The following is a 51,233-nucleotide window of genomic DNA, read 5'->3' on the forward strand; positions in this document are numbered from 1 at the left end:
GAACTCAGCAGTGAAACGATGCATCGCCGATGGTAGTGTGGGGTTTCCCCATGTGAGAGTAGGTCATCGTCAAGATTGAATTCCGAAACCCCTGTCTGCTAACGCAGACAGGGGTTTTGTCGTTTTGGCTCCTAAAAACGTCAGGTCATTATCCCCCGCGAGTCATGTCACTTCTGCGCCACACCCTTGCCCAGTGTTGATGTCCAATAAGCGCATCGAGCTCCAACGGCTCTAGAACGCCGTTCGGCGGGAATGTCGGTCATTTCATACAAACCCCTAAGATTTCTCCGACTAGTGCCGAAAGACTAGTGAGACATGCGTGCACCAAAGTAGCGCGACCGAAGAATGCCGCCTGCGCTGTTACATGGAATGTTGCACCTGGAACGCATCCCCACTTTTTGCATAAGAAGTCCCATGAAATGAATCTCAAGTTCAGCCATAAAATCCTTCTGGCCGCCTCTGGCGTCGTGGTGCTGGCTTTTGCGTTGTTCACTTTGTACAACGACTATCTGCAGCGAAACACCATCCGGCAAAACCTCGAGTCCTCCGTCCAGCAAGCTGGCGATCTGACCGCCAGCAGCGTGCAGAACTGGATGAGCGGCCGTGTGCTGGTGCTGGAAAACCTTGCCCAGAACGTCGCTCATCAAGGCGCCAATGCGGACCTTCCCGGACTGGTTGATCAACCGGCCCTCACCTCGAACTTCCAGTTCACTTACGTCGGCCAGGCCAACGGCGTGTTCACCCAACGCCCTGACGCGAAGATGCCGGACGGTTACGATCCGCGTCAGCGTCCCTGGTACAAACAAGCCGTGGCTGCCGATAAGACCATGCTGACGCCGCCGTACATGGCCGCCGTCGGTGGGTTGGTGGTGACCATCGCCATGCCGGTGAAAAAGAACGGCGAATTGCTCGGCGTGGTCGGCGGTGATCTGAGCCTGGAGACCCTGGTAAAGATCATCAACTCGGTGGACTTCGGTGGCATCGGCCACGCGTTCCTGGTCAGTGCCGACGGTCAGGTGATCGTCAGCCCAGACAAAGACCAGGTGATGAAAAACCTGAAGGACATTTATCCAAACTCTGGCGTGCGCATCGACAAGGGCAATCAGGACGTCACCCTGAACAAGCAGGACCGCATCCTCTCGTTCACCCCGGTGAGCGGTTTGCCGAATGCCGAGTGGTACATCGGTCTGTCGATCGACAAGGACAAGGCCTACGCACCACTGAGTCAATTCCGCACTTCGGCGTTGATTGCAATGTTCATCGCCGTCAGTGTGATTGCCGTGCTGTTGAGCCTGCTGATCAACGTGCTGATGCGTCCGCTGACCACCATGGGCCGCGCGATGCAGGACATCGCCCAGGGCGAGGGCGACCTGACCCGTCGTCTGGCCGTGGAAAGCAAAGATGAGTTCGGCGAGTTGGGTGGTTCGTTCAACCAGTTCGTGGAGCGGATTCACGCATCGATTTCCGAAGTGTCCTCGGCGACCCGCCAGGTCCACGATTTGTCGCAGCGCGTAATGGCATCGTCCAACGCTTCGATCGTCGGCTCCGATGAGCAAAGCGCGCGCACCAACAGCGTGGCTGCCGCCATCAACCAATTGGGTGCCGCCACCCAGGAAATCGCCCGCAATGCTGCCGATGCTTCGCAGCATGCAAGCGGTGCAAGCGAGCAGGCGGATGATGGTCGTCAGGTAGTAGAGAAAACCATCCTGGCCATGACTGAGTTGTCGCAGAAAATCAGCCTGTCCTGCACCCAGATCGAAACCCTGAACGCCAGCACTGACAACATCGGGCACATTCTGGATGTGATCAAAGGCATCTCCCAGCAGACCAACTTGCTGGCGCTCAACGCCGCCATCGAAGCGGCGCGTGCCGGTGAAGCCGGTCGTGGTTTTGCGGTCGTGGCGGACGAAGTGCGCAACCTGGCGCATCGCACACAGGAGTCGGCGGAAGAGATCCACAAGATGATCACCTCGCTGCAGATCGGTTCTCGCGAAGCAGTGACGACCATGAATGCCAGTCAGGTCTCCAGTGAAGAGAGTGTCGAAGTGGCGAATCAGGCGGGCCTGCGATTGGTCAGCGTGACGCAGCGCATCGGCGAAATCGACGGCATGAACCAGTCGGTGGCCGCGGCGACCGAAGAGCAGACGGCGGTAGTGGAAACCCTCAATGTCGACGTCAACCAGATCAACTTGTTGAACCAGCAGAGCGTGGCGAACCTCAATGAAACGTTGAAGGATTGTGATGCGTTGTCGTTGCAGGCGAACCGGTTGAAGCAATTGGTCGATAGCTTCAAGATCTGATTCGGGTCAGTTCTACTGCGTTATCGTTCTTCGCGGGCAAGCCTCGCTCCTACAGGGCATGGAAAACCCTGTAGAAGCGAGGCTTGCCCGCGAAAGCGGTAGAAAAGTCACCGCTGAACCAAAGCTCTACACAAACAGCTTCAACACATTATTCATCGCGTCATCCGCAAACCCCTGCACGAAATCCTTGAACCCCGGCAACGCCTCAGCACCTCCCTGCGCCGGTTCGGCAATGATCGTCCAGGTCGCCCGTGACGTGTCCGCACCCAGCGGTTCAACACTCATCGCCGCCCACAAATTGGCCACGCCCAGCGTGTTGTAAATGGTCGTCCACGTGATGTTCAACGCCTGGTCATCCCGGGAGTTGAGTTGCTCGACCACCAGGTTGCCGTCCTTGAAAAATTTCTTGCGCAGCGACGACACGCCTTCGCCCGTCATCTCGATGTGCGACAGCGCCGGAATGAATTGATCGAAGCCGGCAAAGTTGCCGACCACCGCCCAGACCTGCGCGGCATCCGCCGGCACCTCCACCGAGGACACGACGTGGCAGCCTTGCGGGTTTTTGATCAGGGTATCGGGTTGCAGATTGTTCATGGTCTTGCTCCATTGGGTTTGAATGAATCAGATGAAATTGATTTCTTTGAGGTAGTCGCAACCGCGACGCAGCAGTGCGGGTGATTTTTCCGGGTAGTGCGCGCCCATCTGCCGAACGCCGGCCTGGGCGTTGTCGTGGCCGATCATCGAGATGTCGCCGATGTCTTCCTCGAAGCCGTTGAGGTAGAAACCGAGTACGCCGAACAGCGCGTTGTCGCTGTCGACCCGACCTAGTTGCTGTTGCCAGTCGGCGACGCTGACCATGGAGAACTCCCGGCCCGCCTCACGGAATGACGCGACGTAATCGTCCCAACTCAGGGGCTCGGGGTTGTGCAGGTTGAACACCGCTTTTTCAGATGAATAACGGCTGGCATGGAAGCCAATGAAGCGAGCGAGAAAGTCCACCGGCATCAGGTCGAAATTCAGCGAAAACTCCGGCACCTGGCCGAGCTGGATCGAGCCCTTGAGCATCAGCATCAAGCGGTTTTTGTGCGGCTGACAGACGCCGGAGAGGCTGTTGAAGCTGATGTTGCCGGGGCGATAAAGATTGACCCGCACCCCACGTTCACGCGCTCGTTCGAGGATCCGTTCGCCGACCCACTTGGACAGGTTGTAGCCGTTCTTGATGTAGATCGGCGGTGTCTGCGCTGCGGGTAATTCCAGCACTCGGCCATCGTCGGCAATCGTGCTGGACGCCGACAGCGTGGAGACAAAATTGAAGATCTTCTTGCTGCGCCCCTCGCACAGCCGAAGGCATTCGAAAATCGGCTCGACGTTGTCCCGCGCCAGCGACTCGTAATCGAGCACGTGATTGACGTTGGCGGCGTTGTGCACCAGCGCGCCGAACTCTCGATCGAGGCGCTCGTAAACGTGCGCATCAAGCCCCAACGCCGGGCGAGTGATGTCTGCCGCGTAAACCTGCACCCGACTCAGGTCCAGGTGCTCCAGACGGTTTTCCCGCAACGCATGAGCGAAGCGCTCAGCCGCCGATTGCCCACCGCCATCGCGCACCAGGCAGGCCACTTCAGTGACGCCCCACGCCAGCAACGCTTCGACGATGTGCACACCGACAAAACTGTTTGCGCCGGTGACGATCACCTTGTGCACATCGCCCATACGGCTGATGGGCAGCGGCTGAATATCCAGCTCGCGGAAGGCATCCGCCAGTGCTTGCGCGCTCAGGACTTCCTCGGTGCCGGAGCCGCGCACCAATGTCGCCAGCTTCGCAATAGTCGGCAATTCAATGAAGCGATTGATCGAGATGCTGCGGCCGAATTCTTCACGTAATCGCAGCAACATCCGTGACAACAGAATCGAGTGGCCGCCCAGATTGAAGAAACTTTCGTCGGTCGAAATATCGCTGGCCGGCAACTCCAGCAGCTCAGCCCAGATCTCCAGCAACAGCGCTTCATCGGCGCTGGCGGGCAAGAGCCGTGTCGTGTTTTCGGCAACATTCACCGGCATCGCCAGCAGCGCTTTGCGGTCGACTTTGCCGTTACTGGCGAACGGCATGCTCGGCAGTTCAGTCCAGGCGATGGGTTGCATGTAGTCCGGCAAAAACTGCATCGCATGAGCCTTCAAGGCTTCGCGCGCGGCGCCCGTTTGGTTCTCCTGAGGTTGTGCGAGGAACGCCAGAATCCGCCGTTGGCTGTCGATGACCACCGCCACCTGGCGGTACAACTGACTGTCGCGCAGGCAGCGTTCGATCTCTTCCGGCTCGACGCGAAAGCCGCGGATTTTCACCTGATTGTCCCGCCGTCCACACAGCTCGATACCGTCGCCGGTCCATTTCGCCATATCGCCGGTACGGTAGGCGCGCAGGCGCTGGCCGTCTGGCAAGTTCATGTCCAGGTAACGTTCGGCAGTCTGCTGCGGGTTGTTTAGATAACCCAGGCACACCCCCGGCCCGACAATGTACAACTCACCGACGACCTGCTCGGCCACCGGCTGAAAAGCCTCATCGAGAATCAGCACCTGGCTGTTGGCAATCGGCGACCCGAGGGTGCGGTTGCTGTCGCCAGCGCGCAGTTGGCGCGCGGTAATCAGCACCGTGGCTTCGGTCGGGCCATAGAGGTTGTAGAGATTGCCCTGACGGGTGAGCTGCTCGATAACGTAGGGTTCGCAGACATCGCCGCCGGTCATTACATGATCCAGGACCTGCAGCTGATCCAGCGGCAGAATGCTCAACAGTGCTGGCGGTAAAAATGCATGGCTGAGGCGTTGATGGCGAATCAGCTCGACCAGTTGCAACGGATCGCGACGCTGGTCGTCGTTCGGCACGATCAGTTCGGCGCCCTGAAGCAGGGTCGGGAAAATATCGATCAGCGACGAGTCGAAACTCAACGACGAAAACTGCAAGGCCCGACTGTGTTCGGTCAGCTGCACATAGTCGGCATACCACGCGGTGAAGTGCGCGAGGTTAGCCTGGCTGAGCAGCACGCCTTTGGGATGCCCGGTGGTGCCCGAGGTATAGAGCGCCATGCAGGGCGCGTCGAGAGCGGGGCGCTGGCGCATCAAGGGTTGACCGAGGGCGACGTCAGCGAAGTCGATGCGACTGATGTCCAGCCCCGGCATTTCATCGGCGAGGGGATGCTGGCCGTTATGCAGCAACAACACCGCTCCTGCATTCGAAAGGATGTACTGCTGACGTTGCAGTGGATGGCTCGGCTCCAGCGGTAAGTACACCGCGCCGCTGCCCAGAATCGCCAGGATCCCTGCATACAACGCACTGCATTTCGGCAGGCAGATCCCGACCACTAAAGGCCCTTGATGCTCAGCCAGCAACGGCAGCAAACGCTGCTGGATCGCACGGCTCTGGGCGTGTAATTGCCGATAACTCAGCGATGTGCCGTCGATGTTCAGCGCAGGTCGTTCGGCGGACTCGATGAAGCGTTGTTGCAGACGCTCGATCATCGGGATCCGGGCGAGTTCTTGCAGCCACGGTTGAGCGGTGTTGTTGAGTTGATGAACGAACGCCAGGCGTTCTAAAAACAGCAGATTGTCCATCTGTTCAAAATGGGCTGCCGCAGCCGGTTCAGCGCAGAGAAAATACTCGGCGTCCCGGGAGAATCGGCTGACCAGCAGTGAGACGTGATCCACCAGTTCCGCCACCGCTCGCAGGCGCAAGGCCTGGCCGTTTCCGCTAGGTTCATCGGCAATCGGCACGCGCGTGAACAACGTTGATCCCTGCATGCACAGCAGGTCAATCGACGGTAGACCGGTGACGTTTGGCACGCCAATTCCCAGTTGCAGTGTCAGATGCGGCGCATCACTCGGGACTGAAAACGCCTGGCTGGCGTCGTCAATCAGCAGATCAAACGACGGCGCCTCCTCAAACGCATCGAGCCGCACCAGCGAATGACCCTGTTGTTCAAGTTCCAGCGCCAGGTCGGTCAAGGCCTGGCTTTGCCCAATGAGCAGAATGTCGAGACGTCTCATGATGTTCTCCTCGTTAAACCAGGTAGTCGCTGAGGGTGTCTTGCACGCACGACGAATCCAGCAGCGAACTGCTGCGGAAAAACCGCACGATGTTGGCGACCAGTGGGTGATGACGATTGATCGGGAAGGCCAGCCCCGAGATCTCGTTCTTGAGTGCCTGGCGTGCCGTGTCGCTGATCTGCAAGGCTTCGATCAAGCGGAAATCGAAGGACTTCTGGATGTCGTTGGTCAGGTAATGGCCGATGAACACTGGCAGGATTTGCGCGATGAGCTGGCGGTCGTCTTCGCTCGCGGTGTGCCAGTAAATACGCACCATCCGCGACCAGAACCCGGAATGGCGGCCCTCGTCGAGCAAGTGATCGGCCATCAGGCCCTTGATCGACTGCTTGACCGTGTCGTCCTTGGCGAACGCCGCGACATCGCCAGTTACGGTGTTCTCGGCGATGGCCACGCAGATCAGTTCTACCGCGCTGCGCAGATGCTCTGGTGCGAGGGCCACGGCCGCCGGGATCGCCCGGCTCAGTTCGATTTCATCCGGCAGCTGGATTGGCGTAATGCCGGTCATGGCGACGGTCTGCTGCATGAAGTCCATGGCCACCAGCGCGTGGTAATCCTCGTCCACCACCACAGTCATCGCGTCATAGCGACAGGCAAACGGGAACGCCACGGCGAAGCGATTTTTGGCGATGCTGCGGGCGGTCTTGTCGACGATCTCGGTTTCGAAAATCACCACGTCGTTGATGAATTTGTAGAGCGTCTGCACCAGCGCGAAGTCCCGTTGTTCCGGGCATTCGCGCAGGAAGGTCTCGCTCAGCACCAATGGTTGGCGGCTCAACGGATAGATCAGCTTGCCGTCGTTTTCCAGCACGCGCCGCGGGCGGGTGCGGATGGTCGCGCGACTTTCCCAGGCGTCGGCGAAGGATTGGTAGTCGGCGGCGTTCATGCGTTCACCTCCGCAACCGGTTCGCTCATGCTCAGGCGCAGGCCGTCCCACAAGGCAATGCGACTTTCCACGGCGGCAATGGCGCTGGCGTAGACGTCCGCTTCGCGTTGCGGATCGCCGTCGACCAGCCGGGCGAGGAGTTTTTCAGCGGCGGGGCCGTGGTCCTCGGAGTCGACTTCGATGTGCCGCTCCAGGTAGTAGCGGAAGGTGGGCGCCTGCTCGATGCCGATACCCCAGTCGTCGAGAATCCGTTGGAACATCTGCGGAATAACGCTCTCACGACCGTGCAAAAACGCTGCGGCAACGCTATGTCCCGGCGCATGCAGCGCGGTGTGCAAGGTGTGCCGTACAAACTGCGCAGCCGCCGGATCGACATCAACGCTTTGCAGCGCCACGTCGTAACTCACGCCTTCTTGTTGCAACGCCACGAAGCGTTCCACGGCCGCCGTGCTGGCACCGACTTCGCGCATCGCATCCAGGTACAACTCGAAATGACTGTAATGACCTTGGGCCGGGCGATCATCGGACTCTTCACCCAGCACAATCTCATTGATAAGACGCGCGGCCTGCGGATCTCGCGGCGGCAACCAGGGCAGTTGGACGCAGGTCAGCTCCTGTTGCAGGCGTTTGGTCAGCGACATGAAATCCCACACCGCAAAGACATGGGTTTCCATGAACCGTTGAAGTACCGACAGCGAATGTATTTCAGAAAAGATCGGGTGTGCACTAAGTTCTGCTTTCTTCTGGTTGAGTCGGTCTTTATTCGTTTTCATGAGCGAGCCTATAAGTGATCTGAAGTGCCGTTAAGGGTGTTGTGATCAATAAGTGACGGTCGTCTAACGTTTTTGTTGGCGAGCGAATGCCTCAACTAAATTGATCTCATTAAGTGCGATACAGTCGTTTGGGTGCCGTGTTTGCTGGCGGCGGAGAAAAACTAATACACGAATAAAGTATCGAGCAAGTTATTTTTGTATTATTTGAAAGTTTAACTTTCTTGAGCGCGACAAGTTCTAATAAAACTATAAGTATCAGTTTTATTTGGGCGTAGTTGCTCCTTTCGGCGAAGTATCGTCAAAATTCAAATGAAGAGTGAATGCCTCACTCAAAGCAACTTTCAAAGTTGTTCCGTTGAATGCTTCAAGGGGGTGGAAGTTGGCTGGGATTGACGCCGGTGCTTCCTTTCCCGTGACAAGACTCCTTCCGTAGGTTCTTGGTGCGAGGACTGTGCCGCCATGGCGGCGCGTCGCCCGTTCATTATTCGTTGGCAGCCCAAGAGTGAGCGTAAATCACGGCGGCTGCTATCGCCCGGCCGTCATCTTTGCTGGCGTATTGATGGAACCTGAGGGAGGTGAACCGAAGGCAGGCTTGGGGAGGGGGCGTGCGGTGGCTGAAGCGGGGATGTGTAAGTAGATTATTCACAGCAAGCGCGGCGCGCAGTTCGAACTGCGCGCCCAGGCTTGGCGCCGGGAGTTACCTGGGGGTTTTCTTGTTAAGCGCTTCGGGGCTGTTGAGGTAGCGCGTGATGACCTCGACACCGCGATTGAGGTGATGCTCGAGCAGCTCGACCGCAAGCTCGACATTGCGGTCTTCGGCGGCCAGCAACAGCGCTCGGTGGTCTTCCTGGGACAACTTGCCCAAGCCCATGGCTTCCAGATTAAAGCGCAGAAAGCGCTCTTCTTCGTTCAACCCGTCCTCGACCAGCCGCAATAGCCGCTGGTTAGGGGCCTTGCAATAAAGCGCCATGTGGAAGAGCCGATTGAGGCGGCCGATTTCGCTGTAATCGTGCTCCATTTCCAGGTCGTCGATATGCTTGGCTGCCCGCTCGACGTCTTCCTTTTCCAACAAGGGAATCGACAAACGCAGCGCCTCGGATTCCAACAGAATCCGCAATGCATACGTTTCGACGGCATCGCCCTGGACCAGCGGTGCAACCACCGCGCCTTTATGGGCGATAACGTTCAGCAGCGCCTGGGCTTCAAGTTGGCGCAAGGCTTCACGCACCGGCATGCGGCTGACGCCGAACAGGTCGGCCAAATCTTGCTGGCGCAACGCGGTGCCGCAGGGAATGCGCCCGTCTAGAATGGCCGATCGCAGGGTTTCTTCGATCACCGAGCGTGCCAAGTGAGCGGGAATCGGCCCGTTGACCTTGATACTGCTGAGGGGGTTGGGCTTCTGTGTCACAACTACGCACCCTGATTGGCTGAAATATTTGGATCCAAATGGACACTAGTGACTGCCATGCAGCTTGTCAAACGGACAAAAGACCGCAGCCCGCGACGTTTCATGTCACCTACCATTCAAAGTCTAGCGCGTTGCCAGTGATTGCACCGTGCCATTGTCTTTTAACGGGCTAACCTGCACCATCAACCGAATTTCACCTGCCTGACCTGGATGCCTCGCATTGGCGGTACGTTTCGCGATCCCTCGGACTTTGCGCTGGCTGTGCTGCGCGTTGCTGCTGGCTGGCGCCATGCTGGGCGGGCTGCATGCCGATTGGGATTTTTCGCTGATCAGCCGCAAGGCGCAGGCCTTGTATGGGCCATTGGGTGACGGGAAGCCGCGCATCGATGCCTGGCAGCATCTGCTGGCCACGCAGAAGCAGGCCAGCGAGCTGGAACAGCTCAATGTGGTCAACCAGTTTTTCAACAAGCAGGTGCGTTACGTTGAGGACATCGACCTTTGGCATGAGGTCGATTATTGGGAAACACCCATCGAAGCCCTGTGGAAGGGCGCCGGCGACTGCGAAGACTATGCGATCGCCAAGTACTTCAGCCTGCGCCATCTCGGCGTTTCCAGTGACAAGCTGCGCATTACCTACGTCAAGGCGTTGCGCCTGAACCGGGCGCACATGGTGCTGACTTACTATTCGAGCCCCGAGGCCATGCCGCTGGTGCTCGACAGCCTGATCGATGCAATAAAACCGGCCAGCCAACGAACCGACTTGCTGCCGGTCTACTCTTTCAATGCCGAAGGGTTGTGGTTGCCGGGCGCCAAGGGCAACAAAAAGGTCGGAGATACCAAACGCCTGTCTCGCTGGCAGGACGTGTTGAAGAAAATGCAGGCCGAAGGTTTTCCGGTCGAAACGACTAACTAGGAGCACGCGCTCAGATGTCTTTGTTCAAACAGCTGTTGATCGCTATCTGTCTGTTCCTGGTGGTCGCCTTCACCGGCAGCTTCATGGTCAGCCTGGAAAGCTCGCGGACCCAGTACGTCAACCAGTTGCGCTCCCACGCCCAGGACGCCGCGACGGCATTGGCGCTGTCCCTGACGCCGAACATCGACGACCCGGCGATGGTTGAGCTGCTGGTCAGTTCGATCTTCGACAGCGGCTATTACGCGAGCATCCGCGTGGTCGACCTCAAGACTGACCAGACCATCGTCGAGCGCAGCGGCATTCCAGCGGTGAACAACGTGCCGGACTGGTTCGTCAAAATGATCGGCCTGGAACCGGCCGGCGGCGATGCGCTGGTCAGCCGTGGCTGGGAACAGGCGGCGCGGGTCGAGGTGGTCAGCCATCCGATGTTCGCCTTGGCCAAGCTTTGGCAGAGCGCGTTGGGCAGCCTCGGCTGGTTGCTGATTTGCGGTGCGGTGAGCGCGGTATTGGGCGCGCTGTTGCTGCGTCGACAACTGAAGCCGCTGGATTACATGGTCAAGCAATCCCACGCCATTGCTCGCCGCGAATTCCTCAGCCTGCCGGAACTGCCGCGCACACCGGAACTGCGCCGAGTGGTGCAGGCCATGAATCAGATGGTCGAGAAGCTCAAGGCGCTGTTTCAGGAACAGGCCGAGCGCAGTGAAAAACTACGGGTCGAGTCCTACCAGGACAACCTCACGGGCCTGGCCAACCGTCGTTATTTCGAGATGCAGTTGAACGCCCGGGTGAGCAATCCGGAGCAGGCGAGTTCGGGTTATCTGCTGCTGTTGCGGGTCAAGGACCTGGCCGGTTTGAACCAGCGTCTGGGCGGTCAGCGCACCGACCAATTATTGCAGGCCGTGGGCGAGCAACTGTCCCGCGAGTGCGCCAAGTACCCGGAAACACAGAACCTCGTCACCCGGATCCGTGGCGGTGAGTTTGCCGTGCTGGCGCCGGGGCTGGTGCGCGAAGAAGCGCTGCAACTGGCGCAGAATCTGGACAGCGCCTTGGCCAGCCTGCATGCGACCGGTGCCACGGATGTGGCCTCGGTCGCGTCGATCGGTCTGGCGCCGTTTGTTCATGGCGACTCGCCCCAAGCGGTGTTGGGTTTGGGCGACCAGGCGCTGGCTCAGGCTGAAGGCCAGGGCGAACAGAGCTGGGCATGCCTCGATCACAGCGCCTCGGCCAGCGTCGGGGATGACCATCACGCCTGGCATACATTGCTGGACCAGGCGCTGAATCAGCAGCGGTTTAAGTTGTATTTCCAACCGGTGGTGGCCAGCCAGGACACGCAAGTGGTGCTGCATTACAAGGTGCTGTCGCGGTTGATCGGCGACGAGGGCCAGACCATTCCCGCTGGACGCTTCCTGCCGTGGCTGGAGCGCTTTGGCTGGACCGCGCGCCTGGATCGGCTGATGTTGGAGTTGGTGCTTGAGCAGATGGCCGAGCATGAAGAATCGCTGGCGCTGAACCTGTCTTCGGCGACGTTGGCCGATCCGCAGGCGCTGAATAAAGTCTTCGAGATTTTGCGTGCCCACTCCGATCTCGGACCGCGGCTGACCCTGGAAATCGGCGAGGAACAACTGCCCGAGCAAGCGATGCTGGAAGAACTGACACGGCGCCTGCGTGAGCTTGGGTTCTCGTTGAGCCTGCAACGGTTTGGCGGGCGCTTCAGCATGATCGGCAACCTGGCGCGGTTGGGGTTGGCATACCTGAAGATCGACGGCAGTTACATCCGCGCGATTGATCAGGAAAGCGACAAGCGCCTGTTCATCGAGGCGATTCAGCGAGCGGCACATAGCATTGATCTGCCGTTGATTGCCGAGCGGGTGGAGACCGAAGGGGAGTTGTCGGTGATTCGGGAGATGGGGTTGTATGGGGTTCAGGGGCAGTTGTTTGGTGAGCCGAAGCCTTGGCAGTGATGCTTTAGGATTTGGTCGTCTGGGAGTTCGTCTTCGCGGGCAAGCCTCGCTCCTACAAGGTCGTGCGTTGGCGTAAACCTGTAGGAGCGAGGCTTGCCCGCGAAGGCGTCAGCACAGCCGACGTCGAAGGCTGAGGTTTAAATCAACCCTGTCTCATCATCATCAATCAAGTGACTCAAACCACCCAACGCCTCACGCGCCTGGGTCCGGTCCATCAGCTTGGCCTGGGCGGCGGCCGGCAGGTCGGTGACGCGGATAACGCCTTTGCTGGTCAGCACCTGGATCAAGTCGTCGAGTACCCGGATCATTTCCTGGTCGCTCGTCTTTAGCTGCTTGAGGCTTTTTTCTACAGCTTCGTTGGCGTACCAAGCCTGGATTTCATGGTTGTCGGCCGGCAGCGTTTCCGTGGCTTCGGCGTAGGCCGCGGCTTCCACGCGCACTAACTGACCTTGCGCATCTCGTTGCACGTAGAACATTGAGCATCCCTCAGAAATGAACCAGCGTCATGCTGTCAGCAGCATAGGCCAACTGGGCACGAGTATGCGGTGCGGCGACGAAATCGTCACCGGGGGGATGGGCACAAACGTGACGGCCGCCCCATAAGGGCGGCCGTTTTTCGTGGGATCAGCTGTTGTTGTGATCGACTTTGATGGTTGGGTCACTGCCGGCAATCAACGAGTTCAGGTTGGCGCTGGACCAGTTATTGCCTTCCAGTTTGATCGTCACATCCGGCGTTGCGGCCGCGGCATCGCCTGAGTTGAACTTGCCGCCGGAGCTGACTTGCAGCGACGACACGCCATCCACGGTGCTGATTTTCAGGAAGTTGTCGATGGTGCTGCCGGTTTCGCCTTGCAGCAGATCGCGCAAGTCGATGCGGTCACCTTCGCTGGCCTTGAAGTCCTTGATCACGTCGTTGCCGGTGTCGCCAGCCTTCCAGACGAAGGTGTCGGCACCCGAACCGCCAATCAGGATGTCGTTACCCTGACCGCCCATCAGCGAATCGTTACCCGAGCCGCCGAGCAGAATGTCATTGCCCTTGCCGCCGTCGAGCAGGTCGTTGCCGCCCTGGCCGAAGATAATGTCATTGCCCGAACCGCCCAACAGCGTGTCGTTGCCGTCATGGGCGCCGGACACGTCGAATGCGCTGTAGTGCTCGGTGATGAACTGGTGCACGTTGCTGGTGGTGACTTTACTGACGTCCACACCGGTTTCTTTGGCGACGAACGCCTGCATCGCCTGGTAACCCTCGCCGGCGATGCCGTTGAAGCTCACCAGATCGCCGAACAGGATGTCGTTACCATTGCCGCCATTGACCGTGTCGGCACCCGGCATGGTCGCTTCGGTGTGACCGATGATCGAGTTGGCCAGGTCTTTCGGATCAATGTTGGTTTGCGGCGTCTTGTCCGAGTCGTATGGCTTGAGGTCGCTAAGGGTGACGTCTTTGTTCAGGCCGATGGCTTCAACCGTCGACACCTTGTCCAGCAGCGCGAAACCGTTGGTCGAGTTGTCGATGGCGCTGGAGCCAGTGCTGCTGCCGTTGCCGTCGCGATAGGACAGCTCGTAAGTGCCGTTGCCCTCAGCGCGAATGGTGCCCAGTTCGGAACTGCTCCAGTAACCGCCCCACGAGTTCTTGTACGTCTGCAGTGTGACGGTGCCGGAGTTGTCGATGCTCAGGTAGTGAGTGCTGTCCAGATAACCGGAGTAGGTCTGCCCCAACTTGTAATTGGTGGTGGTGATCACATCATCGAGCTTCACGTTGCCGAACAGGGTCGGGTTGGTCTGCTCACCGCTCTGGTAATAGGTCGGCTTGCCATCGGTGATGAAATACGTGAGGTTTTTGGCCCCGGTGTTGGCCATGGCGTCGGCACTCTGGAACCAGTTCGCCGTGGTTTTGAATACGTCTTCGTAGTTGGTGCCGCCGCCCGACGACATGGAATCCAGCACCGCTTTGAGCAGGATCAGTGCATTCGGATCGTTCAGGTTCACCGAGACAGACTTATTGACCTGGTTATCGAAGTCCGCAAGGAAGATGTTCACCGTCCCGGAATTACCACCCATGCTCTGCTTGAGGGTGTTGAATACCGACGTCAGCGAGTCCTTGGCGGCGCTGATCGACGAGGCGCTCATGCTGCCCGAACTGTCGACCATGAAGGCGATGTTGTAGTTGGTGCCCGGCACCACGGTCAGCCCGCCGATGTCGGCGACCATGATGTCGTTGCCGTCGGTGCCGGTGATGGTGTCATCGGCCGCCGTGGCAGTAACGGCGTTGTAGACCGCCGGGTAAACCGTGACCGGGATTGTCGCGGTGCTGGCCGCAGAGCCGCCGAGAACTTCGGTGGAGGTCGAGGTCACGGTCAGGTTGAACTGGCCGTTGTAGTACGGCGGCGGGGTCACGGTCAGGGAGCCGAGGTTCCAGCCGGTGACGTTGGCCTCACCCGACGAGGTGCTGGCGGTGAAGGTGTGGCCGGCGCCATCGGTGAGCACGGAGCCCGCCGGGATGCCGCTGATCTTCACGACCAGGCTTTCGGAGCCGTCGGTATCCGTGAGCGCAGTTTTGATCGCAGACAGGTGAACGCTGGTGCCTTCGGCCGCTTCGTTGAGCTTGTAGCCGTCGTAGTAGCCTTCGCCGTTGGTGCCGTGCAGGTCGGAAACTGTCACGCCGGAAGCGGCCAGATCTGCCACGCCGGTGTACAGCGGCACACCAGCGCTGCTCAGGTCGACCGCCGCGCCGCCGTTGACCGACAGGTTGACGTCATAGCTGCCTGGGCCGCTCTGGTTGTGGTGGTAGATATCCAGGGTGTAGTAGCCGCTGGCGGTCGGGGTGAACGAACCGCTCAGGTTGCCGCCCGCGCCCCAGAGCGCGCTGGCCACGTTTTTGCCGCCGATGGTCACGAGCAGGCTGTCATCGCCGGTGCCGCTGAAGCTGTAAGTCTTGCCGGCTTCAAGGTAGATCAGGCCGGACGTTTTTGATGCGGTGCCAGCGGTCACGCTGCCGTCGGACTGCACGTTGGTCACGGTAGTGCTGCTGTTCGGTTTGCCGGCCGCATCGATCACCGACTTCAGCGTGTTCGACGCCGCGCCGCTGCCATCGGTGCCGAGGCCCGACAGGCCGGTCCAGACTTCCTTGATCAGCCCGGTGGATTTGACACTGTTGTCCGCCACGCTCAAGGACGGCGCGTCAGCCACCGGCGTGATGTCGATCTTGATCGTGCCGATGCTGCCCAACGTTGTGCCGTCAGTAGGCTGGAACTTGATCTGTGCGTAGTCCGCCAGATTGTTGCCGACGCCGGTGCCGCCGTAGCCATTGGCGCCGGACTCGTTGGCATCCGGCAGGAAGCGCACTTTACCCGCGTCGATGTCAGCCTTGGACAGGGTCTGGTTGGTCGTCACGTCGGTCCAGGTCGAACCGTTCAGGTACTGCAATTTGCCTTCGCCCGGCAGGCCGGTGATTTTTACGCCGAGGCTGGCGGCCGGACTGTCGACGTCGCTGACGCCGAAGGTCGACCAGCCGAGGATCAGCGGGGTGTCCTCAGTGCCGGTGAGGTTAACCGGCGCGGCGGTTGGCGCATCGTTCACTGCCACGACGTTGACGGTGGTGGTCGCAGTGTTGGAGTAGTTGCTGCCATCGGTCACCGTCACGGTGATGATCCGCGGCACGGTGCTCGGGTCTTCACTGCTGTTGGTGAAACTGATGTTCTTGATCTGCTGCATGTAATCGGCCAGCGTCGCATTGCCGGACAACGTCAGCGTGACGGTGCCGTCCTTGCTGTTGGCATTGATGGAGATGCCGTTGACGCTGTTGCCCAGGTTCAGCGCGTCGCCCGGTTGACGGTTGGTCAGCACGATGGTCGCGCCGGTCAGCAGGGTGCTGTCCGGGTCGGTGATTTTCAGGTCGGTGTCGCCGATCGATACGCCTTGGCCCGTGGTGCCTTCGGTGAAGGTCACGTTGTAGTTGGCACCGGTGGCGCCGCTGGAGTTGTTGGCGTCCAGGTCGAGCACGGGCGGCGCATCGTTGTCGATGATCGAAGTGCTGATGCTGCCGTTGGACGCGCTGATCGCCAGGTTCTCGAAGTTGCCGCCGGTGGCCGAGTCGATCTTGACCACGAAGTTCTCGGTGCCCTCGGTGATCCTGTTGTCCAAGGTCGCGACATTGAAATTCGCCGTGCTGGCGCCCGCCGGAATTTTCACGGTGTACACGCCGGTGAAGTCCGAACCGTCGGCGGCGGTGCCGCTGTAGGTGATCTTCAGGGTGACTTCGGTCTGCGCCGGGCTCGTCAGGCTGACGGTGTAACTGGCGGTCTGGCCCTCAGTCACCGAGGTGCTGCCGGTGATGCTGACTTCGGTCCGGTCGAGGGTGTCGGTGACGTTGGTGACGGCCGCCGCCGGGCTTTTGACCAGGTTCTCGAAATTACCACCGGTGGCGTTGCTGATGGTCGCCTGGACCGTGCCCGCGTCTTTGTAGACGTCGTCGGCCGGCGCCTTGACGGTCACGGAGCCGCTGGTGGCGTTGGCGGCGATGGTGATGACGGCGCCGTTGCTCAATGTCACGGTGACCGGAGTGCCGGCGGCATGGGTCAGGTTCGCTGTGTAGACGATCGAACCGCCTTCAGCGACCGAATCGGTTGCTGTCAGGCTAAGCGTGGTGGTGTCGGCCGAATCGGTGACCGAGGTATCCGCTGACTTGTCGTCGACGTCGAGCTTCTCGTAGTTACCGCCCTTGGCGTCGTCGATTTTGACGCTCAGCGAGTTGCCGCCCGCCAAGGCATCGTTTGGTGCAACAAAATTCACGCTACCCGAACTTGCGCCAACCGGGATGGTGATGGTCTGGCCGTTGGACAAGCTCACGACAACTGGCGAGCCGGTCACTGGCGCAGTCACGGACGCGGTGTACACCACGGTGCCGCCTTCAGCCACGGAAGGCGTGGCGGTCAGGCTGACGGTCGAGGTGTCGATCGTGTCGGTGACGTTGGTGACGGCCGCCGCCGGGCTTTTGACCAGGTTCTCGAAATTACCACCGGTGGCGTTGCTGATGGTCGCCTGGACCGTACCCGCGTCTTTGTAGACGTCATCGGCCGGAGCCTTGACGGTCACGGCGCCGCTGGTGGCGCCGGCGGCGATGGTGATCACGGCGCCGTTCGACAGGTTTACGGTGACTGGTGTGCCGGCCGCATGGGTCAGGTTAGCGGTGTAGACGATCGAACCGCCTTCAGCGACCGAATCTGTTGCTGTCAGGCTCAGAGTGGTGGTGTCCGCCGAGTCGGTGACCGAGGTGTCGGCCGACTTGCCGTCGACGTCCAGCTTCTCGTAGTTGCCGCCTTTGGCGTCGTCGATCTTGACGCTCAGGGAGCCGCCGCCCGCCAGGGCATCGTTTGGCGCAACGTAGTTCACGCTGGCGCTGCTCGAGCCGACCGGAATGGTGATGGTCTGGCCGTTGGACAAGCTCACGACAACTGGCGAGCCGGTCACTGGCGCGGTGACGGACGCGGTGTAAACCACGGTGCCGCCTTCGGCGACGGAAGAAGTCGCAGTCAGGCTGACGGTCGAGGTGTCGACGGTGTCGGTCACATCAGTTACCGCTGCCGCTGGGTCTTTCACCAGATTTTCGAAGTTGCCGCCAGTGGCATCCTTGATGGTCGCTTCGACTTTACCGGCGTCTTTGTAAACGTCATCGGCCGGTGCCTTGACGGTCACGGAGCCGCTGGTGGCGCCGGCTGCAATGGTGATCACCGCGCCGTTGCTCAGGGTGACGGTGACCGGCGTGCCAGCCGCGTTGGTCAGGTTCGCGGTGTAGACGATCGAACCGCCTTCAGCGACCGAATCGGTTGCTGTCAGGCTCAGCGTGGTGGTGTCCGCCGAGTCGGTGACCGAGGTGTCGGCCGACTTGCCATCGACGTCCAGCTTCTCGTAGTTGCCGCCTTTGGCGTCGTCGATCTTGACGCTCAGGGAGCCGCCGCCCGCCAGGGCATCGTTTGGCGCAACGTAGTTCACGCTGGCGCTGCTCGAGCCAACTGGAATGGTGATGGTCTGGTTGTTGGAGAGGGTCACCACTACTGGCGAACCGGTCACTGGTGCAGAGACGGATGCGGTGTACACCACGGTGCCGCCTTCAGCCACGGACGAAGTCGCGGTCAGGCTGACGGTCGAGGTGTCGATCGTGTCGGTGACGCTGGTCACCGCTGCGGCCGGGTCCTTGACCAAGTTCTCAAAGTTGCCGCCAGTGGCGTCCTTGATGGTGACTTCGACCTTGCCGGCATCCTTGTAGACGTCATCGGCCGGAGCCTTGACGGTCACGGAGCCGCTGGTGGCGCCGGCGGCGATGGTGATCACCGCGCCGTTCGACAGGTTCACGGTGACCGGCGTGCCAGCCGCGTTGGTCAGGTTGGCGGTGTAGACGATCGAACCGCCTTCGGCGACCGAATCAGTAGCGCTCAAGCTCAACGTCGTGGCGTCCGCGCTGTCGGTCACTTTGGTGACGACGGCGGAGCGGTCGGTGTCGAGTTTTTCGAAGTTGCCGCCCGTGCTCTCTGCAATCGCTGCCCGAACAGGCGAGGCGCCGGTGTAGACGTCATTTGGCACGGTGTACGGCGCCGAACCGCTGGACTCGCCGGCCTTGATGTTGATCACCAGACCGTTATTCAGGGTCACGGTCATGGCCGTGTCGGCAGGATGGCTCAACGTGGCGGTGTAGTTGATCTGACCACCTTCGCCGACGGTGCTCACATCGGCACTGAGCTTGAGCGTGGTGGTATCCACGGTGTCGTTGACGGTGGTGGTGTGCGTGGTTTTGCTGACGTCGAGTTTTTCGAAATTGCCGCCGTCGGTGCTGGCGATGCCAACGGTGATTTTGCTGCCGTCCTTGTAGACGTCATCGCTCGGCGCCGGAACGGTGATGAGGCCCGACTTGTCGCCGGCCTTGATCAAGACGCTCTCGCCGTTGCTCAGTTTGACCGTCATGTCGGTGCCGGCGGCATTGCTGAGGTTGACGGTGTACGTAATGGTGCCGCCCTCGACCACGTAGTCGCTGGCGGTCATGGTCACTTTGGTGGTGTCCAGGGTGTCACTGATGGCGGTCGAGGTCGGGGTCTTGTCGGCGACCAGGCTCTCGTAATTGCCCCCCGTCACATCCTTGATGGCGTTGGTCAGCGGCTCGTGGCCGACCAAGGCATCGTTCGGCGCTTTGACGGTGATCGAGGCGTTACTTTCGCCGACCGCAATGGTGATTTTTTCGCCATTGGACAAGGTCACGACGACCGGCGAACCGGTGACCGGCGCGGTGACGGAAGCGGTGTAGACCACGTTGCCGCCTTCGGCGACAGAGGAAGTTGCGGTCAGGCTGACGGTCGACGTATTGATCGTGTCAGTGACTTCAGTAACCGCCGCTCCCGGGCTGGTGACCAGGTTTTCGAAGTTGCCGCCAGTCGCGTCTTTGATGGTCGCTTCGACTTTTCCGGCATCTTTGTAGACGTCATCGGCAGGCGCCTTGACCGTCACGGAGCCGACCGTCGCGCCGGCCGCGATGGTGATCACGGCACCGTTCGACAGGTTCACAGTGACCGGGGTGCCGGCAGCATTGGTCAACGTCGCGGTATAGACAATCGAACCGCCTTCCGCGACCGAGTCGGTAGCGCTCAGGCTGACGGTGGTGGTGTCTGCGGAATCAGTAATCGAGGTGTCTGCCGACTTGCCGTCGATGTCCAGCTTCTCGTAGTTGCCACCCTTCGCGTCGTCGATTTTCACGCTCAGAGAACCACCGCCCGCCAATGCGTCGTTTGGCGTTATGAAGTCCACACTGGCGCTGCTCGAGCCGACCGGAATGGTGATGGTCTGGCCGTTGGACAAGGTCACGACAACCGGCGAGCCGGTCACCGGAGCGGTAACGGACGCGGTGTAAACCACGGTCCCGCCTTCCGCCACGCTGCTGTTGGCCGTCAAGCTGACGGTCGAGGTATCGAGGGTGTCGGTAACGTCAGTCACTGCCGGAACAGTGCTTGGCACCAGGTTCTCGAAGTTGCCACCAGTCGCGTCTTTGATGGTCGCTTCGACTTTTCCGGCGTCTTTGTAGACGTCATCGGCAGGCGCCTTGACCGTCACGGAGCCGACCGTCGCGCCGGCCGCGATGGTGATCACGGCACCGTTGCTCAGGTTCACGGTGACCGGGGTACCGGCAGCATGGGTCAACGTCGCGGTGTAGACGATCGAACCGCCCTCAGCCACCGAATCCGAAGCGCTCAGGCTCAGGGTGGTGGTGTCTTTGACGTCGGTCACCGAAGTCACCGCCGGGGTTTGATTCGCCACCAGGTTTTCGTAGTTGCCGCCGGTGGTGCCATCGATTTTCACGCTCAGAGAACCGCCGCCAGCCAAGGCGTCGTTCGGTGCAACAAAATTCACGCTACCCGAACTCGCGCCGACCGGAATGGTGATGAACTGGCCGTTGGACAACGCCACTACCACCGGCGAACCGGTCACTGGCGCATTGACCGACGCGGTGTAAACCACGGTGCCGCCTTCGACCGTGCTGGCCGTGGCGGTCAGGGAGACGGTGCTGTTGTTGATGGTGTCGGTTACGTCGGTGACTGCTGGCGTCTTGTCGGCCACCAGGTTTTCGAAGTTGCCACCGGTGGTCTTGGTGATGCTGGCGTCGACTTTGCCAGCGTCTTTGTAGACGTCATCCTTGGGGGCGGCGAAGTTCACCGAACCGCTGGTGGCGCCCTTGGCGATGTTGATGACTGCGCCGTTGCTCAACGTAACGGTCATTGCAGTGCCAGCGGCATTGGTCAGGGTCGCGGTGTAGACGATCGAACCACCCTCGGCGACCGAACCGGTGGCGCTCAGGCTCAGGCCGGTGGTGTCGGTCGAATCGGTGACGGTGGTGACCGCCGGCGAAGAGCTGGTGACGACTTTTTCGAAGTTGCCGCCGTTGTGGCTGGCAATCGTTGCCTGAACTTTGCCGCCGTCGATGTACGGCGTGTTGGCCGGTGCAGCGAAGTTCACCGAACCGGTGGTGGCGCCGGCGGCGATGTTGATCACTGCGCCGTTGCTCAACTTCACGCTCATCGCCGTGTCCGTCGGGTTGCTCAGGGTGGCGGTGTAGGTGATCTGGCCACCTTCGCTCACGGTGTGGCTGGCCGACAGGGACAGGGACGTCGTGTCCACCGTGTCTTTGACGGTGGTGCTCACTGACGTCTTGCTGACGTCGAGTTTTTCGAAGTTGCCACCGCTGGCGTCCGTCATCTTGACGGTGAGCTTGCCGGCATCCTTGTAGACGTCGTCGCTTGGCGCCGCGATGGTGACCGAACCGCTGGTCTTGCCGGCTGCGATGGTGATGGTCTCGCCGTTGCTCAGCTTGACGGTCACCGGGGTTTGCGCGGCGTTGGTCAGGGTCGCGGTGTAGGTGATGTGCGAACCTTCGAGCACAGACTTGTCAGCGCTGAGGGTCAGTTGTGTGGTGTTAGTGGTGTCGGCGACGTTGGTCACGGCCGGATTCGGGCTGGTGACCAGGTTCTCAAAATTGCCGCCAGCGGCGCCCTTGATGGTGACTTCGAGTTTGCCAGCGTCTTTGTAAACGTCGTCTTTCGGCGCGTCGACGGTCACGGTGCCAGTGGTTTTACCAGCCGCAATGGTGATCACGGCACCGTTGCTCAGGGTCACGGTGACCGGAGTGCCGGCCGGATTAGTCAGGCTCGCGGTGTAAACGATCGACCCCCCCTCGTTGACGTTGCCGGTGGCAGTCAGCGACAGGGTGGTGGTGTCGACGGTGTCGGTCACGCTGGTGCTGACCGGGGTTTTATCGGCGACCAGGTTTTCGTAGTTGCCGCCACTGACGTTGGTGATCGAATTACTCACCGGCGCGTGGCCGCTCAGCACATCATTCGAGACCACGGCGTTGACGGTGCCGCTGCTGGCGCCGACCGCTATGGTGATGGTCTGACCGTTGGCCAGCGTCACGATCACAGGCGAGCCGGTGACAGGTGCGCCGACCGAGGCGGTGTACACCACGGTGCCGCCTTCAGCCACGGTGCTCGTGGCGGTCAGCGTGACGGTCGACGTGTCGAGGGTGTCGGTGACGCTGGTCACCGCTGCGGCCGGGTCTTTCACCAGGTTTTCGAAGTTGCCGCCAGTGGCGTCCTTGATGGTTGCTTCGACTTTGCCGGCGTCTTTGTAGACGTCATCGGCCGGTGCCTTGACGGTCACGGAGCCGCTGGTGGCACCGGCGGCGATGGTGATCACCGCGCCGTTGCTCAGGGTGACGGTGACCGGCGTGCCAGCCGCGTTGGTCAGGTTCGCGGTGTAGACGATCGAACCGCCTTCAGCGACTGAATCGGTTGCTGTCAGGCTCAGAGTGGTGGTGTCCGCCGAGTCGGTGACCGAGGTGTCCGCCGACTTGCCATCGACGTCGAGCTTCTCGTAGTTACCGCCCTTGGCGTCGTCGATCTTGACGCTCAGGGAGCCGCCGCCCGCGAGGGCATCGTTTGGCGCAACGTAGTTCACGCTGGCGCTGCTCGAGCCGACCGGAATGGTGATGGTCTGGCCGTTGGACAAGCTCACGACAACCGGCGAGCCGGTCACTGGCGCAGTCACGGACGCGGTGTACACCACGGTGCCGCCTTCGGCCACGGACGAAGTCGCAGTGAGGCTGACGGTCGAGGTATCGACGGTGTCGGTGACGCTGGTCACCGCTGCGGCCGGGTCCTTGACCAGGTTTTCGAAGTTGCCGCCGGTGGCGTCCTTGATGGTCGCTTCGACTTTGCCCGCGTCTTTGTAGACGTCATCGGCCGGAGCCTTGACTGTCACGGAGCCGCTGGTGGCGCCGGCGGCGATGGTGATCACGGCGCCGTTCGACAGGTTTACGGTGACTGGTGTGCCGGCCGCATGGGTCAGGTTAGCGGTGTAGACGATCGAACCGCCCTCAGCGACCGAGTCGGTTGCTGTCAGGCTAAGCGTGGTGGTGTCGGCCGAGTCGGTGACCGAGGTGTCGGCCGACTTGCCGTCGACGTCCAGCTTCTCGTAATTGCCGCCCTTCGCATCATCAATCTTGACGCTCAGCGAGCCGCCGCCCGCCAGGGCATCGTTTGGCGCAACGTAGTTCACGCTGGCGCTGCTCGAACCGACCGGGATGGTGATGGTCTGGTTGTTGGAGAGGGTCACCACTACTGGCGAACCGGTCACTGGTGCAGAGACGGATGCGGTGTAAACCACGGTGCCGCCTTCGGCCACGGACGAAGTCGCAGTCAGACTGACGGTGGACGTGTCGACGGTGTCGGTCACATCAGTTACCGCTGCCGCTGGGTCTTTAACCAGGTTCTCAAAGTTGCCGCCAGTGGCGTCCTTGATGGTCGCTTCGACTTTGCCGGCGTCTTTGTAGACGTCATCGGTCGGTGCCTTCACGGTCACGGAGCCGCTGGTGGCGCCGGCGGCGATGGTGATCACCGCGCCGTTGCTCAGGGTGACGGTGACCGGAGTGCCGGCCGCGTTGGTCAGGTTGGCGGTGTAGACGATCGAACCGCCCTCAGCGACCGAGTCGGTTGCTGTCAGGCTAAGCGTGGTGGTGTCCGCCGAGTCGGTGACCGAGGTGTCGGCCGACTTGCCATCGACGTCGAGCTTCTCGTAGTTACCGCCCTTGGCGTCGTCGATTTTGACGCTCAGCGAGCTGCCGCCCGCGAGGGCATCGTTTGGTGCAACAAAATTCACGCTACCCGAACTTGCGCCAACCGGGATGGTGATGGTCTGGTTGTTGGAGAGGGTCACCACTACTGGTGAACCGGTCACTGGTGCAGAGACGGATGCGGTGTAAACCACGGTGCCGCCTTCGGCGACGGAAGAAGTCGCAGTCAGGCTGACGGTCGAGGTGTCGATGGTGTCGGTCACATCGGTGACCGCTGCCGCTGGGTCTTTAACCAGGTTCTCAAAGTTGCCGCCAGTGGCGTCCTTGATGGTCGCTTCGACTTTGCCCGCGTCTTTGTAAACGTCATCGGCCGGAGCCTTGACGGTCACGGCGCCGCTGGTGGCGCCGGCGGCGATGGTGATCACCGCTCCGTTCGAAAGGGTGACGGTGACCGGCGTGCCGGCCGCGCTGGTCAGGTTGGCGGTGTAGACGATCGAACCGCCTTCAGCGACCGAGTCGGTTGCTGTCAGGCTGAGTGTGGTGGTGTCCGCCGAGTCGGTGACCGAGGTATCCGCCGACTTGCCGTCGACGTCCAGCTTCTCGTAATTGCCGCCCTTGGCATCATCAATCTTGACGCTCAGGGAGCCGCCGCCCGCGAGGGCATCGTTTGGTGCAACAAAATTCACGCTACCCGAACTTGCGCCAACCGGGATGGTGATGGTCTGGCCGTTGGACAAGCTCACGACAACTGGCGAGCCGGTCACTGGCGCAGTCACGGACGCGGTGTAAACCACGGTGCCGCCTTCAGCCACAGTGGACGTCGCGGTCAGGCTGACGGTCGAGGTATCAAGGGTATCGGTAATGTCAGTGACTGCCGGAACAGTGCTCGGCACCAGGTTTTCGAAGTTGCCGCCAGTGGCGTCCTTGATGGTCGCTTCGACTTTACCGGCGTCTTTGTAAACGTCATCGGCCGGCGCCGGGACGCTCACGCTGCCAGTGGTGGCACCCGCCGCGATGGTGATTACCGCGCCGTTCGAAAGGGTGACGGTGACTGGCGTGCCAGCCGCATTGGTCAGGGTCGCGGTGTACAGAATCTGACCGCCCTCAGCCACTTCGGTGGACGCCGACAGGCTCAGGCCGGTGTCGTCCTTCGAGTCGGTAATGGCGGTCAGCGCCGGCTCGGTGCTCGGAGTCAGTTGCTCGAAATTGCCGCCGGTGGTCCCGGTGATGGTGGTGCTGACCGGTGCTGCCGTTGTTGTAAACGTCATTGTCCGCGGTATCGACGGTCACGCTGCCGGTGGTCTTGCCCGCTTCGATGTTGATGACCGAGCCATTGCTCAAGGTCACGGTCATCGGCGTGCCGGCCGGGTTGGTCAGGGTCGCGGTGTAGGTGATCTGGCCGCCTTCGACCACGGTGCCAGTGGCGGTGAGGCTCAGGCCGGTGTTGTCGACCGAGTCAGTAATGGTGGTGACCGCTGGCGTGGTGCTCGGGGTCAGTTGTTCGAAATTGCCGCCGGTGGTCCCGGTGATGGTGGTGCTGACGGTGCTGCCGTTGTTGTAAACGTCATTGTCCGCGGTATCGACGGTCACGCTGCCGGTGGTCTTGCCCGCTTCGATGGAGATGACCGAGCCATTGCTCAAGGTCACAGTCATCGGCGTGCCGGCCGGGTTGGTCAGGGTTGCGGTGTAAGTGATCTGGCCGCCTTCGACCACGGTGCCGGTGGCGGTGAGGCTCAGGCCGGTGTTGTCGACCGAGTCGGTAACGGTGGTGACCGCAGGTGTAGTACTCGGCACCAGGTTTTCGAAGTTGCCGCCGGTAGCGCCAGTGATCGTGGCGCTGACGGTGCTGCCGTTCTGATAAACGTCATTGGCCGCAGTGTCGACGTTCACGGTGCCGGTGGTTTTGCCGGCTTCGATGATGATGGTCGAGCCGTTGGACAGGGTGACAGTCACCGGCGTTTGAGCCGGGTTGTTCAGTGTGGCGGTGTAGGTGATCTGGCCGCCTTCGGTGACCGTCGAACCCGCCGTCAGTGTGAGGGTGGTGGTGTCCGGCGAGTCGGTAATGGTGGTCACGGCCGGAGCCGGGTTTGGCACCAGGTTCTCAAAATTGCCGCCGGTGGCGCCGGTAATCGTGGTGGTGACCGTGCTGCCGTTGTTGTAGACGTCGTTGGCTGGAGTCGACACGTCGACGGTGCCAGTGGTTTTACCCGCATCGATGGTGATCGTCGACCCGTTGGACAGGGTGATGGTGACCGGTGTCTGCGCCGGGTTGGTCAATGTCGCGGTGTAAGTGATCTGGCCGCCTTCGGTGACGCTGGCGCCAGCGGTCAAGGTGACCGTTGTGGTGTCGACGGTGTCGGTGACCTGGGTCACGGCCGGTGTCGTCGGCGGGGTGACGGTGATGCCGTTGCCACCCGTGGTGCCGGTGACGGTCACGTTGATCTGGGTCGAGTCGTTATAAACAGTGTCGTTCGGCGCGAGCGGGACGTTGACGGTACCGGTCAACTGGCCGGCCTGAATCACGATCACCGAGCCATTGGACAGGGTGATGGTCAGGTCGGTCAGCGGCGCCTGGGTCAGGGTCGCGGTGTAAACCAGTACGCCACCGGCCTCGGTGATGCTCGGCGTGGCGCTCAGGCTCAAGGTCGATTCGCGCTGTACGTTGGCGCTAGTGTCAGCCGTCTGGCCACCGGTGGTGAGTTGTGCCGCCTGCGCCGCAGTGCTGAGGCCCGCGGTCGGGAAACCAATGGTCGGGTCTACCCGGCCAGCGGTTGCATCCAGCATCACGAAGCTGTGACCGCCACCCGCCGCACCGCCCGTGCCCGCAGCGGTAGGGCCGGCTGCGGTGGCTTCGAGTTCAGTGGTCGGGTCGGCACCGGCAACGATGGCTTGTTGCAGCTCTTCAACCGATGGCGCGGCTTGTGCAGTGGCTTCTGACAGGTCAGTGCTGGAATCCGGGTCGCTGGCGCTCCACTGAGTGTCGCGGCCCAGGTCCAGGGTGCGGCCGTCAGCCAGTTCCAGCGTAACGGCGCCCGCCGCGCCCGTGTCTACCTGATCGCCGACAAACAACCGGTCGCCTTCAACGAGTACTCGGCGAATGCCCTCTGGGGACACCGCGAAAACCTGACCGACAATGCTTTTGACGATGGCCACAACACTGCTCATTGAAGACTCTCCGGGTGTCACGTTCAGTTGACTTCCATGGACCTGATGGCGCTTTCGCCAACTCAGTCTGGACGTACTTTCAAGGTATTCGAGGCACAACTTTGACGCGGTTAATCGTCAACAAATTGGCTATACTTTTTCGCTATAAACTATATGCCAAACTATTGACCTTAGTGCTGTCATCCTAAACACTCGTCCCAGTAATGTCACATTGATATTTAGGTAACTACCCGCCCCGCAGAGTGCGATTCAGTTCCAAATTCAAACTTTCCGACACACGGTCATTCCGATGGTCATCATCCGATGCAGCGGTACGTTCTGCAGTGATTCAAGACAAGTAATTCCGGGAAATTCCAACATGCGTTTGCACCTGTTCAAGGCTCTACCCTTCGCTCTAGCCGCCAGTTTTGTTCAGGCGCAGTCACTTCCGGAGGCCATGCAACAGGCATTGGATGTCCATCCGGAAATCCAGGCAGGTGTTAATAGTCGATTGGCCGCGGATTATCAGTTAAAGGCGGCAAAAGGTGGATACCTTCCCCGGGTCGATCTGCTGGGCGGTTATGGTCGCGAAGGCACTGACAGCGTCACCACCCGCGCGGCCGGCAGTGACAATCACTGGGAAACCTTGAACCGTAGCGAGTCAAGTTTGCGTCTGTCGCAAATGGTTTTTGACGGTTTTGCGACGTCCAGTGAAGTGGGGCGTCAACAAGCCACCGTTAATTCCCGTGCTTATTCCTTGTTGGGCACGTCCGAACGTACCGCGCTGACCGTGGCTCAGGTTTATCTGGATGTACTGACCCGCCGCGAGTTCGTGCGCCTGGCCACCGATAACCTGAAAAGCCATGAACGCATTTTTGACCAGATCAAGTTGCGCACCCAGCGCGGCGTCGGCAGTGGTGCCGACCTCGACCAGGCCGAAGCGCGTATGGCCCAGGCCCGCAACAACCTGATCACCGAACAAACCAACCTGGCGGACGCCGAGACCAACTTCCTCAGTGCCGTGGGCCAGATGCCCGACCAATTGGAGCGTCCTGCCGATTTCCTCGCGCTGTTGCCGGCCAACCTGAATGAAGCCCGGGCGCAGATGCTGGAAAACAGCCCGATCCTGCGTTCGGCCGAGTCCGACATCGCTGCGGCCGAAAAACAGTACGACGCCGCCAAATCGTCCTTCTACCCGCGCTTCGATGCCGAACTGGGTCGCTCCGCCGACAACGATCTCGACGGTCAGAACGGCCACAGCAACGAATGGCAGGCGATGTTGCGCATGCGCTTCAATCTGTATGCCGGCGGCAGCAACAAGGCGGATCTGGAGTCCAAGTCCTACCTGTCCAACCAGGCGCTGGATATCCGCAATAACGCCCTGCGCGTATTGAATGAAGAACTGGGCCTGGCCTGGAACGCGTTGAACAACGCCAACGCCCAGGTGCCGATCGCCCAGCAATATGTCGATCACAGCACAAGCGTGCGCACCGCGTACCAGAAGCAGTTCAGCCTGGGCGAGCGCACCCTGCTCGACCTGCTCGACAGTGAAAACGAACTGTTCACCGCTTCCCGTCGCCTGGCCGAGATCAAGAACATTCAGTTATTTACTCAATACCGAATCAAGGCGACCATGGGCGAGTTGCTCAAGAGCCAGGGAGTGGTCGCACCGTTGGCATCCGTTGTGCAGAACGACGTGAAGCCCAGGGTCCAGCTACCCGGGATGAATTGAGTCTTCCCTTTTTACTGTTAGCCAAGAGTGCCGAGCGTGGAATCAGAAGTCAGTAGAGTTCAACTCATTCATGATCCACGCGCGCTGCACGACGATCCGTTACTGGACGGTCTGCTAGCCCTTTGCACCCTGCATCAGAAACCGGCCAGCGCCGCGATGCTGACCACCGGCCTGCCGTTGCCCAAGCAGCGTCTGAGCGTTGAGTTGTTGCCTCGCGCCGCCGCTCGCGCCGGTCTGCAAGGGCGGGTGCTGGTGCGCAAGCTGGAGCAGATTCCGGCGATTGCGATGCCGGCGCTGCTGCTGCTCAAGGATGGCCGCAGCGCCGTCCTGCTCGGCTGGCACGGTGAAGACCAGGCCCGCCTGCTGATCAGCGAAAGCGATGGCGGCGAAAGCCTCGTCAGCCGCGAACTGCTGGCCGACGACTACATCGGCAAAGTGTTCTTCGCCCAACCCCAGCACAAATTCGACGTCAATCACGGCACGCTGATCCCGCGCGCGCGCTCGTGGTTCCGCGACACCCTCAAGCGTTCGCGCTGGCTGTACGCCGACGCCATCGCCGCCAGTTTCCTGATCAACATCATCGCCATGGCCGCGCCGCTGTTTGTGATGAACGTCTACGACCGCGTGGTGCCGAACCAGGCGGAATCGACGCTGTGGGTGCTGGCCATCGGCATCACCGGGGCGTATCTGTTCGACCTGATCCTCAAGAGCCTGCGCAGCCTGTGCCTGGACCTGGCCGGGAAGAAAACCGACCTGATCATCTCGGCGACGTTGTTCGAGCGCATCGTCGGCATGGCTATGAAATACCGCCCGGCCCGGGTCGGCAGCTTCGCCCAGAACATCCATGAATTTCAGAGCCTGCGCGACTTCCTCGCCTCGCTGACCCTGACCAGCCTCATCGATCTACCGTTTACGCTGCTGATCTTCATGGTCATCGCCATTCTCGGCGGGCACCTGGTGTGGATTCCTGTGCTGGCATTCCCGATTGCCCTGCTGATCGGCTATGCGCTGCAAAAGCCGCTGGTGGCGACCATGGAACGAACCATGGCCTTGGGCGCCGAGCGTCAGTCGAGCCTGATCGAAACCCTCGCCGGCCTCGATGCGGTGAAGGTCAACAACGCCGAAAGCGAACGCCAGTATCAGTGGGAACAGACCATCGGCACGCTCAGCCGCCTCGAACTTCGGGTGAAAATGCTCTCCGGCCTGGCGATGAACATCACCTTGCTGATCCAGCAATTGGCCGGGGTGATCATGATCGTCTTCGGCGTGTACCAGATCATTGCCGGCAATTTGAGCATGGGCGGTCTGATTGCCTGCTACATGCTCAGTGGCCGCGCGCTCAGCCCGCTGGCTTCGTTGTCCGGCCTGCTGACCCGCTACCAGCAAGCGCGGGTGACCATGGTCTCGGTGGACCAGATGATGGAGCTGCCGCAAGAACGCAACTTCGAAGAGCGCCCGCTGAGCCGCAAGGTACTGCAAGGCGCCATCGAATGCCGGCAGATGAACTTCACCTACCCGAATCAACAGAACGCGGCGCTGAAAAACATCAACCTGATCATCAAACCGGGCGAGAAGATCGGCATCATCGGTCGTAGCGGCTCGGGCAAAAGCTCCCTGGCCAAACTGCTGGTGGGGCTCTATCAGCCGGACGACGGCGCGCTGTTGGTGGACGGTGTCGACATTCGTCAGATCGACGTCAGCGAATTGCGCCACAACATCGGCTACGTCGCGCAGGACATCCAGCTGCTGGCCGGCACCCTGCGCGACAACCTGGTCTCGGGCGCGCGCTATGTAGAAGACGAAATGGTCCTGCAAGCCGCCGAGCTGGCCGGCGTGCATGAGTTTGCCCGCCTGCACCCGCAAGGCTATGAGCTGCAAGTCGGCGAACGCGGGCAGAACCTGTCCGGCGGTCAGCGCCAGAACGTGGCCCTGGCCCGTGCGCTGCTGCTCAACCCGCCGATCCTGCTGCTCGACGAACCGACCAGCGCCATGGACAACACTGGCGAAGAACGCCTCAAGCAACGCCTCGCGGCAGTGGTTGAAAACAAGACCGTGGTGCTGGTGACGCACCGGGCATCGCTGTTGTCGCTGGTGGATCGCCTGATCGTCATCGACCGCGGACAAATACTCGCCGATGGCCCGAAAGCCGCCGTGATGGAAGCGTTGAAGAAGGGGCAGATCAGTGTTGCTTAAGTCGGGTTTCAAGGATTCGATCCGCCGTTACTTCAAAGGCTCCGAGTCGCTGCATGGCCAGCCACTTCCCGAGGTCAATAAAGCCCTTATCGAAGACGCCCCGCGTGTGGTGCGGCTGACGATCTGGGCGATCATCGGCTTTTTCATATTCCTGATGCTCTGGGCCAATTACGCGGTGATCGACGAAGTCACCAAGGGCGACGGCAAGGCGATTCCGTCGTCGAAGATCCAGAAAATCCAGAACCTTGAGGGCGGTATCGTCTCCGAGTTGTTCGTCACCGAAGGGCAGATTGTCGATGCCGGTGCGCCGCTGATTCGTCTGGACGACACGCGGTTTGCCTCCAACGTGGGCGAGACCGAAGCCGATCGGCTGTCGATGCTGCTGCGCGTGGAGCGCTTGAGCGCCGAGGTCGATGACCGTCCGCTGAACTTCCCCGCCGATGTGCTCAAGGCTGTTCCCGGTCAGGCCGCCAGCGAAGAGTCGCTGTACATCAGTCGTCGTCAGCAACTGCACGATGAGATCGGTGGTTTGCAGGAGCAGTTGATCCAGCGCCAGCAAGAGCTGCGCGAATTCACCTCCAAGCAGGCGCAATACCGCAATGGATTGTCATTGCAGCGCCAGGAAATCAACATGTCCGAGCCGCTGGTGGCTCAGGGCGCGGTGTCGCCGGTCGAGGTTTTACGGCTCAAGCGGGCTGAGGTCGAAACCCGTGGGCAACTGGACGCCACAACGCTCGCAATCCCGCGCGCCGAATCGGCAATCAAGGAAGTGCAGCGCAAGATCGACGAGACGCGCGGCAAGTTCCGCAGCGAAGCCCTGACCCAACTCAACGAGGCCCGCACCGACCTGAACAAGGCCCAGGCCACCGGCAAGGCACTGGAAGACCGGGTCAGCCGGACGCTGGTCACTTCGCCGGTGCGCGGCATCGTCAACAAGTTGCTGGTAAACACCATTGGCGGCGTGATCCAGCCGGGCAGCGATCTGGTGGAAATCGTACCGCTGGACGACACCTTGCTGGTGGAAGCGAAGATTCGCCCGCAGGACATTGCGTTCCTGCACCCGGGCCAGGAAGCGACGGTGAAGTTCACGGCGTATGACTACACCATTTACGGTGGGCTGAAGGCCAGGCTTGAGCAGATCGGTGCCGACACCATCACCGATGAAGACAAGAAGACGACGTACTACATCATCAAACTGCGCACGGATCGCAGTCACCTGGGGACAGATGAAAAGCCGTTGCTGATCATCCCGGGGATGGTGGCTTCGGTGGATATCATTACTGGCAAGAAGACAGTTCTCAGCTATTTGCTCAAGCCGATTATCCGGGCCCGCGCCGAAGCGCTGCACGAGCGGTAGTTCTCGGTTGGGGCTGATGGCCTCTTCGCGGGCAAGCCTCGCTCCTACAGGGTTTTGTGTTGAATACAAAATTTGCGTCCACTGAAGATCTCCTGCAGGAGTGAGCCTGCTCGCGATGAGGCCGGTCCAGCCAACACAATAATTGGGGATGTTTGCTAGCATTGCGTCTGAATCAATCCAGCCCAGACACGAGTGCTCAGCATGCAACTCCCGGACATGAACCTTCTGGTCGCCCTAGACGCCTTGCTCGATGAAGGCAGTGTGGTGGGTGCCGCGCGGCGGATGAACCTCAGCCCGGCGGCCATGAGCCGAACACTCACGCGAATCCGCGAGGCCATCGGCGATCCGATTCTGGTGCGCGCCGGTCGTGGTCTGGTGCCGACGCCCAAGGCGTTGGAGCTCCGCGAGCAAGTGCGCGACGTCGTCGAGCAGGCCGCGTTGCTATTTCGCTCGGCTGATGCGGTGGACTTGGGTTCGTTGCGTCGTCGCTTCAACATCCGGGCCAATGACTTCTTCGTCGGTGTCTACGGCGGCAAGCTGTTTGACACCCTCGACCGCCAGGCGCCGCATTGCGAGCTGCGCTACGTCCCCGAGGGCGATGGCGATGATGAAGCGCTGCGCGAAGGGCGCATCGACCTGAGCATCAGTAACACCCGGCCGCTGACCCCGGAGGTGAAGGTGCAGAATCTGTTTTCCACTCATTTCGTCGGTTTGGTTCGCGAGGACCATCCACTGTTCGACGAAGAGATCACGGCCGAGCGCTTCGCCGGTTTCTCTCACATCAGTATGTCCCGTCGCGGCATTGCTCGCGGGCCGATCGATACAGCACTCAATGCCCTTGGGCTGGAGCGACGGGTGGCGGTGATTGCGCCGAGTTTCCATGCGGCAATGTTTGCACTGCCGGATTCCAACCTGATTTTACCGGTGCCCAAGGAAGCGCTGTTGAGTGTGCGGCGCCTGGGCTTGAAGCTGCGCTCGTTTACCCTGCCGGTTCCCTTGCCTACCCTGATGCTGACCCAGGCCTGGCACCCGCGTTTCGACAAGGATCCGGCGCATCGCTGGCTGCGTGAAACGCTCAAGGCGTGCTGTGACGAGACCTGGCTGGCCGCACAACCCACCTGAAATTGAACACTGTCCCCTGTGGGAGCGAGCCTGCTCGCGATAGGGGCATCACATTCAATATAGATGTTGACTGAACCTGAACCACCGCTATCGCGAGCAGGCTCGCTCCCACAGGGGTTTTGTATTGCTGCATAGAGCGCACTTATAACCTGCCCATAAGTCAATTTTCGTCAGGTTCCACACTTCTTAAAATGCTTCGGTATTCAACCCCCGGAGCTTGCAGCAAATGACTTCCCTCACGGTCACGGCACCTCTCGCCGCGGCCAGTCCGGCCGCCGTTACGCCTCCGGTCTTCGGCCCGCGGATCATCATCGGTCTGGTCGGCGTATTGCTGGCGGTGTTGGTGTCGGGCCTCAACGAGATGGTGACCAAGGTCGCGCTGGCTGACATTCGCGGCGCATTGGCGATCGGCTACGACGAGGGCACCTGGCTGGTTGCCAGTTACACGGCGACCTCGGTAGCCGCCATGGCCTTCGCGCCCTGGTGCGCGGTGACGTTCTCGCTGCGGCGTTTCACCCTCTGCGCCATCAGCGCCTTCACCCTGCTGGGCGTGTTGTGCCCGTTCGCTCCGACCTACGAAAGCCTGCTGGTTATGCGCACCTTGCAAGGCCTGGCCGGCGGCGCACTTCCGCCGATGCTGATGACCGTCGCGCTGCGCTTTTTACCGGCCAACGTGAAGCTATACGGTCTGGCGGGGTATGCGCTGACGGCCACCTTCGGCCCAGGGCTCGGGACCCCTCTGGCCGGTTTGTGGACCGAGTACGTCGGCTGGCAATGGACCTTCTGGCAAATCATCGCACCGTGCCTGATTGCCATGGCGGCCGTGGCCTACGGCTTGCCGCAGGATCCGCTGCGTCTGGAGCGCTTCAAGCAATTCAACTGGCGCGGCTTGTTGCTGGGTTTTCCGGCGATTTGCATGCTGGTGATCGGCATTCTGCAAGGCAATCGGCTGGACTGGTTCGAGTCGAGCCTGATCTGCGGATTGCTCGGCGGTGGGTTGCTGCTGTTGGTACTGTTTTTGATCAATGAATGGTCGCAGCCGATCCCGTTTTTCAAGATGCAGATGCTCGGCATCCGCAACCTGTCGTTCGCCTTGTTGACCCTAGCCGGCGTGTTGGTCGTGCTGCTGGCAGTGATCATCATCCCGTCCAGCTATCTGGCGCAGGTCCAGGGTTATCGCCCGGTTCAGACCGCGCCGATCATGTTGCTGGCGGCCCTGCCGCAGTTGATCGCGCTGCCGTTGGTGGCGGCGCTGTGCAACCTGCGTTGGGTCGATTGCCGCTGGGTGCTGGGGCTCGGCTTGAGCATGTTGGCGCTGTCATGCATCGGCGGTTCGCAGCTCACCTCGGTGTGGATTCGCGACGATTTCTACGCGTTGCAATGGCTGCAAATCTTCGGTCAACCCATGGCGGTTCTGCCGTTGCTGATGCTCTCGACCGGCAGCATCACGCCGATGGAAGGCCCGTATGCCTCGGCTTGGTTCAACACCGTGAAAGGCCTGTCAGCGGTGGTCGCCACCGGGGTGATCGAGGCGTTGACCACGTCGCGGCTGCATTTCCATTCGACCATGCTGGTGGACAACCTCGGCAACTCCCCTCTGACCAACAGCGACAGCGCCGGCCTTGCCCATCGGCTGCATGACCAGGCTGTGGTGCTGACGGCATCGGATCTTTATCTGTGCATGGCCGGCGTCGCGCTGACGTTGATCTTGCTGATTTTCTGGCTGCCGACGCGGATTTATCCACCGCGCTCACCGACATGAATGCTTCACAGAAACAGAAGGTTTTTATGACGACTCAAACAAAGCAAAAAGTGGCTGTCGGCGTCGCCGCAGTGGTGGCGGTCGGCGTGCTGATTTACCTGCTGGCGCCAGGCGTTTTCGGTAAGCGCACCCAGCAGAACACCAATGATGCCTTTGTCTCGGCGGACTTCACCTTGGTGGTGCCTCGCGTGGCGGGTTTCATCAAGGAAGTGCTGGTGGAAGACAACCAGCAGGTCAAGGCCGGGCAGTTGCTGGCGTTGATCGATGACCGCGACCTGCGTGCCGCCGCCCAAGCCGCCGATGCCGAAACGCTGGTGGCCAGGGCGCAACTGCAAAATGCTAAGGCGACCCTTGAACGCCAGACGTCGGTGATCGCTCAGGCCCAGGCCACGGTGGTGTCGGCCAAGGCTGAAATGGCCTTCGCCGAGCATGAACTGAACCGCTACAATCACCTCGCCGGGGTCGGTGCCGGCACTGTGCAGAATGCTCAGCAAGCGCGCACGCGCATCGATCAGGCCTCCGCGCGGTTGGCCAATGTCACGGCGGTGCTGGCGGCGGAACGCAAGCAAGTGGAGATCCTCACCGCTCAGCGCGACGCGGCCGACGGTGGATTGAAGCGGGCGCAAGCGGCGCTGGAAATGGCCAGCTACGAGTTGTCTTACACGCGCATCGTTGCCCCTCAGGACGGCATGGTGGGCGAGCGGGCGGTGCGGGTCGGCGCTTACGTGACGCCGGGCAGCAAGATTCTGGCGGTGGTGCCGCTGGCACAGGCTTACGTGGTCGCCAATTTCCAGGAAACCCAACTGACCGACGTGAAGCCTGGGCAGGATGTGCAAGTGCGTGTCGACAGCCTCGGAGGCGAGGTCCTGACGGGGCGCGTCGAGAGCATCGCGCCGGCGACCGGTGTGACGTTTGCGTCGATCAAACCGGACAATGCCACCGGCAACTTCACCAAGGTGGTGCAGCGAATTCCGGTGAAGATCATTCTGGATCCGGGGCAGGCATTGGCCGAGCGGTTGCGGGTGGGGATGTCGGTGGAGGCGAGGATTGATACGGCCAGTGAGGCGACTGCGTCCGAGGTGGTTCAGCGATGAAGATCTTCGTTGGCCACTGGCCTCAACTCACCCTGTGCGCCTCGCTGGTCATGAGCCTTTCCGCCTGCACTGTCGGCCCCGACTTCCAGAAGCCTCAACCCCAAAAAATCACTGAATGGTCAAAACCATCAAAAGCCGCCGCCAGCGAAGCGGTATCCACCGACATGAACGAACGCTGGTGGGACGTCTTCAACGACCCAAAACTCTCGGCCCTGATCCAGCGCGCCTTGACCGATAACCTCGATCTGAAACTCGCCAGCAGCCGCTTGCAGCAAAGCCGTGCGGCGCGTCAGGTCATCACGGCCGACCGTTATCCGAATACCGCCGCCACCGGCAGCTACGGGCGCAAACGCAACAGCGGAGAAGGTCTGAACGACCCATCAGGCAACAACGGTGATTCGGCGTTCAACCTCTGGGACGCCGGCTTCTCCGCTTCCTGGGAACTGGATTTCTGGGGCCGTGTGCGCCGCGAAACCGAAGCCGCCGATGCGACCCTGGAAGTCGCGGAAAACGATCGCCGTGGGGTGCTGCTGTCGGTGCTCGCCGAAACCGCTCAGGACTATATTCAACTGCGCGGCGTGCAGAGCACGCGGGCCGTTACCGAGCAAAACCTCGAGGTCGCCCGACACAGCCTGAAACTCTCGCAACTGCGTCTGGCCGACGGCGTTGCCACTGACCTTGATGTCGCCGAAGCGGCTGCCCAAGTCGCCGCCATCGAGTCGCGTCTGCCCGCGCTGGAACAGCGCCAGTCACAACTGATCAACGCCCTGAGCTTGTTGATGGGCGAACCGCCTCAAGCGCTCCAGGCCGAGTTATCCACAGACGCCCCCGTGCCTTCGACACCGCGCCAGGTCGCCATTGGCCTGCCGTCGCAATTGGCTGAACGCCGCCCGGATATTCGTCAGGCCGAAGCCCGACTGCACGCCGCTACTGCGAGCATCGGCGTGGCCAAGGGGGACTTCTATCCGCGGATTACCCTGTCGGGCAACATCGGTTCGCAAGCCATGCAACTGAGCGATTTCGGCTCCTGGGGCTCGCGCTCGTTCGGCATCGGCCCGCAATTCAGCCTGCCGCTGTTCGATGGCGGCCGCCTGCGCGGGGTCCTGAACTTACGCGAGGCCCAGCAACAGGAAGCCGCCATCGCTTACCAGCAAACCGTCCTGCGCGCCTGGCATGAAATCGACGATCAACTGAGCGCCTATAACGCCAGCCAACTACGCCGCGACAGCCTCGCCGAAGCTGTCCGCCAAAACCGGATCGCCCTGCGCACCGCGCAGCAGCAATATGTGGAAGGGGTGGTGGATTTCGTTAACGTACTGACAGTGCAAGGCGCCTTGTTGGCGACACAGGAGCAGTTTGTCGAGAGCTCGACCGGGGTGTCGCTGGCGATGGTGGGTTTGTATAAGGCGTTGGGTGGGGGATGGGAGTCGGTGTATCCGTTGGCTAGTGTCGTTACCAGTAATCCGGTTTGATGGCGGGAGCCTTATGGGTCGGTACTCGTGCCTGAAATTGGTGTACCTGCAACTCTTCAGAGGTGACGACACGCCGCATCCAGTGAGAGTGCTCCTTCAAAGAACCTGGTGATGGGCGGTTTAACTCGGCACGGTGAGGAAGAATGACCCCGACTTTCATGTCAGGAAAATCTTCTCGAATTGCTTTCAGGGCTGGAGTCATGTCTGTGTCACTGGATACCAGGACTAGCTGTTCGATTTGTTTATTAGCATGGAACTTGGACTGTCTTGCGGCTGTGCGATACATGCTGATCGCAATATGGACATCTGTCTCTTTCTCTTCAAGCTTCCAGATGTCGACTTTGTCTTGGCGAGAGGCGCCAGTTTTTCTGTCAATGAAGCGAGGTGCTTTCGCGGGCTCAAGCTTATGGCGACCGTAGTGAACGGCAACGTTGGTTGCTTTTAATGCACGCAAATAGGTGTCTTGAGCTTCTTTGGAGGCTCGGCCGCGAGTTGCAAGCTCTGGCTTGACGGATGAGGTGAAGTAATCAACCGAGATTAATGAGCTTTGGGGATTCTCGATGTAAGCGACATGGCCCAGCAAACTTTTCAGATTGAGCCATTTGTATGGCGTGCCCGCGAGTAATCCATAGAACACGTTGTAGCCATCGACAAAAAACGCGGTTCGCACAAACTCAATCCTCTGAAACGAAAAAACCGGCCGAAGCCGGTTTCTTCACCCCAACGGCCAGTGAATTTAATCTCTGCGTACGGGGTTCAGTTGGGGAATCCTAAGTCTGGTGTGTCATATACGTCAACCCAATGGCTGATCAACATTTGACTCGATTGAAGGATTTCCAGCGCCGGCGAGTCAGTTTTCATCACCGGCCTGCGTCATGGTCAAGGCGTTATCGGCCTGAGTTATTAGTAATTGCTACCGGAAGAGTGTTGAGATGCTGCATTTCGATAAAGGTTTGAAGTGTCGATCGCTGCTCTCCGTATCGATTGAAAGTACGTTCCCAATCTGATGTGGGATTTATTACCGATAGTTACTGAAGGAAAGCCCACGTTTTCGTGCTGAGAAATCAGGCAATTTTGAAACAGCACATTTCTATCCAAGGACATCTATCCACTTGACGCCTACCCACCCTGTCATAGACTCCGCTCATCCGTCAGGGAGATACGGTTATGCGGCGTTTTTGTGTTTGGGTTATTGGATTGACCGTTGTGTCCTGCGCAGTACACGCGCAAACGCCCGCGCCAGACGATCCGTTGTTGGAAAACAGCACCGCTGGCAGCAATGCGACAACCAGCAGCGAGGCCCGGGGCGTGTTGCGTGCCCGGGATCAGGCGGTGCTCGCCAGTGAGTTGTCCGGGCGCATTGTCGAGCTGCCGTTCAGTGAGGGCGAGTCGTTCAAGAAGGGCGATACGCTGGCGCGTTTCGATTGTTCCGCTTATCAGGCCCAGCTCAATGCGGCGCAGGCTGCCAACCGTGGTGCGGGTGAAGAGTTGTCCCACAACAAACAGCTGGCGGCGTTGAATTCGGTCGGGCGTTTTGAAGTGGCGCGGGCCCAAGCCAAAGTCAGCGAGACGCAGGCGCAGTCTCAGGTTTATCAGGTTCAGGTGAAACGCTGCAGCGTGCTGGCGCCGTTCGATGGCCAGGTCGTCGAGCGCAAGGTCAAACGCTATGAAAGCGTGGCGGCCGGTGCACCGTTGCTGGATGTGGTAGACAATCGAACGCTGGAGATCCATCTGCTGGTGCCGTCACGCTGGATGGCCCGGCTCAAGCCCGGTCAGACCTTCAGCTTTGTCCCCGATGAAACCGGTCAACCGCTGGATGCCACAGTCAAACGCCTCGGCGCTCGAATTGATGAAGGCAGCCAGACCTTGTTGCTGGTTGCAACACTGCCCAATGCCAACGGTTTGCTGGCCGGCATGAGCGGCACGGCGCGTTTCGCGGAGCTTAAATGAACGCGCCCGCTGCGAGCGGTGCCGAACAGGTCTTCGCCAGGTTTCTTGATCTCGAACGCCTGACCCGCGCTGCGCGCACGCCTGCGCAACTGGCCTACAGCCTGGTCAATGACGGGCAGGCGCTATTTGGTTTTCGTCATGCGGCGCTGTTGATTGCCGGCAAGGTGCAGGCGGTGACGGGTGTCAGTGCCGTCGACCCGAATGCGCCATTCGTGGCGTTCGTCGAGCAGGCCGTGGCGCAATTGTTCAAGGCCGGTGTGCTGAAGCAGGCAAGGGTGATACCGGCGAATGTCCTCAGCGAATCGATTCAGGCCGATTGGCAAAGTCTTTCGGCGGCTCAGGTGTTTTGGCTGCCGCTGATCGATCACCAGGGCGAGGTATTCGGTGGGCTGTGGCTGGCGCGGGACCTGCCGTGGAACCCTTCCGAGCAAGTGCTGCTGTCGCAACTGGGCGACACTTACAGCCATGCCTGGTTGGCGCTGCAACCGCGCAAACCGTGGCGGCTACGCTGGACCCGAAAACGTCGGGTGGCACTGGTCGCCGTGCTGTTGCTCGGGTTGCTGATCCCGGTGCGCCAATCGGTGCTGGCGCCGGCAGAAGTGGTTCCATTGGGTGGCCGGGTGGTGGCTGCGCCCTTGGACGGCGTGATTGCCGAATTCCTGGTCAAACCCAATCAGACGGTCAAAGCCGGCGACCTGTTGCTGCGCTTCGAAAGCACCACGCTCAAGGCCCAGGCCGATGTGGCCGAACGCGCCTTGGGGGTGGCCGAAGCTGAACTGAAGGCCAATTCCCAACGCTCGTTCGCCGATGCCGAGTCCAGCTCGAAGATCGATCTGCTGGCTGCGCGAGTCGAGCAAAAACGCGCCGAACGGGATTACGCCCGCGAATTGCTCAAACGCAGTGAAGTCCGCGCCGAGCGCGGCGGTATCGCGGTGTTCGCCGATGCGGAACGCTGGACCGGCAAGCCGGTGCAGACCGGCGAGCGGCTGATGGAAATTGCTGACCCGACCCAAGCCGAGTTGCGCATCGAACTGGCGGTGGGCGACGCGATATCCCTTGAGCCCGGCGCGCAAGTCGCGCTGTTTCTCGACAGCGATCCGTTGCAGCGGCACTTGGCGAAACTCGAACGCTCGGCTTATGAGGCGCAACCCACCGCTGCCGGACAACTGGCTTATCGCCTGGATGCGAATTTCGAGGGCGCACCGCCGCGCATCGGCCTGCGCGGCACCGCTAAAATTTTCGGCGACCGTGCTCCGCTGGCGTTGTACCTGCTGCGTCGACCTCTGGCCGGGTTGCGCCAGAGTGTGGGGCTTTAGATGAGCCTGCCGAGCCTGCGGGCCGACTTGCAACTGTCCGTGGCGACTCCGGCCCTCGATGGCTCGCCGCGCTGGACCTTAGCCGACCCGGTGCGCGGGCGCTATTTCAAACTCGGTGCCGCCGCGATGCGGTTGCTGCGTCATTGGTCGTTGGGGGATCCCGAGCAGGTGTTACGCGCCGCCAACCGCGAGCCCGGGTTGCCACTCGATGGCGCGGAGCTTGAGCAGTTGCTGGGCTTTTTGCGTGGCCACGACCTGATCAGCGCACTCGATCCGCAACAGCGCGCCAGTTACAGCCTGAAGGCGGCCGCCCAGCGTCAGACGCTGTGGCAGATTCTGCTGCACCAATACCTGTTTTTCCGCATTCCCCTGTGGCGCCCCGACGCTTTTCTCAATCGTGCCTGGCCATGGATCGAGCGCTTCGGCCCGCGGACGCTGCGCTACGGGTTGCCCGTGACGTTGGGGCTCGGGGTGTTTCTGGTGTCGCGGGACTGGCAGCGGTTTATCGCCACCTTCCCGCATCTGTTCAGTCTCGGCGGCGCTCTGGCGTTCGGTGTGGCGCTGTTTTTCGCCAAGCTCTGTCACGAGTTCGGCCACGCCTTCATGGCCAAGCGCGCGGGTTGTCGGGTGCAGAGCATGGGCGTGGCGTTCATGGTGTTGCTACCGATGTTTTACACCGACGTCAGTGATGCCTGGCGGGTCAATGATCGTCGTGCGCGACTGTTGATCGGCGCCGGTGGTGTGCTGGCGGAATTGCTACTGGCGAGCATTGCACTGCTGGTCTGGTCATTGCTGCCGGACGGTCCCGGGCGCACCGCTGCATTCATGCTCGCCAGTGCCACCTGGATCACCACGCTGGTGATCAACCTCAACCCGTTCATGCGCTTTGATGGTTACTTTTTGCTCAGCGACTTTTGGGAAGTGGACAACCTTCAAGGGCGAGCCTTTGCCTTGTGTCGTTGGCGGTTGCGCGAGTTTTTGTTCGGCTATGGGGCTGCGGCGCCGGAGCCCTGGTCGCCGAAGATGCAGCGTCGATTGCTGATCTGGGGCTATGGCGCGTGGCTGTGGCGTGCGGCGTTGTTTCTCGGGATCGCGCTGGCGGTCTATCACCTGTTCTTCAAGGTGTTGGGGATTTTCCTGATGCTGGTGGAGCTGGTTTGGTTCATCTTCTTGCCGATCTTGAGTGAGTGGCGGCAATGGTGGAGCCGACGGGAGCAGGCCTATGTCCCCCGCGTGTTGCTCAGCGGTCTGGCCTTGCTCGGACTGGTGCTGGTGCTGGTTTTGCCGTGGCGCAGTGCGGTGGAGCTGCCGACGATGCTGGAAGCGGGACGCGCCAGTGCGTTGCACGCGCCCGTCGCGGCGCGGGTCAAAACGGTGAACGTGCATGACGGTCAGGTGGTTGCCCAGGGTGAGGTGCTGATCGAACTGGAATCGCCGGACCTGGACTCGCGCCAGGCCATCGTCCGGCGTGAAATCCAGATCCAGCAGTTGCAGATGCGCCGTCAGGCCAGTCGCAGCGAAACCGCCGCCGACGCCGGGATTATCGAGCAACGCCTGGCGGAGGCGGTGGCCGACTATCGCGGGCTGGCCGCCCAGCGTGAACGTCTGCTGCTGCGCGCGCCCCACGCCGGCACCGTGCGCGATCTGTTGCCGCAACTGGTGGCAGGTCGCTGGTTGTCGACCAAAGATCCCCTGGCGCGGGTCGTTGAAGACGGTGCACGGTTGCGTGGCTATCTGGCCGAAGCCGAACTGTGGCGCGTGGCGCCGGGGGCCACCGGGCGGTTCATTGCTGATGATCCGATGCACCCGGCGATCGCCGTGCGATTGACCGAAATCGACACCAATGGCGCGGCCTATGTCGATCAGGAAGCGCTGACGTCTGATCACCACGGGCCGATTGCCGTGCGCCGGGATGCGCATCAACGGGCTGAGCCGGTGCAGGGACAATACGGGGCGCGGTTGAGCACCCTCGAAGCCGCGCCGACGCCGATGCAACCCTTGCGCGGCGTGGTGGTGTTGCGGGGCAGCGGCGAGTCGTTGTTGGGCGTGGCCTGGCGCCGCATGGCGGCGCTGGGTGTCAGGGAAAGCGGTTTCTAAGGAGAGCAGGTGATGGCGAATACCGAATCAGTGGCGGCCGATGGCTTGGTGGTTCGGCCCTCACGGACCAGCGATGGGCCTTTTTTGCACAGTCTTTACCAGGCTGCGCGGCCGGATCTGCAATGGATCGACGGCGATCGAGAAGTGATTGAGCAGGTGGTCGCCCAGCAATTTCAGGTGCAGGAACAGGGATTGGGGGAGCGATTCCCAAACGCGATGCATTACGTGATTGAAAAGCTCGACACAGCCATCGGCGCGCTGACCACCGATTTTGGCCCCAATGAAATTCGCGTGTTGTACCTGGCATTCATTCCACAGGCCCGCGGCCAGGGTTTTGGCCGCAAGGTGCTGCAAGGTGTGCAACAAGCCGCCCAACAGATCCGCTGCCCGGTGGCCACGGTGGTCTGGGCCAACAATCCCCATGCGCGCCAGCATTACCTGGCGCTGGGGTTTCAGGTTGAAGAGTGCAGCCCGGCGGCGGAGCGGTTGGTGTGGTATCCACAAGGCTGAATCCACCCCCGCCCCCTGTAGGAGCGAGCCTGCTCGCGATGGCGGAGTATCAGTCACCATAGATGTGAATGAACCACCGCCATCGCGAGCAGGCTCACTCCTACAATGGGATTTCGGTATGTTCAGTTGAAGGCGATATAGAAATACCCCATGTCCGGATCACGGCCCATGGCCGGCACACGAGAGACAAAAATGCCCTGCACCTGACCCAGCATCGGTAACTCCAGCGTGCATAACCCATCCACAAACGCTGTGGGTTCCAGGCTGTTGAACTCGACACTGAACGGCACGCGCTCGCTGTTTGGCATCCGCGAATGGGGCGTTTCTTCAAGCGTGTCGATATGGATCGACAACTCACTGCCATCCGGCAGCCGCAGCGAGCCTGTCTTGCCCAGCAGGGTCTGAAACTGTTGGCTTTGAACCTGTTGCAACATGGCGTCACTCCCGAAAAACGGCCGGGGGATGGGTATCCCCCGGCCAGACCTCAATTGCGAGAAGGGAACAACCCGTTCAAGGCGATGCTGAAGTTGAGCACCAGGAATGGGTTCATCGTTTCCATCGGCAAACCGTTACCGGCCGACGAGATTTCCCCCGTCACGGCAGTGGCCACGCCCTTCAGCGGTACCGCCGCAGCGCCTTGCGCATCAGAGAAGATGCTCGCCGAGCCCGGGCCGCCGCCCGAAGCACCGATGTACGAGTTGGTCGCGGTTGGAGTGGTGACCGGGTTGCTCGCCGGGCTGGCCAGTTGCAGGGTGGTGGTGGCCGTCAGCCCGGACAAGGCATGGGTGTGATTCGGCAGGTTGGTGATGGTCGCGGTGACGTTCTCGGTCCCGGAGAGTTCGCCAATGACCCGTGGTGTCAGGTTCAGCCCGTTGCCCATGCACACCGGCATTCGGCCTTGCAGGTTGGGTAGCATGAAGTTGGTGGAGCCATTGCCGCCGAAGTTGACGCCGAGCAGGGCAAATAGCGCGTTGTATTGCTGGACCGCCAGCGTCTGACCGTTGCACAGGGCCCAGCCGTTGGGAGCAAAGTTAAAGGCGAAAGGCTGAATAGTGCCCATGAATACTTCCATAGTTCCTTATCCCTCAGGTTAGTGTCTGAAGCGTCACGTAAGGCCCGGTTATCCGGGCGGATCGCGCTGATCAGCCGACTCCATTCATCTCCGTGGCTGGGTCACGCCAAGCCAGAGCGTAGTAGATCCGGATGATTGCCGAATGTCGTTGGTCGTAAAGCCAGCATCGACGACGGCGCTGACGCTGACCTACAGTGATGACACGCTTCACGCTTTTTCACTGGCAGTCCCGAGGGGAGCAATGGAGGCGTACAGAGAATTGCCACTTGAGGGCACCCAAGGCCCGCAAGCGACACCCGGTGCCTGGGCGAGCGTCAAGCGCTTGCTTCGGTGGGTGCGCGAACATTGGCTGTTGCCGATCCTCGCGTTGGCCGCGCTGGTGCGTTTCTACGACCTGACGGCGGCGGCTATCTGGGGCGACGAAGGTTCCAGCCTGCTGATGAGCCAGTTTTCGCTCGGCGGGATCTGGCTGCACGCCGCGTACGATGTCCACCCGCCGCTGTATTTCATGCTGCTGCACGGCTGGGTCGAGCTGTTCGGCGACGGTATATTTTCGATCCGCAGTTTCAGCGCGCTGCCCGGGATCGCCACGGTGTGGCTCGGCTTCTGGCTGATGGACTTGCTCGCCACGGTGTGGCTCGGCTTCTGGCTGATGGACTTGCTCGCCACCCGGCGTGCCGCGCTGCTGGCCGGTTTGCTGTTGGCGCTGCTGCCAACGGCGGTGCGATACAGCCAGGAAGTGCGGATGTACTCACTGCTGGGCCTGTGGCTGATCGGTGCGACGATTGCGCTGGTCTACTGGATCCGATACCCCCGGCGCACGCGTTATCTGGTGGCGTATGTGCTGCTCATGACAGCGGCGTTCTACACCCATTACTTCACCGCCCTGTGCGTGCTTTGCCATTGGCTGTATCTGGGGGTGATCCGCCTGCAACCAGGTTACCGCTTGCGGCATATTCAACGCCCCGGCTGGTGGCTGGCGAACGTGGCGATTGTGTTGTTGTACTTGCCTTGGGTGCCGAGCCTGATCGATCTGGTCCAGCACATGGATCAGCTCAAGGCCAATGGCGATGTGGGATGGGAGGCACCGGTCACGTTCGGCTCGTTGCCGTCGATGATCTGGTCGTTTCTGATTCAGGACGATGGCGAGAACCTGCCGACCCTGATTTTCAGCACGTTACCTTTGGCGTTGCTGGCCTTGATGTGGGTGGCGCTGGCGCGGGATCGCAGCGTGATTCGGGGCAGTGCGCTGGTGGTGATCTACACCGTTGTGCCGTTGCTGGTAGTGTTTGGGGTGTCGTTTGTCTCGCCGGTGTTCATCGAGCGTTACCTCACCGCCTACGCCCTCGGCCTGCCAATGATTGCCGCACTGGCCATTGATCGCCTGTACTCAGGGGCCCGGGTGTTGGCCATGACAGTGCTGGTGTTGTTTGCCGGTGTCGAACTGGTGGGCCTGAATAACAACGCCACGGTCGATAGCAACGACCAGTTCAACGTCATGGTCAATTACGTCAACCAGCACTTCGTTGCCGGTGACCGCATCGTCACCAGCGACATGCTTTGGTACCTCAGCTACGTCTATTACAACCGCACCGACGCCAAGCCGTTGCTGTACACGCCACCGTTATCAGGCGGTGCCTCGAGCCGGCCGAGTGCTTATGGTTTCGGCACGTTGGTGACCCCGGACATTTACCTCGATAGCCTTGGCACCTTGCCCAAAGGCACGGGGCGCGTGTGGTTGATCGGCACTGTCGGTGTGCCGGACGAGTTCGCCCCGTTGCCCGCCGGCTGGCGGAGCGTTGGCCAAACGCAGGCAGGAGGCGCCAATGCGCGCTTGTTCGTGTTGCGTTAAGTCAGTAACAAAAATCGTGTTTTTCAGACGATTTAGCTTCGATTTGATATCAAAACACTACTACTGCTTCGGCCATTCATAGTCTACGCTCCGTCATACATAAAGGACTGATGATCAGGTGAAGGGATGCAGCAGTACCACTTTATCTCCGGCTTGCCGCGTTCAGGCTCGACCCTGCTTTCTGCAATCCTGTTGCAGAACCCGCGTTTCCACGCCGGCATGACCAGCCCCGTTGGCGCGCTGTTTTCAGGTGTTCTGGAACAGTGCAGCGCCGGCAGTGAGTTTGGCGCGGTGATCGATACCGATCTGCGCCGACGCTTATTGCGCGGTCTGTTCGACTCCTTCTACGCCGACAAGGCCGACAAACCGGTGGTGTTCGACACCAACCGGCTATGGAGTTCGCGCTTGCCGGCCATCAGCGACCTGTTCCCGCAAGCCAAGGTCATTGCCTGTGTGCGCAATGTCGCCTGGGTCATGGACAGCATCGAGCGTTTGTACCGCGCCAACCCCTTTGAAAACACCAAACTGTTCGGCGACGCGATCGAGCGCAACACCGTCTACAGCCGTTGCGAAACCCTGGCCCAGCGCAATCGCCTGGTGGGATTTGCCTGGGCTGCGCTCAAGGAAGCCTATTACGGCGAACACGCCGAGTCGCTGCTGATCGTCGACTACGACCTGCTGACTCAGGCGCCGGATCGGGTGATGCGGCTGGTCTACGACTTCATCGGCGAACCCTGGTTCGAGCATGACTTTGACCACCTCGCTTACGACGCGCCAGCGTTCGACCAGGCCCTGGGGGTTTCGGGCCTGCACAAGGTCAAGCCGAGGGTCGAACTGCAATCGCGGCGAACGATTTTGCCGCCGGACTTGTTCAAGCAGTACGCAGAATTGTCCTTCTGGCTCGATGGCTCAGCCAGCGCCGCCAATGTCATTCGCATGAAAGCCGATGCCGCGATCAGTTGATCGCGGCATTTTCATTTTCGCGTCACGAAAGTTCGAGTCCGGGTGAGCAGCATGTGGTGGAGCAAAGGCAAGTCGCGGGTTACCGAAGGTGCACGGGCGCTGGCCTCGCCCATGATCATGTCCCTGGAGCCGCGAATGTTGTTCGACGGCGCGGTCGCGGCCACCGTGGCGGATGCCGCCCAGCCTGAAAGCCATCCCACGGCCGACGCGGCGAAAGCGCCGGCGAATGATCAGCCGGTCGCCAGCAAAGACACCCACGGCCAGGCCGATGCCACGCCGGCTTCAACACCTGTTGCCGTACCGGGGCAGAGCGTGGTGTTCGTCGATTCCCGGGTCAAGGACGCCGACAGCCTGCTCAAAGGCGTGGCGCCTGGCACTCAAGTGGTTCAGCTGGACGCGAGCCGGGACGGTCTGCAACAGATTGCCGATTATCTGGATACCCATCAGGGCATCAGTTCCGTGCAAATCATTGCTCACGGCAACGCGGGCGACCTGTGGCTGGGCGACAGCTATCTGTCGGCCGACAACGTCGCGGCCCGCAGTGCGGTGCTGGCGGAAATCGGCAAGGACATGAATGCCGGCGGCGACATCATGATCTACGGCTGCTACACCGCCGAAGGTGAGCGAGGCTTGAGTTTTGTCGATTCCCTCGCGCAGCTGACCGGCCGTGATGTAGCCGCTTCCAGCAACCGCACCGGGATCGGCGGCGACTGGGACCTGGAAATTGTCACCGGCAACATCGAAAGCGCCAACGTGCTGTCGACCACGGCCATGAGTGAATATCAGTGGGGCCTGGCGACCTGGACTGCTACCAACAACGGCAACACCGGTATCGGCTCGTTGCGTGCCGCCATCGCCTCGGCGCAGAACGGCGATATCGTCACCTTCAACGCCAGCATGACGGTGCAGCTGACGTCCGAACTGCTGATCAACCAGAACATCACCGTCGATGGCGACTTGAACAACGACGGCGTGGCTGACGTAATTCTCGACGGTCAGTACCGGACGCGGGTGATTGAAATTGCCGCGGGCAGAACCGTGACCCTTGATGGCCTGGTGATTACTCGTGGCCTGGTGGCGGGAACGGGCGGCAACGGTGGCTACGGTGCCACAGGGGCAATGGCCGGGGGGATTTTCAACGCCGGCATCCTGACCCTTAACAACGTCAGCGTGACCTCCAATGCCGCTTCCGGCGGCGGTGGCGGCGGCGGTGTCACGGGTGCTTTTTACGGCGGTGGCGGTGGTGGTGGCGGCGGTTTGGGCGGTCAGAACGGTGGGCATGGTGGCTCGGCCGGGCCGGGCACCGGCACGTTGGGCGGCCAGGCTGGCAGCGCCAATGCCGGCGGCTACGGTGGCGGTTATGACGCGACCCACATGGGCGGTCGCGGTGGCACCAGTACTGGCGGCGCGGGCGGGCTGGGCGTGTCCTATTACAGTAACGGCGGTAACGGCTCGACGGCCACCAATGGCACGATTTCCATTGGCGGCGGGGGCGGTGGCGCCGGTTGGGACAAAGTCGGTGGCGCTGGCGGCAATGCGGCGGGCGGGATCTACAACGCCAGCAGCGGCACCATTACCATCATCGGCACTTCGACCATCAGCAACAACATCGGCGCCGGTGGTGGCGGTGGCGGTGGCGGTGGCCAAGGCAGCAATGCCAGCAATGGCGGCATCGGCGGTCGGGGCGTCGGCGCGATCTGGAACAAAGGCACGCTGCTGATCACGGCCTCCAACTTCGCGGCCCTGGCTGGTAATGCCGCGGCCAGTGGAGCAGGCGGTACCGCGCAGGGTGGAGGTACAACCGGCACTTCGCCGACCTCCGTCGCGACTATCTTCAACGACGGAGGTGTACTCAACACCGCGTATGCGCCGCCGCCGACCGCAACCATTGTGGTCGCTGACACCACCCTGAGCATCGGCGAAACGTCCTTGGTGACGATCACCTTTTCCGAGGCCGTGACCGGTTTCACCAACGCCGACCTGACCATTGCAAATGGCACCCTGAGCGCCGTCAGCAGCGCCGATGGCGGCATCACCTGGACGGCCACCTTCACGCCGACCGCGAGCATTTCCGATACGACCAACCTCATCACCCTGGACAACACCGGGGTGAACAACGGCCTGGGCACGGCCGGCGTCGGTACCACGAACTCCAATAACTACGTGGTCGACACCTTGCGCCCAACCGTCGGCATCGTGTTCACCGACACCGCGCTGAAGATCGGCGAAACGTCGCTGGTGACCTTCACCTTCAGCGAGGCCGTGACAGGTTTTACCAACGCGGACCTGACGATTGCCAACGGCACCTTGTCGGCCGTGAGCAGCAGCGATGGCGGCATCACCTGGACGGGCACCTTCACGCCAACCGCCAGCATCACTGACGCGACCAACCTGATCACCCTCGATAACACCGGGGTCAGCGACCTGGTCGGCAACGCCGGCAGCGGCACCACCGATTCGAACAATTACGCCATCGATACCGTGCGCCCGACCGCGACCATCGTGGTGGCCGACACGGCACTGAAAATCGGCGAAACGTCGCTGGTGACCATCACCTTCAGCGAAGCCGTCAGCGGTTTCACCAACGCCGACCTGACGATTGCCAACGGCACGTTGAGCGCGGTGAGCAGCAGCGATGGCGGCATCACCTGGACGGCGACCTTCACACCGACTGCCAGCGTCAATGACACAACCAACCTGATCACCCTGAACAACACAGGGGTCAGCGACCTGGCGGGCAACGCCGGCAGCGGCACCACCGATTCCAACAACTACGCCATCGATACATTGCGTCCAACGGCAACCATCGTGGTGGCGGACACCGCATTGAGAATCGGTGAGACCTCGCTGGTGACCATCACCTTCTCCGAGGCGGTGAGCGGTTTCACCAACGCCGACCTGACTATCGCCAACGGCACATTGACGGCCGTGAGCAGCAGCGACGGCGGAATTACCTGGACGGCGACCTTCACGCCGACCGCCAGCATCAACGACACAACCAACCTGATCACCCTGAACAACACCGGGGTCAGCGACCTGGCGGGCAACGCCGGCAGCGGCACTACCGATTCGAACAACTACGCCATCGACACCGTGCGGCCAACGGCAACCATCGTGGTGGCGGACACCGCATTGAGAATCGGCGAAACCTCGCTGGTCACCATCACCTTCTCTGAAGCGGTCAGCGGTTTCACCAACGCCGACCTGACGATTGCCAACGGCACGTTGACGGCCGTGAGCAGCAGCGATGGCGGCATCACCTGGACCGCGACCTTTACCCCGAGCGCCAGCATCAACGACACGACCAACCTGGTCACCCTGAACAACACCGGCATCGCGGATCTAGCGGGCAACGCCGGCAGCGGCACTACCGATTCCAATAACTACGCCATCGACACGGTGCGTCCGACGGCCACGATTGTGCTGGCCGATACCACCCTGACCGCGGGCGAAACCTCGCTGGTGACCATCACCTTCTCCGAGGCCGTCAGTGGTTTCACCAACGCTGACCTGACGATTGCCAATGGCACGTTGACGGCTGTGAGCAGCAGCGACGGTGGCATCACCTGGACCGCGACCTTCACGCCTACCGTCGGCGTGAATGACCTGACCAACGTCATCACCCTGGCCAATACCGGCGTGGCCGACCTTGCCGGTAACACCGG

26 protein-coding genes, 1 rRNA gene and 1 pseudogene are annotated in these 51,233 nt (G+C 61.0%); 18 read left to right on the forward strand and 10 right to left on the reverse strand.

Annotated elements, in window-relative coordinates; all coding sequences use genetic code 11:
- Both rrf and AC1ROI_RS33310 read left to right on the forward strand, forming a co-directional pair.
- Window positions 1-75, forward strand: a 5S ribosomal RNA gene (rrf, locus tag AC1ROI_RS33305); the annotation flags it as partial.
- Window positions 76-419: 344 nt separating this feature from the next.
- A complete protein-coding gene (locus tag AC1ROI_RS33310) occupies window positions 420-2,300 on the forward strand; it encodes a methyl-accepting chemotaxis protein (protein ID WP_102594825.1) in 1,881 nt (626 codons plus the stop codon).
- 126 nt (window positions 2,301-2,426) lie between these two features.
- Here the strand turns inward: AC1ROI_RS33310 and AC1ROI_RS33315 are convergent, their stop codons facing one another.
- From AC1ROI_RS33315 to AC1ROI_RS33335, 5 genes are all read right to left on the reverse strand, one after another.
- Window positions 2,427-2,894 carry an SRPBCC family protein gene (locus tag AC1ROI_RS33315; RefSeq protein ID WP_102594826.1) on the reverse strand — a complete coding sequence of 156 codons (468 nt, stop codon included), beginning with the start codon at window positions 2,892-2,894 and terminating at the stop codon, window positions 2,427-2,429.
- Between the two features lie 27 nt (window positions 2,895-2,921).
- Window positions 2,922-6,332 (reverse strand): non-ribosomal peptide synthetase, encoded by a 3,411-nt coding sequence (locus AC1ROI_RS33320; RefSeq protein ID WP_102594827.1) that lies wholly within the window; start codon window positions 6,330-6,332, stop codon window positions 2,922-2,924.
- A 13-nt stretch (window positions 6,333-6,345) separates the two neighbouring features.
- Window positions 6,346-7,275, reverse strand: coding sequence for a diiron oxygenase (locus AC1ROI_RS33325; RefSeq protein ID WP_102594828.1), 930 nt, complete (start codon window positions 7,273-7,275; stop codon window positions 6,346-6,348).
- Entirely contained in the window at window positions 7,272-8,048 is a 777-nt protein-coding gene (locus AC1ROI_RS33330; protein ID WP_077750431.1) for a DUF3050 domain-containing protein, read from the reverse strand. Before AC1ROI_RS33330 ends, AC1ROI_RS33325 begins: the two co-directional genes overlap by 4 nt.
- Window positions 8,049-8,745: 697 nt before the next feature.
- Entirely contained in the window at window positions 8,746-9,456 is a 711-nt protein-coding gene (locus AC1ROI_RS33335) for a GntR family transcriptional regulator (protein ID WP_102594829.1), read from the reverse strand.
- A 220-nt stretch (window positions 9,457-9,676) separates the two neighbouring features.
- On the opposite strand from AC1ROI_RS33335, the gene lapG reads away from it, so the two are divergent.
- Both lapG and lapD read left to right on the forward strand, forming a co-directional pair.
- Window positions 9,677-10,369, forward strand: coding sequence for a cysteine protease LapG (lapG, locus tag AC1ROI_RS33340; RefSeq protein WP_010464935.1), 693 nt, complete (start codon window positions 9,677-9,679; stop codon window positions 10,367-10,369).
- A 14-nt stretch (window positions 10,370-10,383) separates the two neighbouring features.
- Window positions 10,384-12,330 (forward strand): cyclic di-GMP receptor LapD, encoded by a 1,947-nt coding sequence (gene lapD / locus AC1ROI_RS33345; protein ID WP_102594830.1) that lies wholly within the window; start codon window positions 10,384-10,386, stop codon window positions 12,328-12,330.
- Between the two features lie 137 nt (window positions 12,331-12,467).
- On the opposite strand, the gene AC1ROI_RS33350 is transcribed toward lapD, so the two are convergent.
- On the reverse strand, window positions 12,468-12,806 hold the full coding sequence (locus AC1ROI_RS33350) for a tryptophan synthase subunit beta (protein WP_102594831.1): 339 nt from the start codon (window positions 12,804-12,806) through the stop codon (window positions 12,468-12,470).
- Between the two features lie 148 nt (window positions 12,807-12,954).
- Window positions 12,955-27,097: pseudogene (locus AC1ROI_RS33355) on the reverse strand (retention module-containing protein).
- A gap of 358 nt (window positions 27,098-27,455) precedes the next feature.
- On the opposite strand from AC1ROI_RS33355, the gene AC1ROI_RS33360 reads away from it, so the two are divergent.
- The 7 genes from AC1ROI_RS33360 (at window position 27,456) to AC1ROI_RS33390 (ending at window position 37,808) form a co-directional block, all read left to right on the forward strand.
- Entirely contained in the window at window positions 27,456-28,808 is a 1,353-nt protein-coding gene (locus AC1ROI_RS33360; protein ID WP_010464927.1) for a TolC family outer membrane protein, read from the forward strand.
- Between the two features lie 36 nt (window positions 28,809-28,844).
- Complete coding sequence (locus AC1ROI_RS33365; protein WP_010464926.1) at window positions 28,845-31,001, forward strand: type I secretion system permease/ATPase; 2,157 nt, start codon at window positions 28,845-28,847, stop codon at window positions 30,999-31,001.
- Window positions 30,991-32,358 carry an HlyD family type I secretion periplasmic adaptor subunit gene (locus tag AC1ROI_RS33370; protein WP_010464925.1) on the forward strand — a complete coding sequence of 456 codons (1,368 nt, stop codon included), beginning with the start codon at window positions 30,991-30,993 and terminating at the stop codon, window positions 32,356-32,358. Before AC1ROI_RS33365 ends, AC1ROI_RS33370 begins: the two co-directional genes overlap by 11 nt.
- Before the next feature lie 201 nt (window positions 32,359-32,559).
- Window positions 32,560-33,480 carry a LysR family transcriptional regulator gene (locus tag AC1ROI_RS33375; RefSeq protein ID WP_077750398.1) on the forward strand — a complete coding sequence of 307 codons (921 nt, stop codon included), beginning with the start codon at window positions 32,560-32,562 and terminating at the stop codon, window positions 33,478-33,480.
- Between the two features lie 226 nt (window positions 33,481-33,706).
- Window positions 33,707-35,242, forward strand: a complete 1,536-nt coding sequence (locus tag AC1ROI_RS33380) for an MFS transporter (RefSeq protein ID WP_102594834.1) — start codon at window positions 33,707-33,709, stop codon at window positions 35,240-35,242.
- Window positions 35,243-35,268: 26 nt separating this feature from the next.
- Window positions 35,269-36,336: an HlyD family secretion protein gene (locus tag AC1ROI_RS33385; protein WP_010464922.1), complete on the forward strand. Its 1,068-nt coding sequence runs from the start codon at window positions 35,269-35,271 to the stop codon at window positions 36,334-36,336.
- Window positions 36,333-37,808 (forward strand): efflux transporter outer membrane subunit, encoded by a 1,476-nt coding sequence (locus AC1ROI_RS33390; RefSeq protein WP_102594835.1) that lies wholly within the window; start codon window positions 36,333-36,335, stop codon window positions 37,806-37,808. Before AC1ROI_RS33385 ends, AC1ROI_RS33390 begins: the two co-directional genes overlap by 4 nt.
- On the opposite strand, the gene AC1ROI_RS33395 is transcribed toward AC1ROI_RS33390, so the two are convergent.
- The gene (locus AC1ROI_RS33395) at window positions 37,789-38,478 is read right to left on the reverse strand and encodes an NYN domain-containing protein (protein ID WP_010464920.1); all 690 of its coding nucleotides are present in this window, start codon (window positions 38,476-38,478) and stop codon (window positions 37,789-37,791) included. The two genes, AC1ROI_RS33390 and AC1ROI_RS33395, sit on opposite strands and share 20 nt — an antisense overlap.
- A 497-nt stretch (window positions 38,479-38,975) precedes the next feature.
- On the opposite strand from AC1ROI_RS33395, the gene AC1ROI_RS33400 reads away from it, so the two are divergent.
- Genes AC1ROI_RS33400 through AC1ROI_RS33415 form a run of 4 tightly spaced genes read left to right on the forward strand, consistent with a single transcriptional unit; the run spans window position 38,976 to window position 43,681 of the window.
- Window positions 38,976-39,758: an efflux RND transporter periplasmic adaptor subunit gene (locus AC1ROI_RS33400; protein ID WP_102594836.1), complete on the forward strand. Its 783-nt coding sequence runs from the start codon at window positions 38,976-38,978 to the stop codon at window positions 39,756-39,758.
- Entirely contained in the window at window positions 39,755-41,074 is a 1,320-nt protein-coding gene (locus AC1ROI_RS33405) for an efflux RND transporter periplasmic adaptor subunit (protein ID WP_102594837.1), read from the forward strand. The genes AC1ROI_RS33400 and AC1ROI_RS33405 overlap by 4 nt, the downstream gene beginning before the upstream one ends.
- Window positions 41,075-43,171: a site-2 protease family protein gene (locus AC1ROI_RS33410; RefSeq protein ID WP_102594838.1), complete on the forward strand. Its 2,097-nt coding sequence runs from the start codon at window positions 41,075-41,077 to the stop codon at window positions 43,169-43,171. It begins immediately after the preceding gene.
- Between the two features lie 12 nt (window positions 43,172-43,183).
- Entirely contained in the window at window positions 43,184-43,681 is a 498-nt protein-coding gene (locus AC1ROI_RS33415) for a GNAT family N-acetyltransferase (RefSeq protein WP_077750391.1), read from the forward strand.
- A 122-nt stretch (window positions 43,682-43,803) separates the two neighbouring features.
- On the opposite strand, the gene AC1ROI_RS33420 is transcribed toward AC1ROI_RS33415, so the two are convergent.
- Both AC1ROI_RS33420 and AC1ROI_RS33425 read right to left on the reverse strand, forming a co-directional pair.
- A complete protein-coding gene (locus AC1ROI_RS33420; protein WP_102594839.1) occupies window positions 43,804-44,115 on the reverse strand; it encodes a DUF6916 family protein in 312 nt (103 codons plus the stop codon).
- Window positions 44,116-44,165: 50 nt separating this feature from the next.
- A complete protein-coding gene (locus AC1ROI_RS33425; protein WP_102594840.1) occupies window positions 44,166-44,753 on the reverse strand; it encodes a phage tail protein in 588 nt (195 codons plus the stop codon).
- 241 nt (window positions 44,754-44,994) lie between these two features.
- Between AC1ROI_RS33425 and AC1ROI_RS33430 the strand changes: the two genes are divergently transcribed.
- From AC1ROI_RS33430 to AC1ROI_RS33440, 3 genes are all read left to right on the forward strand, one after another.
- Window positions 44,995-46,605, forward strand: a complete 1,611-nt coding sequence (locus AC1ROI_RS33430; RefSeq protein ID WP_102594841.1) for a glycosyltransferase family 39 protein — start codon at window positions 44,995-44,997, stop codon at window positions 46,603-46,605.
- 126 nt (window positions 46,606-46,731) lie between these two features.
- Window positions 46,732-47,568: a sulfotransferase family protein gene (locus AC1ROI_RS33435; protein ID WP_010464912.1), complete on the forward strand. Its 837-nt coding sequence runs from the start codon at window positions 46,732-46,734 to the stop codon at window positions 47,566-47,568.
- Between the two features lie 51 nt (window positions 47,569-47,619).
- The coding region (locus AC1ROI_RS33440) for an Ig-like domain-containing protein (RefSeq protein WP_492573984.1) at window positions 47,620-51,233 on the forward strand (3,614 nt) is incomplete at its 3' end.

It is taken from the genome of Pseudomonas sp. GW823-FHT02C02 (assembly GCF_058797635.1).

Bases quoted from the DNA above. Each gene is read 5' to 3' on its own strand.
- AC1ROI_RS33435 (WP_010464912.1), top strand. From the start codon at position 46,732: ATGCAGCAGTACCACTTTATCTCCGGCTTGCCGCGTTCAGGCTCGACC.
- AC1ROI_RS33410 (WP_102594838.1), top strand. From the start codon at position 41,075: ATGAGCCTGCCGAGCCTGCGGGCCGACTTGCAACTGTCCGTGGCGACT.
- AC1ROI_RS33415 (WP_077750391.1), top strand. From the start codon at position 43,184: ATGGCGAATACCGAATCAGTGGCGGCCGATGGCTTGGTGGTTCGGCCC.
- AC1ROI_RS33350 (WP_102594831.1), bottom strand. From the start codon at position 12,806: ATGTTCTACGTGCAACGAGATGCGCAAGGTCAGTTAGTGCGCGTGGAA.
- AC1ROI_RS33325 (WP_102594828.1), bottom strand. From the start codon at position 7,275: ATGAACGCCGCCGACTACCAATCCTTCGCCGACGCCTGGGAAAGTCGC.
- AC1ROI_RS33385 (WP_010464922.1), top strand. From the start codon at position 35,269: ATGACGACTCAAACAAAGCAAAAAGTGGCTGTCGGCGTCGCCGCAGTG.
- AC1ROI_RS33315 (WP_102594826.1), bottom strand. From the start codon at position 2,894: ATGAACAATCTGCAACCCGATACCCTGATCAAAAACCCGCAAGGCTGC.
- AC1ROI_RS33310 (WP_102594825.1), top strand. From the start codon at position 420: ATGAATCTCAAGTTCAGCCATAAAATCCTTCTGGCCGCCTCTGGCGTC.
- AC1ROI_RS33405 (WP_102594837.1), top strand. From the start codon at position 39,755: ATGAACGCGCCCGCTGCGAGCGGTGCCGAACAGGTCTTCGCCAGGTTT.
- AC1ROI_RS33380 (WP_102594834.1), top strand. From the start codon at position 33,707: ATGACTTCCCTCACGGTCACGGCACCTCTCGCCGCGGCCAGTCCGGCC.
- AC1ROI_RS33425 (WP_102594840.1), bottom strand. From the start codon at position 44,753: ATGGAAGTATTCATGGGCACTATTCAGCCTTTCGCCTTTAACTTTGCT.
- lapD (WP_102594830.1), top strand. From the start codon at position 10,384: ATGTCTTTGTTCAAACAGCTGTTGATCGCTATCTGTCTGTTCCTGGTG.
- AC1ROI_RS33400 (WP_102594836.1), top strand. From the start codon at position 38,976: ATGCGGCGTTTTTGTGTTTGGGTTATTGGATTGACCGTTGTGTCCTGC.
- AC1ROI_RS33390 (WP_102594835.1), top strand. From the start codon at position 36,333: ATGAAGATCTTCGTTGGCCACTGGCCTCAACTCACCCTGTGCGCCTCG.
- AC1ROI_RS33360 (WP_010464927.1), top strand. From the start codon at position 27,456: ATGCGTTTGCACCTGTTCAAGGCTCTACCCTTCGCTCTAGCCGCCAGT.
- AC1ROI_RS33320 (WP_102594827.1), bottom strand. From the start codon at position 6,332: ATGAGACGTCTCGACATTCTGCTCATTGGGCAAAGCCAGGCCTTGACC.
- AC1ROI_RS33420 (WP_102594839.1), bottom strand. From the start codon at position 44,115: ATGTTGCAACAGGTTCAAAGCCAACAGTTTCAGACCCTGCTGGGCAAG.
- AC1ROI_RS33430 (WP_102594841.1), top strand. From the start codon at position 44,995: ATGGAGGCGTACAGAGAATTGCCACTTGAGGGCACCCAAGGCCCGCAA.
- AC1ROI_RS33330 (WP_077750431.1), bottom strand. From the start codon at position 8,048: ATGAAAACGAATAAAGACCGACTCAACCAGAAGAAAGCAGAACTTAGT.
- AC1ROI_RS33375 (WP_077750398.1), top strand. From the start codon at position 32,560: ATGCAACTCCCGGACATGAACCTTCTGGTCGCCCTAGACGCCTTGCTC.